The 57671-nt window shown below is 47.6% G+C and carries 49 protein-coding genes, 3 tRNA genes and 4 pseudogenes (1 of these 56 cut by a window edge); 28 read left to right on the forward strand and 28 right to left on the reverse strand.

Translation table 11 applies throughout. From position 1 onward, the window contains the following. A protein-coding gene (gene crcB / locus ACIDITHRIX25_RS98710) for a fluoride efflux transporter CrcB (protein WP_052604461.1) crosses the window boundary here: on the reverse strand, nucleotides 1-182 show its start. The gene continues 187 nt to the left of window position 1, outside the view; only the first 182 of its 369 coding nucleotides appear in the window; its start codon is at nucleotides 180-182; its stop codon lies beyond the left edge, outside the window. Between the two features lie 85 nt (nucleotides 183-267). Next, complete coding sequence (locus tag ACIDITHRIX25_RS98715) at nucleotides 268-1164, reverse strand: undecaprenyl-diphosphate phosphatase (RefSeq protein WP_052604460.1); 897 nt, start codon at nucleotides 1162-1164, stop codon at nucleotides 268-270. 164 nt (nucleotides 1165-1328) lie between these two features. Between ACIDITHRIX25_RS98715 and ACIDITHRIX25_RS98720 the strand changes: the two genes are divergently transcribed. Together ACIDITHRIX25_RS98720 and ACIDITHRIX25_RS98725 are read left to right on the forward strand one after the other, a co-directional pair. Continuing rightward, nucleotides 1329-1420 (forward strand) — tRNA-Ser (locus ACIDITHRIX25_RS98720). Nucleotides 1421-1654: 234 nt separating this feature from the next. After that, nucleotides 1655-1741, forward strand: a tRNA-Leu gene (locus tag ACIDITHRIX25_RS98725). Between the two features lie 962 nt (nucleotides 1742-2703). Here ACIDITHRIX25_RS98725 and ACIDITHRIX25_RS98730 read toward each other — a convergent pair. Beyond that, the gene (locus ACIDITHRIX25_RS98730; RefSeq protein ID WP_052604459.1) at nucleotides 2704-3318 is read right to left on the reverse strand and encodes a GNAT family N-acetyltransferase; all 615 of its coding nucleotides are present in this window, start codon (nucleotides 3316-3318) and stop codon (nucleotides 2704-2706) included. A 319-nt stretch (nucleotides 3319-3637) separates the two neighbouring features. On the opposite strand from ACIDITHRIX25_RS98730, the gene ACIDITHRIX25_RS98735 reads away from it, so the two are divergent. From ACIDITHRIX25_RS98735 to pknB, 5 genes and pseudogenes are all read left to right on the forward strand, one after another. Next, nucleotides 3638-4315: an FHA domain-containing protein gene (locus ACIDITHRIX25_RS98735; RefSeq protein WP_201733528.1), complete on the forward strand. Its 678-nt coding sequence runs from the start codon at nucleotides 3638-3640 to the stop codon at nucleotides 4313-4315. A 3-nt stretch (nucleotides 4316-4318) separates the two neighbouring features. Continuing rightward, nucleotides 4319-4852, forward strand: coding sequence for an FHA domain-containing protein (locus ACIDITHRIX25_RS98740; protein ID WP_213333459.1), 534 nt, complete (start codon nucleotides 4319-4321; stop codon nucleotides 4850-4852). After that, a pseudogene (locus ACIDITHRIX25_RS98745) lies at nucleotides 4852-5442 on the forward strand (protein phosphatase 2C domain-containing protein); the annotation flags it as partial. The gene ACIDITHRIX25_RS98740 and the pseudogene ACIDITHRIX25_RS98745, both read left to right, overlap by 1 nt. 680 nt (nucleotides 5443-6122) lie before the next feature. Further along, on the forward strand, nucleotides 6123-7601 hold the full coding sequence (locus ACIDITHRIX25_RS98750) for a peptidoglycan D,D-transpeptidase FtsI family protein (RefSeq protein WP_201733531.1): 1479 nt from the start codon (nucleotides 6123-6125) through the stop codon (nucleotides 7599-7601). After that, on the forward strand, nucleotides 7576-9456 hold the full coding sequence (gene pknB, locus ACIDITHRIX25_RS98755) for a Stk1 family PASTA domain-containing Ser/Thr kinase (RefSeq protein WP_249685759.1): 1881 nt from the start codon (nucleotides 7576-7578) through the stop codon (nucleotides 9454-9456). The genes ACIDITHRIX25_RS98750 and pknB overlap by 26 nt, the downstream gene beginning before the upstream one ends. A gap of 178 nt (nucleotides 9457-9634) precedes the next feature. Here pknB and ACIDITHRIX25_RS98760 read toward each other — a convergent pair whose 3' ends face one another. Beyond that, on the reverse strand, nucleotides 9635-10249 hold the full coding sequence (locus tag ACIDITHRIX25_RS98760; protein ID WP_201733532.1) for an anthranilate synthase component II: 615 nt from the start codon (nucleotides 10247-10249) through the stop codon (nucleotides 9635-9637). Nucleotides 10250-10334: 85 nt separating this feature from the next. On the opposite strand from ACIDITHRIX25_RS98760, the gene ACIDITHRIX25_RS98765 reads away from it, so the two are divergent. Both ACIDITHRIX25_RS98765 and ACIDITHRIX25_RS98770 read left to right on the forward strand, forming a co-directional pair. Beyond that, complete coding sequence (locus tag ACIDITHRIX25_RS98765) at nucleotides 10335-10628, forward strand: cell division protein CrgA (protein WP_052604452.1); 294 nt, start codon at nucleotides 10335-10337, stop codon at nucleotides 10626-10628. A gap of 71 nt (nucleotides 10629-10699) precedes the next feature. Further along, entirely contained in the window at nucleotides 10700-12841 is a 2142-nt protein-coding gene (locus ACIDITHRIX25_RS98770) for a S9 family peptidase (protein WP_201733533.1), read from the forward strand. A 372-nt stretch (nucleotides 12842-13213) separates the two neighbouring features. Here ACIDITHRIX25_RS98770 and ACIDITHRIX25_RS98775 read toward each other — a convergent pair whose 3' ends face one another. From ACIDITHRIX25_RS98775 to ACIDITHRIX25_RS98785, 3 genes are all read right to left on the reverse strand, one after another. Continuing rightward, nucleotides 13214-14389 carry a thiolase family protein gene (locus ACIDITHRIX25_RS98775; protein WP_052604450.1) on the reverse strand — a complete coding sequence of 392 codons (1176 nt, stop codon included), beginning with the start codon at nucleotides 14387-14389 and terminating at the stop codon, nucleotides 13214-13216. Nucleotides 14390-14687: 298 nt separating this feature from the next. Beyond that, nucleotides 14688-16406 carry an adenine deaminase gene (gene ade / locus ACIDITHRIX25_RS98780; protein WP_052604449.1) on the reverse strand — a complete coding sequence of 573 codons (1719 nt, stop codon included), beginning with the start codon at nucleotides 16404-16406 and terminating at the stop codon, nucleotides 14688-14690. 371 nt (nucleotides 16407-16777) lie between these two features. Further along, nucleotides 16778-17302 (reverse strand): DUF4395 domain-containing protein, encoded by a 525-nt coding sequence (locus ACIDITHRIX25_RS98785; RefSeq protein WP_201733534.1) that lies wholly within the window; start codon nucleotides 17300-17302, stop codon nucleotides 16778-16780. A 61-nt stretch (nucleotides 17303-17363) separates the two neighbouring features. Here ACIDITHRIX25_RS98785 and ACIDITHRIX25_RS98790 point away from each other — a divergent pair, with 61 nt between their 5' ends. Then, entirely contained in the window at nucleotides 17364-17501 is a 138-nt protein-coding gene (locus ACIDITHRIX25_RS98790; RefSeq protein WP_160291711.1) for a hypothetical protein, read from the forward strand. 132 nt (nucleotides 17502-17633) lie between these two features. Then, nucleotides 17634-18185 (forward strand): COG4315 family predicted lipoprotein, encoded by a 552-nt coding sequence (locus ACIDITHRIX25_RS98795; protein ID WP_052604447.1) that lies wholly within the window; start codon nucleotides 17634-17636, stop codon nucleotides 18183-18185. A 259-nt stretch (nucleotides 18186-18444) separates the two neighbouring features. Here ACIDITHRIX25_RS98795 and ACIDITHRIX25_RS98800 read toward each other — a convergent pair whose 3' ends face one another. From ACIDITHRIX25_RS98800 to ACIDITHRIX25_RS98810, 3 genes are read right to left on the reverse strand one after another with little or no spacing between them, the layout of a single operon-like run. Then, a complete protein-coding gene (locus ACIDITHRIX25_RS98800; protein ID WP_201733535.1) occupies nucleotides 18445-18765 on the reverse strand; it encodes a hypothetical protein in 321 nt (106 codons plus the stop codon). Between the two features lie 34 nt (nucleotides 18766-18799). Continuing rightward, nucleotides 18800-19492 carry a transposase gene (locus ACIDITHRIX25_RS98805; protein WP_201733536.1) on the reverse strand — a complete coding sequence of 231 codons (693 nt, stop codon included), beginning with the start codon at nucleotides 19490-19492 and terminating at the stop codon, nucleotides 18800-18802. Beyond that, on the reverse strand, nucleotides 19452-19685 hold the full coding sequence (locus ACIDITHRIX25_RS98810) for a hypothetical protein (RefSeq protein WP_201733537.1): 234 nt from the start codon (nucleotides 19683-19685) through the stop codon (nucleotides 19452-19454). The genes ACIDITHRIX25_RS98805 and ACIDITHRIX25_RS98810 overlap by 41 nt, the downstream gene beginning before the upstream one ends. A 609-nt stretch (nucleotides 19686-20294) precedes the next feature. Here ACIDITHRIX25_RS98810 and ACIDITHRIX25_RS98815 point away from each other — a divergent pair. Both ACIDITHRIX25_RS98815 and ACIDITHRIX25_RS98820 read left to right on the forward strand, forming a co-directional pair. Next, nucleotides 20295-21608, forward strand: a complete 1314-nt coding sequence (locus ACIDITHRIX25_RS98815) for a histidine--tRNA ligase (RefSeq protein WP_201733538.1) — start codon at nucleotides 20295-20297, stop codon at nucleotides 21606-21608. Nucleotides 21609-21944: 336 nt separating this feature from the next. Further along, the gene (locus ACIDITHRIX25_RS98820; RefSeq protein ID WP_201733539.1) at nucleotides 21945-22871 is read left to right on the forward strand and encodes a cation diffusion facilitator family transporter; all 927 of its coding nucleotides are present in this window, start codon (nucleotides 21945-21947) and stop codon (nucleotides 22869-22871) included. A 130-nt stretch (nucleotides 22872-23001) separates the two neighbouring features. Here the strand turns inward: ACIDITHRIX25_RS98820 and ACIDITHRIX25_RS98825 are convergent. Together ACIDITHRIX25_RS98825 and pheA are read right to left on the reverse strand one after the other, a co-directional pair. Continuing rightward, nucleotides 23002-23088 (reverse strand) — tRNA-Ser (locus ACIDITHRIX25_RS98825). A 14-nt stretch (nucleotides 23089-23102) separates the two neighbouring features. Next, nucleotides 23103-24038: a prephenate dehydratase gene (pheA, locus tag ACIDITHRIX25_RS98830; protein WP_201733540.1), complete on the reverse strand. Its 936-nt coding sequence runs from the start codon at nucleotides 24036-24038 to the stop codon at nucleotides 23103-23105. Between the two features lie 530 nt (nucleotides 24039-24568). On the opposite strand from pheA, the gene larB reads away from it, so the two are divergent. From larB to ACIDITHRIX25_RS98850, 4 genes are all read left to right on the forward strand, one after another. Beyond that, complete coding sequence (larB, locus tag ACIDITHRIX25_RS98835) at nucleotides 24569-25297, forward strand: nickel pincer cofactor biosynthesis protein LarB (RefSeq protein WP_201733541.1); 729 nt, start codon at nucleotides 24569-24571, stop codon at nucleotides 25295-25297. After that, on the forward strand, nucleotides 25294-26547 hold the full coding sequence (gene larC / locus ACIDITHRIX25_RS98840; protein ID WP_201733542.1) for a nickel pincer cofactor biosynthesis protein LarC: 1254 nt from the start codon (nucleotides 25294-25296) through the stop codon (nucleotides 26545-26547). The genes larB and larC overlap by 4 nt, the downstream gene beginning before the upstream one ends. A 54-nt stretch (nucleotides 26548-26601) precedes the next feature. Next, complete coding sequence (locus tag ACIDITHRIX25_RS98845; RefSeq protein ID WP_201733543.1) at nucleotides 26602-27537, forward strand: aldo/keto reductase; 936 nt, start codon at nucleotides 26602-26604, stop codon at nucleotides 27535-27537. Between the two features lie 216 nt (nucleotides 27538-27753). Continuing rightward, nucleotides 27754-28683 carry an alpha/beta hydrolase gene (locus ACIDITHRIX25_RS98850; RefSeq protein WP_052606858.1) on the forward strand — a complete coding sequence of 310 codons (930 nt, stop codon included), beginning with the start codon at nucleotides 27754-27756 and terminating at the stop codon, nucleotides 28681-28683. 186 nt (nucleotides 28684-28869) lie between these two features. Here ACIDITHRIX25_RS98850 and ACIDITHRIX25_RS98855 read toward each other — a convergent pair whose 3' ends face one another. The 4 genes from ACIDITHRIX25_RS98855 to ACIDITHRIX25_RS98870 form a co-directional block, all read right to left on the reverse strand. Then, on the reverse strand, nucleotides 28870-29934 hold the full coding sequence (locus ACIDITHRIX25_RS98855) for a patatin-like phospholipase family protein (RefSeq protein ID WP_052606857.1): 1065 nt from the start codon (nucleotides 29932-29934) through the stop codon (nucleotides 28870-28872). Between the two features lie 333 nt (nucleotides 29935-30267). Beyond that, the gene (locus tag ACIDITHRIX25_RS98860; RefSeq protein ID WP_082058823.1) at nucleotides 30268-32883 is read right to left on the reverse strand and encodes an MGH1-like glycoside hydrolase domain-containing protein; all 2616 of its coding nucleotides are present in this window, start codon (nucleotides 32881-32883) and stop codon (nucleotides 30268-30270) included. Nucleotides 32884-33298: 415 nt separating this feature from the next. Further along, the gene (locus ACIDITHRIX25_RS98865) at nucleotides 33299-33763 is read right to left on the reverse strand and encodes a MarR family winged helix-turn-helix transcriptional regulator (RefSeq protein WP_201733544.1); all 465 of its coding nucleotides are present in this window, start codon (nucleotides 33761-33763) and stop codon (nucleotides 33299-33301) included. A gap of 364 nt (nucleotides 33764-34127) precedes the next feature. After that, on the reverse strand, nucleotides 34128-35525 hold the full coding sequence (locus ACIDITHRIX25_RS98870; protein WP_052607108.1) for an amidase: 1398 nt from the start codon (nucleotides 35523-35525) through the stop codon (nucleotides 34128-34130). Nucleotides 35526-35880: 355 nt separating this feature from the next. Between ACIDITHRIX25_RS98870 and ACIDITHRIX25_RS98875 the strand changes: the two genes are divergently transcribed. Then, complete coding sequence (locus ACIDITHRIX25_RS98875) at nucleotides 35881-37236, forward strand: pyridoxal phosphate-dependent decarboxylase family protein (protein ID WP_201733545.1); 1356 nt, start codon at nucleotides 35881-35883, stop codon at nucleotides 37234-37236. An 876-nt stretch (nucleotides 37237-38112) separates the two neighbouring features. On the opposite strand, the gene ACIDITHRIX25_RS98880 is transcribed toward ACIDITHRIX25_RS98875, so the two are convergent. After that, on the reverse strand, nucleotides 38113-38511 hold the full coding sequence (locus tag ACIDITHRIX25_RS98880) for a hypothetical protein (protein WP_201733546.1): 399 nt from the start codon (nucleotides 38509-38511) through the stop codon (nucleotides 38113-38115). 270 nt (nucleotides 38512-38781) lie between these two features. Here ACIDITHRIX25_RS98880 and ACIDITHRIX25_RS98885 point away from each other — a divergent pair, with 270 nt between their 5' ends. Further along, nucleotides 38782-39807, forward strand: a complete 1026-nt coding sequence (locus ACIDITHRIX25_RS98885) for an IS630 family transposase (protein ID WP_201732178.1) — start codon at nucleotides 38782-38784, stop codon at nucleotides 39805-39807. A 289-nt stretch (nucleotides 39808-40096) separates the two neighbouring features. Here the strand turns inward: ACIDITHRIX25_RS98885 and ACIDITHRIX25_RS98890 are convergent, their stop codons facing one another. Then, the gene (locus ACIDITHRIX25_RS98890) at nucleotides 40097-41575 is read right to left on the reverse strand and encodes a hypothetical protein (protein ID WP_201733547.1); all 1479 of its coding nucleotides are present in this window, start codon (nucleotides 41573-41575) and stop codon (nucleotides 40097-40099) included. 133 nt (nucleotides 41576-41708) lie between these two features. Between ACIDITHRIX25_RS98890 and ACIDITHRIX25_RS98895 the strand changes: the two genes are divergently transcribed. Next, the gene (locus ACIDITHRIX25_RS98895) at nucleotides 41709-41942 is read left to right on the forward strand and encodes a hypothetical protein (protein WP_160291716.1); all 234 of its coding nucleotides are present in this window, start codon (nucleotides 41709-41711) and stop codon (nucleotides 41940-41942) included. 96 nt (nucleotides 41943-42038) lie between these two features. Here the strand turns inward: ACIDITHRIX25_RS98895 and ACIDITHRIX25_RS98900 are convergent, their stop codons facing one another. Both ACIDITHRIX25_RS98900 and ACIDITHRIX25_RS98905 read right to left on the reverse strand, forming a co-directional pair. Further along, nucleotides 42039-42338, reverse strand: a complete 300-nt coding sequence (locus ACIDITHRIX25_RS98900) for a hypothetical protein (RefSeq protein ID WP_201733548.1) — start codon at nucleotides 42336-42338, stop codon at nucleotides 42039-42041. 79 nt (nucleotides 42339-42417) lie between these two features. Beyond that, the gene (locus tag ACIDITHRIX25_RS98905) at nucleotides 42418-42738 is read right to left on the reverse strand and encodes a winged helix-turn-helix transcriptional regulator (RefSeq protein ID WP_052606642.1); all 321 of its coding nucleotides are present in this window, start codon (nucleotides 42736-42738) and stop codon (nucleotides 42418-42420) included. Nucleotides 42739-43198: 460 nt separating this feature from the next. Between ACIDITHRIX25_RS98905 and ACIDITHRIX25_RS98910 the strand changes: the two are divergent. The 4 genes and pseudogenes from ACIDITHRIX25_RS98910 to ACIDITHRIX25_RS98925 all read left to right on the forward strand — a co-directional run bounded on the left by ACIDITHRIX25_RS98910 (nucleotide 43199) and on the right by ACIDITHRIX25_RS98925 (nucleotide 45143). Next, nucleotides 43199-44275 (forward strand): annotated as a pseudogene (locus ACIDITHRIX25_RS98910) (IS66 family transposase). A gap of 71 nt (nucleotides 44276-44346) precedes the next feature. Continuing rightward, complete coding sequence (locus tag ACIDITHRIX25_RS98915) at nucleotides 44347-44622, forward strand: hypothetical protein (protein ID WP_201733550.1); 276 nt, start codon at nucleotides 44347-44349, stop codon at nucleotides 44620-44622. 18 nt (nucleotides 44623-44640) lie between these two features. After that, nucleotides 44641-44853 (forward strand): annotated as a pseudogene (locus ACIDITHRIX25_RS98920) (Druantia anti-phage system protein DruA); the annotation flags it as partial. Nucleotides 44854-44966: 113 nt separating this feature from the next. After that, the gene (locus tag ACIDITHRIX25_RS98925) at nucleotides 44967-45143 is read left to right on the forward strand and encodes a hypothetical protein (RefSeq protein WP_349632166.1); all 177 of its coding nucleotides are present in this window, start codon (nucleotides 44967-44969) and stop codon (nucleotides 45141-45143) included. Nucleotides 45144-45768: 625 nt separating this feature from the next. On the opposite strand, the gene ACIDITHRIX25_RS98930 is transcribed toward ACIDITHRIX25_RS98925, so the two are convergent. Together ACIDITHRIX25_RS98930 and ACIDITHRIX25_RS98935 are read right to left on the reverse strand one after the other, a co-directional pair. Continuing rightward, on the reverse strand, nucleotides 45769-46758 hold the full coding sequence (locus ACIDITHRIX25_RS98930) for an IS3 family transposase (RefSeq protein WP_201733602.1): 990 nt from the start codon (nucleotides 46756-46758) through the stop codon (nucleotides 45769-45771). Between the two features lie 5 nt (nucleotides 46759-46763). Continuing rightward, on the reverse strand, nucleotides 46764-47258 hold the full coding sequence (locus ACIDITHRIX25_RS98935) for a hypothetical protein (protein WP_201733552.1): 495 nt from the start codon (nucleotides 47256-47258) through the stop codon (nucleotides 46764-46766). Nucleotides 47259-48118: 860 nt separating this feature from the next. Between ACIDITHRIX25_RS98935 and ACIDITHRIX25_RS98940 the strand changes: the two genes are divergently transcribed. Then, nucleotides 48119-48484 carry a cupin domain-containing protein gene (locus tag ACIDITHRIX25_RS98940; RefSeq protein WP_201733553.1) on the forward strand — a complete coding sequence of 122 codons (366 nt, stop codon included), beginning with the start codon at nucleotides 48119-48121 and terminating at the stop codon, nucleotides 48482-48484. 272 nt (nucleotides 48485-48756) lie between these two features. Beyond that, nucleotides 48757-49326 carry a MarR family winged helix-turn-helix transcriptional regulator gene (locus ACIDITHRIX25_RS98945; protein WP_052607141.1) on the forward strand — a complete coding sequence of 190 codons (570 nt, stop codon included), beginning with the start codon at nucleotides 48757-48759 and terminating at the stop codon, nucleotides 49324-49326. Nucleotides 49327-50052: 726 nt separating this feature from the next. On the opposite strand, the gene ACIDITHRIX25_RS98950 is transcribed toward ACIDITHRIX25_RS98945, so the two are convergent. The 5 genes and pseudogenes from ACIDITHRIX25_RS98950 to ACIDITHRIX25_RS98970 all read right to left on the reverse strand — a co-directional run bounded on the left by ACIDITHRIX25_RS98950 (nucleotide 50053) and on the right by ACIDITHRIX25_RS98970 (nucleotide 52740). Further along, a complete protein-coding gene (locus ACIDITHRIX25_RS98950) occupies nucleotides 50053-50283 on the reverse strand; it encodes a hypothetical protein (protein ID WP_201733554.1) in 231 nt (76 codons plus the stop codon). Nucleotides 50284-50356: 73 nt separating this feature from the next. Then, on the reverse strand, nucleotides 50357-50596 hold the full coding sequence (locus ACIDITHRIX25_RS98955; RefSeq protein WP_349632167.1) for a transposase: 240 nt from the start codon (nucleotides 50594-50596) through the stop codon (nucleotides 50357-50359). Then, nucleotides 50536-51156: pseudogene (locus ACIDITHRIX25_RS98960) on the reverse strand (ISL3 family transposase). Before ACIDITHRIX25_RS98960 ends, ACIDITHRIX25_RS98955 begins: the two are co-directional and overlap by 61 nt. Nucleotides 51157-51408: 252 nt before the next feature. Next, nucleotides 51409-51687: a transposase family protein gene (locus tag ACIDITHRIX25_RS98965; RefSeq protein WP_201733556.1), complete on the reverse strand. Its 279-nt coding sequence runs from the start codon at nucleotides 51685-51687 to the stop codon at nucleotides 51409-51411. 204 nt (nucleotides 51688-51891) lie between these two features. Then, nucleotides 51892-52740 (reverse strand): hypothetical protein, encoded by an 849-nt coding sequence (locus ACIDITHRIX25_RS98970; RefSeq protein WP_201733557.1) that lies wholly within the window; start codon nucleotides 52738-52740, stop codon nucleotides 51892-51894. Between the two features lie 435 nt (nucleotides 52741-53175). Here ACIDITHRIX25_RS98970 and ACIDITHRIX25_RS98975 point away from each other — a divergent pair, with 435 nt between their 5' ends. Next, nucleotides 53176-54663 (forward strand): APC family permease, encoded by a 1488-nt coding sequence (locus ACIDITHRIX25_RS98975; protein ID WP_201733558.1) that lies wholly within the window; start codon nucleotides 53176-53178, stop codon nucleotides 54661-54663. 404 nt (nucleotides 54664-55067) lie between these two features. Next, nucleotides 55068-55898 carry a hypothetical protein gene (locus ACIDITHRIX25_RS98980; protein ID WP_201733559.1) on the forward strand — a complete coding sequence of 277 codons (831 nt, stop codon included), beginning with the start codon at nucleotides 55068-55070 and terminating at the stop codon, nucleotides 55896-55898. A 233-nt stretch (nucleotides 55899-56131) separates the two neighbouring features. Here the strand turns inward: ACIDITHRIX25_RS98980 and ACIDITHRIX25_RS98985 are convergent, their stop codons facing one another. Further along, a complete protein-coding gene (locus ACIDITHRIX25_RS98985) occupies nucleotides 56132-57598 on the reverse strand; it encodes a glutamate synthase subunit beta (RefSeq protein WP_201733560.1) in 1467 nt (488 codons plus the stop codon). Nucleotides 57599-57671: the final 73 nt, after the last annotated feature.

The raw sequence follows: 57671 nt of genomic DNA on the forward strand, positions 1-57671 counted from the left end.
GAAACGCTGAGGCGATCCAAAGTGAAATAAAATAAAAGGCCCATTAGGAAAGAGCCAATGACATTTATCGAGAGGGTTGCATATGGAAAAGATTTTCCAAATGCGCCTGCCACTAAGTTGGATTGATAGTAGCGAGCCAATGCACCAAGCGGAGCAAATATCGCAATCCAAAGCGCGCTCACGTTTTGTGGTCTCCCTTCGACCTAGGCGATGATAATTAAGATCGCATCTATCCATTGAACTCAATAGTCAATGCGACCCTCGTTATTAATAGAATCTAATTGTTAGGGCGATACCGGCCACAATTGAATAGACCGCAAAAGGAAGGAGATTTTTGGTCTTGAAGTATCGCGATAGAAATGAAACTGAGATAAATGCGGCAATAAATGCAGCTACGCCACCTATGAGCATCTGAACTCTAACGCCGTTGCCGGTGGATCCAAATACCTCTGGCAGTTTATAAAGTCCAGCTGCAAGAATGATCGGTGTTGCCAGAAGGAACGAGAACCTAGCGGCATCTTCATGGTCCAGACCGCGAACAAGACCGGCGACCATGGTGACACCCGATCGGGAAATTCCTGCAAAGAGAGCAAAAATTTGAGCAACTCCGATTATTACGCCTTCTTTGAGCTTAAGCGTTGCTAGGGGCCGTTCTCCCTCTGCCCAATCTCTGCCTTCCGCGGATATCGTCGCCTTGTTTTTAATCGCGCGTCTCATGATCGCTTCTCCAGCGATCAGGATGCCGCCATTGACAATTAAAAATATTGAGGCCGCAAGGGGTTTGGCGAAGAGACTCTTTAAAACATGATCGAAGATGAGGCCAACTATTCCTGCGGGAATTGTGGCGACCACCAAGAGCCATGCCAATCTTTCATATTTGTCGTCAATACGTCTTTTTTTGATCGATCGAAAGAATGCTGAAATTATCTTTACCCATTCGTTCCTAAAGTAGACAATCAGTGCCAAAGCCGTGGCAACATGGAGACTCACTAGGAACGTTAGGAAAAACGAGTGCTTTGCGGTTTGAGCGGCAACTAGGTTGTTCCAACCAAAAAGTGCGGGAAAAACTACTGAATGACCAAGAGAAGAGATAGGAAATAACTCACTGACTCCCTGAAGGAGTCCCATAACGACAGATTGAAGATCAGTCAACGGGCTAGACATTTTGGCCTTTCAAGCTTGCTTTTATGCTTATGGGTCTGCAATACCTTCGGTGATCTTAGTTGGCAAATTCGCCAATTGTGAAAGAAGATAATGTATATCATTGCGATTTTGACTAAAGAGGCTTCACAACCTAGGAAAAAACCTACTAAACTTTTAGTTGGCTTGGAGAGGTGCCAGAGTGGTCGAATGGGTCTCACTGCTAATGAGTTGACCCGGGAAACTGGGTCCGAGGGTTCAAATCCCTCCCTCTCCGCCACTTTCTCCTCTCTGCTTAGTCTTTTTAGAGATTTCCGTCAAAGGGATACCCGTAATAAGGGGAATCGTTTATCTATGAAGTTTTCTAGCTATTTGACCTAGTTTTGCAAAAGTGCGCTCGTTATTTTAGTCTTTCTCGTCGCATCTATCTGAAAGAATTTTTACGATAAAAGGAATCTGCCATCGTGGCGTGCGCAAGTGGGACCAGATAGGAACTAACATGTTTTGTTGAGTTGGGCGAGTGGCGGAATAGGCAGACGCGCAGGATTCAGGTTCCTGTGTCCGAAAGGACGTGGGGGTTCAAGTCCCCCTTCGCCCACCATTGACGCTTACGTCTCTCACTACCCACTCGGAGAGGTTTGCTCTTTGGTGATGCTTGGGTAGCTCTCCTATGCCCCGAGCCTGGACGGCGCCTGATGTCTGGCGCTTACTGGGTGTTTGATCAAGGAACTAAAACCACCTAAATAAGGTAGCGCCAAGAAGGTGTCGTCACTAGTCGTACGGCCATGCCTCTTGGACCATAGCGCGAATGATAGCTTATAAATTTTGCCATATTCACTAGGATCCCTTCGTTGTAGGGGCGGCTTTTCGTTGACGCCTCTGTTGATCTAATGGCGTCGTATTAGTGGAAATAGTCGCTTAGAGTTCAGCGTGCATTAAGACGTGTGATTCTTTTCGCACGGGCGCCACAAAGGCTTACTCTCTTAGCTTGGATTTTACTATAGTTGACTAATCCCCCATAGGATTTTATATCGATGCCACAAGAAACGACACTAAGCACTACACGTTGGCAATCTCGAGCTCTGAGGGAAGTCCGCCTGATATATCTTTATTGTCTTTTTCTTTGAGGCAGATATTCGTTGCTTTTATGCTGTGTTCGAACCGGTGAAGAGTTCGACCTCGGTGCATGATCGATATATTAGGTTGGCGATCTAAAGTCGCTAATCTGGATTTACCGATTTAGCTCCTCCGATCGCACTTGGCGACTAGGCAACTTTGACTCCCAGCTAAGAGATCACTAGCAACTTTGACGCCGCTGTTTTGTCGTTCTGTAAGTATTGTTGATCTTCAAGTGGTCTCACCTAGGTGGATAGGGGCCATGACCAACAGGGAAAGCGATGTTCTACCGACACTACTTCGTAATTGGGACCACGACTCTTTTGGGTTCAATTCGGCGATTTAGATGACCTCATTGTATGATTTGGTTGGTCTTTGTCGCCGAAGTTAAGTTCGGCCCTTTGCGGTTTATTGGGGCGTTAGCCAAATAGAAGTTTGTAAATTTCTTCAATCACTCGTGGAGATACTAGGACTTTCCGAGAGGTCGATCCGCCAACGAAATACTTTTCCACCGCCAAGACGCTTCGACTCGTTGAACTCTTCAATAAGTATTCCGCCGTTATTTGTAACGACACGCTGCGAAGCGATGTTGTTGGTCTTTGTCACTAATTCCACGTTGGTCATCCCCTCTTTGGAAGCCACATTTAGCATCAGGAAAAGAGCTTTTGTTGCATAACCTTGACCTCGTTTCCACTCCATCGTTTCATAGCCAATGTGGCCTATTTGATGCAGCAACTCCTCATAGCCAACAGTTGGCAGGCGGAGAGTGATTCTCCCTACAAATTCTCTATCCCACATCCACCGATGAAGTGCGGGAGCTCTTGCACTAGTGCTTCCATCTTCGTTATAGCGAACTCCTTCTTTGGAGCGATCAGCCATTTTGGCAAGCACTAAGTTTGGATCCCGTTCCGCCAGGATAACTAGATCCTTGGATGAGCGAAAAAGGGTCTTTTCTCCATCCCATCCGCGATCGACAGCGCCCAGGTAACTTGGGAATCGCCCGATAGATGGCACTACGAGGGTCATTTTAGAGACTTTGTCGTGATTGGCGGAGCATGTCATTGGCGTCACTATTTCATTTCACTTGTAAAGATTATAGGTTTGCCTCAAATTCCAGGTGGTCATTTCACTCTGGCAATTATCAAACGAAGGTTCATCTTTGGTTGTCTCTATAGAGATGCTCTGAGATAACTCATTCCCAGGCTAGGGATTAAGGCGACCACATTTAAGTCTTTTGGGATGATACGCGAACGCTTGGGAATCGCGGGAGGATTACAGGCTCTATGGGCTAATAGGAGATCTCTAGATAAATGAGGGCTAATTAAGTAATCATTCGCAAAGTATCAGGTATTATCTTGCACTAAATGGCGTCATTGTAATTATGAACTATCATATAGCCGTGGGGCTAAACGATATTGAAAATAGGCTCGAACATTTAGTGGAAGGGGCCTTTGGACGCTTTTCACGAAAGGGCATCCAACCATCTGAGATTGGCAAGAAGCTTTCGCGCCATATGGAACTCGAAAAGCGCATTGGCGTGCGTGGACCCCTTGTTCCAAATGATTATTTAGTTGCGTTGAGTTCTTCGGATTGGCATAGCCTCTCCGATATCGCGACTGCTCTCAACTCCGAATTGCTTGCACTGGTTCAACAGACTGCTAAAGAACATAGATATAAGTTCGTCGGTTTCCCGGCATTGAGAATTGAAATTGACGAAGACCTTCCTCGGGGTACATTTGCAATTGAGTCAAGATACATAGAAGATCCAGATTATTTAGGTCACTTATATCTTGAAATGCCCAACGGACTTAGGGTGCCGATCACGGAAAAAACTATCACCGTAGGGCGTCTTCCTTCTTGTGCGGTAGTAATCGATGATCCTAAGATTTCTCGAAATCATGCGGAGATATCCCTGAATAAGGACGGGGTAGTGACGCTTAAAGATCTCGAATCGACAAATGGTACTAAAGTTAATGGACGGCGAATTTCCCAGATATCCGTAGATGATGGGGATGTTATAGAGTTCGGAGTGGTTCGAATTAAAATTGGACGTCAATAACCTATGCCGATAGGGCTGCTGGATCTATTTAAGTATGTTTTAATTGCCCTTATATGGCTCTTTTTTCTAAGAGTTATAAGGGCTGTTTGGGTTCAAATCAGAACAAATGATCTACAAAGGAAGGAGAAGTCACAGAGCGAATTTGAAGTTTTATCACAAGGCGGTGGTGAGACCAATCAAGCTAAGAAAACTGTAACTTCGTCTTCATCGGGAAGATCTGGATCAAAACGAAGGTCACAAGCAAAAAGCGGATTTCAAGTGAAGTTTAAAAGAGACGGTGTTGGGGAAGATCTTATCTTCGATATCAACGGATTGACGACAATTGGTCGTTCCAGTGGATGCACGATCTCTTTGGGGGACGATGAATTTGGTTCGGCTGTGCACGCTCGAATGTGGGTAGACAACGACGTCCTCTATGTCGAGGATTTGGGTTCAACCAATGGTACCTTTGTAAACTCCGGTCGGATCAACACTCCAAGGCCCCTTTCCAAGGGAGATCGAATCTCGATTGGTCACTCTAGCATGGAAGTGATCTGATGGCCCTTTTGGATTGGGGTAGTGCTACCAACACTGGAAAAGTCAGACGAGACAACCAGGACCATGTCTTTGCTGATGGTTCGATCTTTATAGTGGCCGATGGTATGGGTGGAGCCAATGGTGGCGAGACCGCAGCCCGAATAGCAGTCGACGCCTTTACTGAGAGAGTGAACCAAAGTGAACTGGACTCTGACGCAATCCAGAGCGCTCTCTTTTATGCAAATGAGATGGTTTTTACGATGGGTATGGCCAACCCCGACCTCCATGGCATGGGCACAACTTTCGTTAGCCTCGTCTTGGAGGAAATCCAAGGGGACAAGAGTCCCCGCAAGGCATATCTGCTAAATGTTGGCGACTCGCGGGCCTATCTCTTGAGAAAAGGTGAAATAACTCAGTTGACCGTGGATCACTCTTGGGTTGAAGAGATGATGCGTGCCGGTCGAATGAGCGAGGATGAAGTCGCCCACTCGAGGTCGCGTCACGTCTTGACTAAGGTCGTGGGGGTAGATGAGACCGTTGGGCCAGATCTCTGGGAGATATATCTAGACCCAGGAGACCAGGTTATTTTGTGTTCGGATGGGGTGACCAATGAGTTAGGTGATTTGGAGATCGCAGAAATTTTGCGTAGATCCAAATCCGCTCAAGACGGAGCATCTAAGGTTGTCGAGGCAGCTGTTTTGGCTGGGGGCGTAGATAACGCCTCCGCTGTCGTTGTTGCGTTGGCACCAATTGGCGACGAGTCGATTCGCGATCTAGAGACTCACAGTCAAGGAGTGGCCGCTTCGCCGCTGATACGTTTTGCTCCTCATGTGGTAAAGATCGAAGGCGAGGACGCATCTCTTCGTGGTCCAATGTTGCAATCTATCCCAATTCCGATATCTAAGTCGGAGTTTCATAAATCTGGGATGTACCTTAGGATTGCTGCTTTTTTAATCCTACTTTTGGTCATTCTGGGGGTTGGAGCCTATGGCATCAACTCCTATGTGAACGGAAGTTATTTTGTCGGTGCTTCCAATACCTCTAATGTTGTGATCTATCAAGGTCGTCCCGGGGGAATTTTGTGGTTCAAGCCAAAGGTGGTTGAGGTTGAAAAGATCAAACTGAACGCCTTGCCCAATTCGTATGTAGTCCAAATAAAGGCCGGTGTGGCAGAGACCTCTCTCTCGGCTGCGCGAAACTATATCAGTAATTTGACCTCCCAGGTTAGGAGTTATTCCGCCACGACTTCAACTCTTTCCTCAACTACTCCGACATTGGTTAGCGGAGGAGGATGATGGAGCGCAGAATTCGCCTTCTTGGAATCTTCTTAATGGTCTTGTTTCTGGGTCTATTTGTTCAGTTGAATAGAATTCAATTTTTGGATGCAAGCTCTCTAGCTAACGCTCCAGGAAATTCTAGAAATATAACAACTCAATTTTCACAAAACCGGGGTGCAATTCTCACCGCAGATGGTGCCGTCGTGGCTGATACAGTTAAATCTACTGACGTCTATAAATATCAACGACAGTACCCCAACGGGCCACTCTATGCCGATATCAGTGGTTATGATTCAATTCTGTACGGAAAAGATGGAATTGAAGCATATTACAACTCCTACCTAACGCCTCATAGTGTAACGCCTAACTCTTTGTCATCTCTGTTAAATCCAACGACAGCTCCCGATAATGTCACCTTAACTATCTCTTCAAAGCTCCAAAGCGTGGCCGCTAGCGCTCTGGGTAAGTTGCGCGGAGCTGTTATTGCGATTGATCCATCTACGGGTGCGATATTAGCGATGTATTCGAATCCATCGTATAATCCCAATCTGCTTTCGTCGCACTCTGGAACGACCGAGACGAAAGCTTGGAATAGCTATATTAAAGATCCCAGCCAACCTATGCTCGCCCGAGCCTATCGACGTAGATATCCTCCAGGGTCAACTTTCAAAATTGTAACTTCATCAGCGGTTTACGATCACAATCCATCTCTTGCCGTCAAGTCTTATCCCCATGTAAGTTCGATTGCTCTTCCAGACACTACTAATCGACTCCATAACTATGCCTATGAAGTCTGCGGTGGCCAAATTGGAATCTTGTTGGCGGTTTCATGTGATACCGGCTTCGGCCAGATCGGATTAGACCTAGGTGCTTCTTCTCTGGCAAGTGAAGCGAAGTCATTTGGTTTTAATCAAACACCGCCCCTTGATCTCTATGGAGTAGCATCGGCTACCTTTCCTTCGGCAGCATCTTTTTCCACCAGGTTACCGACGCTAGCCTATTCAGCGATCGGTCAGTATGACGTGGCAGCTACTCCACTTGAGATGGCGTTGGCAACTGCTGGCATAGCTAATCATGGTGTAATTATGGCGCCGCATTTGATGAGTGAGATTACTGGTCCGCAAGCAAACGTTGTCAAGAAATATCAAAATCATCCGTGGTTGGTAGCCACCTCGGCCGCGACAGCCGCCAAGGTTACTTCGCTAATGGAAGGCGTGGTTCGATTTGGAACAGCCGGTGGAATTGCAATACCCGGTGTTGCAATTGCGGCTAAAACTGGGACGGCTCAGCTAAACTTGTTGGCTTCGAACCAGTCAAGTCCAAATGGAAACGATAATTGGATGGTTGCATTTGCTCCAGCTAATCACCCGACGATAGCCGTCGCGGTGGTCGTTCCCGCACAACCAGGTATGAGTTCGAATTCAACTGGTGCTCAATACGCGGGACCAGTAGTCAAGGCTATGTTAAGTGCAGCTGTTAATCCAGTTCGGTAGTTGGAGGGTAAACAGAAAAGTGGCTCAGCCTTATGGAAGTCGATACGAGATCGTCGACAAGATTGCCCGTGGAGGAATGGCAGACGTTTTTCGTGCCCGCGACCTGCTACTAGATCGTTTGGTTGCCCTTAAGGTCTTATTTCCGGAGTTGAGTACGTCTAGTGCGTTTGTGGAGCGGTTTCGACGTGAAGCAACAGCCGCAGCGAATCTTAGCCATCCAAACATTGTCTCAGTCTTTGACTGGGGGCGCAGCGAGAACTCCTATTTCATAGTCATGGAGTTGATTGAAGGAGAAACGCTCGGATCTTTGATCAGAAAGAGCGGTACGCTTTCGTTTGATTATGCTGCAGCTATCGCTGCGGATGTCGCTTCCGCGCTTAGCTATGCCCATCGCCATGGTGTGGTTCATAGAGATATCAAGCCCGGAAATGTTCTAATTACCTCGGATGGTCACATAAAGGTAACTGATTTTGGGATCGCTCGAGCCCAGAGTGCCAATGAAGATCTAACTCAGACCGGATCTGTCATGGGGACAGCGACTTATATATCTCCAGAGCAGGCCGAAGGTAAGGTTCTAGATGGCCGCAGCGATGTTTATTCACTTGGGGTAGTTCTATTTGAAATGGTCATTGGCAAGCCGCCATTTAGCGGTGATTCGACCGTTTCTGTGGCGATGAAGCAAGTCAATGAGCCCACTCCGTCGGTGTCAAGACTGCGGAGTGAGACTCCGGCTGCTTTGGTAGCGATAATTGATAAAGCCTTAGCCAAAGTCCCTAATGATAGATACGAGACGGCTCAGGATTTTCGAGCTGATTTGCTTAGGTTTATCCAAGGGCGTCCTGTCGATGCGGCACGAGATCGAGTTATGCCTGACTATGGCGATACCACTACGGTGATGTCTGAGGTTTCAGGTTACTCTCAAACAACTATGATGGCCTCGAATGAGGCTGAACGAACGACCATAATTCCTGTAATTCCGGCTCCGCCAAAGAGAAGGAGAGAAAATACAGGGACGGTGGTAGCCATTTTGGCAGCGATCATTGTCCTTGGCCTTTTTTTCTTTTTGTTTAGGTTGGTTCAAGGCCATAAGAGCAATAACCCCTCTACCACTAATACAACCCTTGCTTCGGTATCGGTTCCTAGTGTGGTAGGTGATACGCTTTCTAGCGCAACGACTTCTCTTGGAGCGTCGCACCTGCGCTTTAAAATAAACTACCAACAGTCAAGTTCGGTGCCATCTGGAACCGTGCTCTCTCAATCTCCGGTGGCTGGTTCATCAGTTTCGAGTGGGACCAGCGTCTCAATACAGGTTTCTTCAGGGGCAGCCTTAGTAACGTTGCCAAATGTGACCAATCAGACGATTGGCAATGCAGAATCTCAGTTAGTACCCCTTGGCTTTTCAATCACTACAACATATGTAAATTCATCTAGCCCTAACGGGACGGTAATTAAACAGAACCCTACTGGAGCCTCTAAGGTGCCAGCCGGATCAACGGTTACTTTGACGGTATCTAATGGTCCATCGACCATTAGTGTCCCAGATGTGACTGGTAAGCCTTCTGCACAAGCAGCTAACGCTCTTGGAACTGCTGGTCTATCCCTTGGGAATACAACCAATCAATCTTCCAATTCGGTTCCAAATGGCGACGTGATCTCAACAAATCCACCGGCAGGAACCGCTGTGGCGCCGAACTCAAGTGTGGATATTGTGGTTTCAACTGGGCCGGGAAGCCCAGCTACAACGACGTCAACTACAACCACAGCAGCCACTACGACCACTACCGCAGCTCCAGCAACCACTACGACCACTACCGCAGCTCCAGCAACCACTACGACCACTACCGCAGCCGGATAACTGCTATTTCAAACTAGCTCATGGCGGTATCTTGTCTTTTTCAAGGTGCCGCCATTGAGATGAGAAATTATCTTCAGCTATGATCGAGGCGACGTTGTCAAAAGAGGTGAGCTTTTGAATTTTCGCTTTCCCACCTTAATGGCAACTTTAGTGATTAGTTTGATCTCGTGGCAAAGTTCTAGCTTGTAGTTGGCGCAAGGGAGAACTTTCTTGCAATTGTTAGGAAGTTCGAAATTAGCTCCTTGCCAGATTCGCTAAAGATAGATTCAGGGTGAAATTGTACCGAATGCATGGGATAGATACTATGGGCCATTGCCATTATCAATCCATCAGAGGTCGTGGCCGTTACGATTAGATTATCTTCAGGGATAGAGGCGCCATCTACGATCAGTGAGTGATATCGAGTTACCTTTAGTGGGCTTTTAATTCCCTCGAAGATGCCGGTGCCACTATGGTTTATCATGGATGTCTTGCCGTGCATTGGTATTGGCGCGCGTACGATATTACTTCCAAATGCTTGTCCAATTACCTGGTGGCCGAGACAAACACCAAAAATTGGAGTTGTTGGGCCAAGCTCGACGACCAGATCAAGCGATATCCCAGCGTCGATTGGACTGCCTGGACCAGGAGAGATTACGATTCCGTCGTAATTTAGATCGGCAATTTCCGAAACTGATATTTGGTTATTACGTACTACATCTACGCAAGCACCAAGTTCTCCGAAGTATTGAACTAAATTGAAGACGAAAGAGTCGTAGTTGTCAATCATGAGAATTCGCGCGGGATTAGACATGTTTAGATCCTAACGTGAGATCTTGTAGCGAGGGACTCTAGGCATTGATGAAGATGATTAATTTCGAACGAGAGGATTTTATTAGATGGCACGAACTCGCAAAGGGCAAACTGTTGGGGCTAACAAAGGGGGTCATAACGTCTCTTCGAAAAATAGGTCCACGACCTCCTCAAAGCGCTACACGCCTCCAATTCCAACTTCGCAAAAGAAGTCTCCTCGATGGATGGCCTATCTTTTGATATCATTTTTGATTCTTGGCTTTATTTTCCTCTTTGTCAACTATTTGGGAGTTCTTCCTGGAGGGGCTTCTAATTGGTACCTACTGGTTGGACTGGTCTTTTTGGCTGGCGGTTTCTATATGGCTACGCGATATAGATAGGTCAATGGCTATCACAATCACTGAAATTGGTAAGTGGCCCTAAAGTCGATGGTACGATTAGGTTTATTTAGGTGCTAAATGAATTTGTTCTTGACCTTGAGACCCTAGCTAAGCGGCCCTATCCAGGAACGACTGTTCCAATCTCTCCTACATTTTCAAAGAATTCGCCATATCTTTACTTTTTGATGGCGCGATCCAGCGATTCGAATAATCTTTCGCTTTGTCGAGGAGATCTAGATGGCGGCGGAGTCGAAGTCTTGATCGATGGTGAGGATAGCTCCGCCTTACCAACTTTAGCCGAAGAGCTAAGGAGAGAGAGGCTACGTCTTTCGGGTAACGGCGTGAGTGGATTTGTCCTCTTTGAATCCGATACCAAGTCGCTTATTTTGGTGAATGTTGGTGGCCACTATCTAATCTACGATCCCGATCTCGCCCGAGTCAGTTACGAGTTTGAAGGTGAATCGATTGAGCGAATTGAACTGGATCTTGACAATGATGCTGCGGTATGCACAGATGGAAAAAGACTCTATCGGGTTGATCTATCTGGGGGTGAATCGACCACAATCGATGAAGTCAAAGGTGAGGGTCAACTCATTGGGGTAGCAGAATTTGTGGCCCAGGAAGAGCTTGATCGACTCGAGGGCTTTTGGCTTTCTGGCGATGGACGTCGCATCGCATACTGCGTTGTGGACCAATCGGGAGTCGAGCCATTTTGGATATTTCACTATGGAGCCAAAGAGATTCGAGCTGAAAGTCATCGCTACCCTTTTGCAGGAGCGCCAAATGCTAAAGTTGGAATCTTGATAGACGAGGTGGAGTCGCTAGGGGTAAAAAAGGGTAGCCCAAGAGCAATTGACTTAGAGACCGACAGCGAGGACTACATAGCCAAGGTCTCTTGGTTAGATTCCAAAACGCTCTTAGTTGCAACATTAAATAGGAGACAGACCACCTTAACCTGGCATTTTGTTGACTGTGATACAGCAGCTGTGGTGGCGCGGATAGAAGATAAGCTCGAGCCTTGGGTCAATTTGCCCTCAAGTGTGCTTCCAATTGATGCGAACCGCTTTATTACAACTACTGAGCGTTCGGGATTTAGTCACGTCGCGATCTATAACTCGAATGGCGTGGTCGACCAGGTCACATTCGGAGAGTGGATGGTGACCTCTCTGGTTGACTTCGATCCGGAGAGCGGCTACATCTATTTCGTAAGTACAATAGTGGATCCCTGCGCTAGAGACCTATCGAGAGTGCATATATCTGGTGGAGCGCCAGAACTTATGACCAGCGGCGAGGGCGTCCATGACTGTGTTGTATCGATTCAAAACAGAGCATTTTTAGATATCTATTCTTGCCTATCGCACTCCTATATCTCGCGCGTGATGAGTTTCGACTCCGAAGTCCTTCTCGACCTAGGCGACGAGCCTCTAACGCCACAGCAACTCGCACTAACATCACCTCTGCGTTTTGAATTTGACGCCGTTGATGGAACCAGATTGATTGGCCATCTTTACCTTCCTGGGGATCGAAATCCTAGGGGTCTGCCACTTGTGATCTCGGTTTATGGAGGCCCACATGCCCAGCGGGTGACCAATTCATGGAGTTCTACTATAGATTTAGAGGCTCAATACTTAGCGTCTAGGGGAGTCGTCGTAGCCAAGATTGATAATCGAGGTAGCTATGGCCGGGGCCTAGATTTCGAGGCGAAACTTAGTCGAAAGTTCGGAACGATCGAGCTTGAGGATCAGATTAGTGGTATTGACTATCTAAGTGAGCGATTTGGGATTGACCCGAATCGTGTTGGGATCTATGGATGGTCTTACGGAGGATTTATGACCCTTAGTGCACTGACCAAACATCCAGATCGATTTATAGTAGGGGTAGCAGGTGCCCCAGTTGTGGACTTTTCCTTCTATGACACCGCCTATACGGAGCGATATATGGGAACCCCCGTGAACGAGGGTCCCGCCTATGAGATAGCCGATGTGACTAACTACGTCGAATCATTGAAAGGAAAGCTCGCTATTATCCACGGACTTATAGACGAGAACGTTCACTTTAGAAATACAGCGTATTTCCTAGAGGCAGCTATTGCTCACGGAAAAAAAGTAGATCAGATGATCCTGCCACAGTCACGCCATATGCCAAGAGGGCAAGAGACTTTGCTTCAAATTGCTCGGATGAGGACTTCATATCTTTTAGAAGCATTGACCTAGGAGGCAATTGAGCTAGTGGATTTTTACCTTTTTGGATATTAGGTTCTGCCCTCAAGCCATGTAAGTTACAGCAACCGCAATGAGAGTCAAAAGATATCACCCGAAATAATTGATTTTGAATTGTATAATTGTCTCCAGGAGTTGGTCCTGGGCAAGATCGATTATTGCTGGCGACAGCGATAATCTCGCTCAATAAGAGATTCAATAGATCCTGAAATAGCCCGAAAATGGAGAAAAAGAAACCTCCAACTTGCCAATTGAGGCTCGATCGAAAGTTGATCGGTATTGGTCAAATTTATTTCAAGTTGGAGGTTCTGCTCTTTTGTCTACTCGCCCATAAAGATGCCTTTTGGGTGGGTAATACGGTGGTGACTATCCTAGTCTCTCAATGATGGTTGCATTGGCCATGCCGCCGCCTTCGCACATCGTTTGAAGGCCATATCTTTTATTTGTTCGCTCAAGTTCGCACAATAGAGTAGCCAAAAGTTTGGTTCCCGAGGCCCCAAGTGGATGGCCCAGGGCAATTGCGCCTCCGTTGACATTTACTTTGGCCATATCTGGATGAAGCTCCTTCTCCCATGCCAGCACTACCGAGGCGAAGGCCTCGTTTATTTCAACGAGATCTATGTCGTCCATCGTCATCTTTGTTCGCTCTAATATCTTTTTGGTAGCTGGGATCGGACCTGTGAGCATTGTGACTGGATCTACCCCAGCCAGCGAAAATGAGACAAAACGTGCTCGTGGAGTGAGATTTAGTCGACTAGCCATCTCTTCGCTCATAATCAGAGCAGCCGAAGCTCCATCGGTAATTTGAGAGGAGTTGCCAGCTGTTACCTTGCCATTTTCTTTGAATGCGGGTTTGAGATTGGCTAGGCCTTCCATGGTTGTGGCCCTGATGCCTTCGTCGGAGCTTTGAACTTCGCCAGTTAGATTGCCTTCGCTATCTTTGATTTCGATTGGAATGATTTCACGATCGAACCGTCCTTCTGCTCTCGCTTGAGCAGCAAATGTTTGACTTCGCAAGCTGTAGGTATCTAGATCTTGTCTTGAGAGGTTCCATTGGTCAGCGATCATCTCTGCAGAGATGCCTTGGTTTACAAGACCTCCCTGCTCGCGGTAGCGATCTCCAACCATTGGGCCAAAGGGCTTACCGGGACCGTTCATAGCCGACGATCCCATTGGCACTTGAGACATCGCTTCAACCCCGGCGGCGATTACTATGTCATGGAAGCCAGAGATAATTCCTTGAGCTGCAAATGCAGCAGCTTGTTGTGAGGATCCGCATTGGCGATCGATCGAAGTGGCACATACTGACTCTGGAAAACCCGCTGCCAAGACAGCATTTCTGGCGACATTTAAACTCTGTGCTCCAACTTGCATGACACATCCCATGATGACATCTTCTATTAGAGCTGGATCTATGTCGTTTCGTTCAACGAGCGCCTTAAGTACTTGCGCTGCGAGATCCGCTGGGTGCCAACCAGAGAGTTTTCCATTTCGGCGTCCACCCGGTGTTCTAACTACGTCCACAATCACTGCATTGGTCACAGTATTCCTCACTTTTTAAAATTCTTTGTTTGCCGTGTTTTAGTTTGACCTCAAACTATCTTAAAGTTACCAGAATTACCACCGTTTTTTACTCCAAATGAGCCATGTGCATGCATTGTGAGCTAACTTTTCCAAATGGGACGGAAGCGATCTGTCAAACTCGAGCTAAATCAGAAACTCGGGCTAAATGAGTCAGTGTCCACCGTTCTTTAAAAAGGGATCCGTTAATTCCAATTGAGTCGATAGCCGAATAAGGATTTCATGGGCAAGGATTCGCCAAAGACAACCGGGAGGTCCTTTAATTCGTCAAGGTCGTCTTTGTGAAGGAGACTACATCGATAAGTCCAAGATCTGTAATCCGTAGCTCCGGGATTACTGAAAGACCGAGGAAGGAAAGGACCATAAAGGGTGCTGGAAGGGTGATGCCAAGGGAACTGTGGGCTTGAGCTTCAAGATTTTCAAGTTCCGCAGCGATTTCGGTCGCCCTTTTTGTAGAGATCAAACCTCCGATTATAAGAGGTACGACTGCTATCACTTGGCCATCTAGTACCGCCACTTGACCCCCTCCTATCTCGTTTAGAGTCTCTATCGCTATTGCCATGTCGGATGCACCATTTTGAGCCATCGAACCCAGGACCATTATGTTGTGGGCATCGTGGGCGACAGTTGATGCTATTGCCCCTTGGGTGAGGTTGAAACCAGAGACAAGGCCAAGGCCAAAGCGCCCTGTTCCGCGGTGGCGCTCAATTACCGCTATTCTCGCACAGTCGGCGACCTGCGAACCCGATCGAACCAGATGGGTGGTGGAGAGTGAGTCGTGATGTACCCCGATTACTTTGTAGCTTTTGTCGGGATCAACTTCAATCTCAAAGTCTTCTTTGGTAAATTGCCTTGCAAGACGGACGCTCGATTGCATCCAGGATGGTGCCGGCCTCGAGGGGACGACTCCCTCTAAGATGGTGCCATTTTGAGCGACGAGGGAACCGCGAACGTAAACTCTTGAGGGTTTAAAGTCCACTAGGTTATCAAGAACCAATAGATCGGCTTGATAACCCGGCGCTAGGCTGCCCAAGTCGTGCAAGTTGTGGTATTGTGCGGCGTTGGTCGATCCAATTATTATTGCATCTTCGGGGGAGACTCCAGCGGCAACTGCCATAGCGACACAGTCATTGACATGGCCTCGCCTAATCAGGCTCGAGGGTTCGCGATCGTCGGTGCATAGGGCAATTCGATCGGTTCCACCGACTAGGACGGTCTTTATCAAATCATTGAGATTTTTACTCGCAGAACCTTCACGAATGAAGATCCACATCCCCTTCTGTCGCTTTTCGTGAGCCTCTTCAAAGGATGTGCATTCGTGATCTGACTCAACACCGGCCGTTAGATAGGCATCAAGAGACTTTCCGCGCACCATGGGAGCGTGACCGTCAACTCTTTTACCTTTGGCGCTGGCTATTTTTTTGAGCATAATTGGATCTCCGGCGATTACGCCGGGATAGTTCATGACTTCTGCCACCCCAATAGCTCCATAGTGATCCATTAGATCTTCTATATCTTCAACAGATATCTCAGCGCCAGGCGATTCAAATTGTGAAGCTGGAACACAAGATGATGCCACAACTTTGAAGGTGAATGGAAGGTCCGAGGCAGCGTCGATCAACTCCGCCACTCCAGGAATTCCAAATACATTTGCTAATTCGTGTGGGTCGGCCACCACCGCAGTGGTTCCTGCTGCTAGAACAAGAGAGACAAATTCATCTACCCAAAGTTTGGTGGATTCTAAATGCATATGGGCATCGATGAAACTTGGAATGAGGTAAGCGCCTGAGACGTCGACAACCTCTTTGGCGCCTCGGTCGCCCCAACCAACGATCGCACCGTCTCCAATTGCCAGCGAAGTCTCTACCCATTCTCTTGTGGCACTAGAAAATACCTTTCCACCGACAAGTAGGAGATCTGCCTCCACGTCGCCGCGCGCCATTGCAATTGCTAATTGTGATCTTGGTGTTCGTGCCATGGACAATATCTTATTGAGATGATTGTGGTGCTACCCAAAAAGACCGCCCTTTCCCGCGAAGATTTTCATATCTTTTACATTGGTATTTGCTTGTAGCTTTAGTGCTCGCAAGTTGTGGAATAGTCAGGTGAAAGATGCTAACGCTACCAGCTAGGGGTTTGAGGACTAGGGGTCGATGGTGGTTGAGTTTTTTGGTTGGATTCTACCCATTGATTTTAAGGCGAATCTTGAGGTTGACCTGTTTCGACCCACCTGCTTCGAACGAATAGGGATATAGATCTGGAGAGCTAGAGCATATGGGTCAAGAAAAAGCAGATAGGTATCTATGGTGCAATAGGTTTCTCTCTACCTATCAGCTTATGAGAGAGAGGTCATTTAGCGTATTGGACAACACAACTTGGACAGTCGTTGTATGTGACGATTCCAAAACGAAACAGGAGTGCGAATGCCTTGCAACCCAAGCAGTAACTAAAGAAGGCTTCCAATGCCGCGGCTATTCCAAGTAAGGCGAGGATGATCTGTGATGGAAGAACAGAGTGCGTAGCTAATGCAGCTATGGCTGCTGCTATGGAGAAGACAACGCCAATTCCTTGGGCGAATCGTTTGGGTTTTCCAGCCACAAGTTTCTCATGGTTGGGCAAGTTGGGAGCTACTAATTTAGTTGCTATCTGTCCTAGGATTGAGATCTTTGGTCCAGCGGCTAGACGAGCTATGAAACCACAGCAAAGGGGTATGAATAGCAGGCGATTGTGGGTTGTTATGATGAGCACAACCATGATCACAACTCCAAGCGCTACGCTTCGGGCGGCAACTTCATTTACCGGATCGGGAAAGGTAAAGAAGTTGGTTGCCCTTTTGGATTTTTGTTGTGAATCTAGAGTCTGGCGTTTTGGCAAAGCTGTTTCCTACTCATTTCGATGGCTCAAGGTCTTGACTAACCACTCTAATAGGTAATAGATGACTAAAGCTATCGGATTTATCGAATTTATCCCATTTGCCTCTACCGGACCAGTGCTACTTTTTATAGAACTTAGTCACGCCAAGGCATGGTTGTGGTTGAAGGGGAACTCCGTGACTGATACTGCCGAAATGTAATGCCTGATCCGTATTTCATTTAGCTTCAGTTTATTTTCATAATTTCATGAGAAATCGGAATGAATGGTGATGAATGAGCTTTGTTATACCTATACAAATCTGTGACTAGAGTCACGTAATTGGAGGTGCGCTATGAAAAGTCGCCGTCTATTTTCCATCGGAGCCCTCTCGAGTGTAGCTTTAGTAGCCGCCTCTTGTGGGTCCTCTTCTAGCAGTGCTACCGGTTCGTCGGTCGCTTCGTCTTCGCCATCTACTAGTGCATATTCAGCATATGGAGCGACTCCATCTACTACGGAGGCCTCTTCTGGGTCATTGGGCTCAGGGGTCAAGTTGACGACCGAATCTTCTAAGTACGGGTCGATCTTGGCACTATCTAGCGGGCAGACTCTCTATATGTTTACTCCTGATTCTGCCACCAAGGCCACCTGTACCTCTTCGGCCTGTTTGAGCGCTTGGCCAGCAGTATCTTCAGTGCATTTAGTAGTAGGTGTGGGTCTTAATAAGACCAAGGTTTCCTTTTTAAAGGAAAGCAACGACTCTTCCCAGGTTGTCTATGGTGGCCATCCGCTATATCGGTTTGCAGGCGATACCTCTCCAGGGGCAACCAACGGCCAAGGAGTCGTTGCTTTTGGAGGAACATGGTACGTTGTCTCGGCTAATGGAACGCCGATAACAACCCCTTAGCCCGAATCCACAGAATTAAACCAGCTTGAGCCCTTCGGTGTGAATCCAAGTCGGTTTTTTGGAACTGATTTAGGTTTGACGGAGGGTCTATGGCTTAAATCTGGTTTCAGAGTGCCAAATATGACCTATTCGCTTTGTGATTGAGCCTTTTTGGTCATTTTTGAGATTCTGAAATCTCATTTTGGCCATAGTGACCCAATCCCTTGTCTTCTAGAGCAGTTCCTTAAAGTAATATTCAGTGTGTTAGGTAACCAGATGTTCAGGTGATGGCGATCTCAAACTTTCTGATCCGATCAAGAGCCTCTAAGAACTTATCCTTATAGTGCCAGTGTTCTTCAAGATGCAGTATTACTTTTCTAGCTGAACGAGTGATATGTCCTGCGATCTGAAAGTAACACCGTCGAAGCTTTGGTGTGGTTATTACAGTTTCTGTAATAGCACCTATTCGCGCCAGGTTGTGCAGTTGCACCGTGCCAGGTTGTGTGCAGTTGCACCGTGCCAGGTTGTGTGCAGTTGCACCAATAACTAACCAGACCAGAGCTAACCAGACCAGAGCCAACCAAACGGCATTAGCGTTCATGTAACGTCTTGTAAATCTTTTGCAAATGCGCAATTTACTGTATTTGACGGTATTTCACTTCTGCTACATCAGCTCCACCTTCAAGCCAGTAGGGAATTGAAGTCCAGGCATCCTCTTGGATATCGGAGATGATACCTTTTAGTCTCTTGGACATCCGTGTTGTAATAGAAAAGCGAACATCACCCGCACTAGCTGCGTCTCTAACGGCTCTTGAGAAGAACCCAGAGTCAAAACACATGGTTATTTCACCAGTTGCTCCGGCGGCTCTGGCATTGTTGATTACCTGAGTTACAAATTCTCCGGCACCACGAGCGGTATTGGCGTTGCCTTCACGTGTCACTATTCCAAGAATGTCACCTGTTTTACCAACAGCTGCTTTACCAACAGCTGCTAGGTGTGGGTGATACCCCCTTAGGTTGGTATAACCAAAGTAAGCTCCTTCTTTTTTGTTTCCATATACCTGACATATCGTGGAATCAACATCAATGGTGAGCGGCTCATCACCTGGACCTGCTCCAGCTAGCCAGGCTCGTTTTAGCAACAAAGCTGCAACTCGTTCAACATCTGCGATGTCACTGGTCTCAAAACTACGCAAGAAGACACCAAACCTAGATGGTGCTGGCATTATCTGACCAAGAATCACTTGCGCATTTGGGCTTTCAAGGATTGCAGTGTCATCAATGCAATCACCACCGGCCAAAATAGATGCGATGCAAGATAGATGCAATGATAGCCATAGCTTTTCTGCCAACATTTGCTCGTCCAGGACGATCCTCTAGGTCAATGTGTAAATCAAAGAGATCCCTAAGGCCAAGTTTCTCAGCAAGGGTGATAGGGAGTATTAACCCACTGTTGGAAACTGCGTTCGAATCGTCAAAGGTGACTATCAAACACTCTAAAGCACTAGCAGATGCTCGCATCTAAAAGGTGCTCCTTGAACTGATGGATTTGAATTGTATTCAAACATCATTCCACGAGTTCAGAGCACCCTTTCTATGTCTAAATCAAAGTTGAGCGGCTAAATTTTCGGTGGATCCAGGCTTAAGGGCAATTATGCCAACGGAAGCTTTCTGACTAAGTCGGCGGGCGCTATGGTTAGATCTAGCAGAGGGCTCAGTGTTGGATGAGAGCTAGCTTCCAAGGCGAGTTTTCCCGGTCGGCCTTGTGATTTTTGGAATAACAGACCCCGATGTTCCTTCAATGGCGTCTTTGTGGAGAGGAAGACAAGTCTTTGCAAAAAAGGTTGTCAGCACCCCAAATGATCATGCGAGTAAAGTCAAGAGTAAAGACAAGACTTGATCTAGGGTCGCACCTAGTGGTTGGACATTGTGAGAGCCTTTGGTTGATTGGGTATTTGTCCAACTGGGTCACAACTTTATTATTGATTTAAGAGCATAACTTTGATTGTTGTCATCTCCCATGCGATCGCGACCGCCAGCGTCGATTGAAATGTGGTCCTTTGTCTCATGGATTTTTATCAAATCGCTACTATCTTGACTTATAGATAATTTTTGAGCTGAGGTTATATTTTGGTCAAGGTTGACACATCTCCAGCACGTGGCATGCGTGATCTTTTGCCGAGCGAGGTCGAAAGTCGATCCAAAATTGCGGAGGTAATTCTTAGAACATACCGTGAGCATGGATTTAATCAAATAGAGACTCCAGCGGTGGAAAACCTTGAAAGATTGATCGGTTCGGGCGGCGGAGATAATGAAAAGCTTGTCTTTAAGATCTTAAAGCGCGGTGAAAAGCTAAGTGACCTAAGTGACGAAGGGTCTTTAGCTGATTTGGGTCTACGGTTCGACCTCACAGTTCCTCTTGCCCGATATTATGCCCAAAACTTCTCAAAGTTGCCATCGGTCTTTCGATCGATCCAGATTGGCCCAGTTTGGCGAGCCGAGCGGCCACAAAAGGGGAGATTTCGACAGTTTGTTCAGTGTGATATCGACATAATTGCCGAGCCTAATGTGACGGCTGAACTCGAGTTGATTTCCACCTCTTTAATCGCTACGTCGCGACTAGGCATTAATGATTTAACTCTTCGATATAACCATAGAAAGTTCTTGGATCAGCTTCTGCCCTGGAGCGGTGTGGCGCAAGGGTTGATCGGAGCCGCCTTGATTATCTTGGATAAGCTCGACAAGATTGGGGCCGATGGAGTCTCGCGCGAACTCATAGAGTTGGGCGTAGATGAAGCGGCGACCTCTAAGTTGGTTTCTACCCTGTTGGAGATCTCCACAAGCGACGCGTTGCCCCATGGTCTATTTGAGGAGATGAACCTCTCGGAGGCGGTTCAATCTGAGATTTCGGCGATCGCAAGTTTAGGCCACAATGGACGTTTCGGCGATGTTAGGTTTTTGTTTGATCCGACTGTAATTCGGGGTATGGGTTATTACACAGGTGCCATCTTTGAGTTAGGAGTCTCTGAGTTTGGCTTTTCGATTGGCGGCGGTGGTCGATACGACAATATGTTGGAGCGCTTCGGACGCCCAGCACCAGCTTGTGGTTTTTCTCTAGGCTTTGAGCGGATAGCGCTCTATCTTTCAGAACAAAAATTTGAGATTCCAGATGTAAAACCGCTAGTTCGAGTACGTTGTGAGAATTGGGCTAGCTATGGCCTTGCAAGTGAATTTGTCGATCGTGCGATAGGAATGGGCGCAACCGCTCAAATTGAAGGCAGTTCTCGTAAGTTGGAGTCGGCGCTTAGAAGCTATCGAAGTGACTATGACGCAAGGGATACAAAGCCGCCCTGGGAGATCTTGATTGAGGTGGCCCAAGATGCAAATCGGATCCATCGAATCGGTGGTGAGGCCCCGGAATTTGATATTTCCTTTCGGTCATAAGCCGTTAAAGATGAATTTATAGCCTCCAGAGATCCAATGGACAAGACCTCTAATAGGAGATTTTGAGCTAGTTTGTGATTCTTATCCTGGATTTTTCATTGGTGACGGCTTCCGCGATCAACCTTAAGCGATCAACCGCAAGAGACAATCAACCGCAAGAGACACAGGTGATTTCCACGTCTAGTGCTTATTAGGTCAGTGCCAATTGGTGCCCGGGTGAATGATCATATAATTAGATCACTTTTATGAGTTGATTCGATTTCGGTCTTCGATTGCCAACCTGATTGGAAAAGATCGTAAATTTATTGTGAGTTAACTCGGTTAGGCTCATTTGGTGTGTCAGGTTCTTCGCGTCGAACAGTTGTTGTAGCTTTTATCTCCAATCTAGGTATCGTCATCGTAAAGCTGGCTGCGTTTTTGATTACGGGGTCAGCATCGCTATTCTCTGAGGTCTTGCATTCCACGGCGGACACTACAAATCAGGGTTTATTAATGGTGGGCCTTGAACGATCGAAGCGTAAGGGAGATGCTCAGCACCCCTTTGGTTATGCGACCGAGCGTTATCTTGTTGCCTTTGTGGTTGCTATTGTGCTTTTTGGGCTAGGGTGCCTAGCCTCTCTTTATGAGGGTATCACCAAGCTTGTTCACCCCCACCCTGTTGGTTCGCCCCTGGTCGGTTTAGCCGTCTTGGTGGCGAGTCTTTTTTTAGAGAGTCTTTCCTTTCGTAACGCAAAAGGCGAAGCGGCCCATGACCAAAGGGCCAACGAGTCGATCTTCAAATTTGCACATCGAACGAAAGTAGCAGAGATACCACTCGTTCTCTTCGAGGACCTAGGAGCAATCGCTGGACTTTTAATAGCTTTAATTGGGTTGGGCGCAAGTGCAATCACAGGAAATGATCGCTTCGATGCAGCAGGGTCGTTGTTGATCGGAATACTTCTAGGTGCAATTTCGATATTTCTAGGACTGGAAGTTCGGAGCTTGCTGATTGGTGAGTCGGCGGATCCTCTGGTCGAAGAGGCGATCCGAGTCGCAGTTTTGGAGAGTGATCACATAAGACGTGTCATATATTTGATGACGATGCATTTAGGGCCAACCGATCTCCTGGTGGCAATCAAGGTAGCATTTGATGGTGATTTAGCTTTTTCAACGGTGGCCGATGAGATCGACTTGGCCGAAGTGCGTTTGCGTGCCGTGGTACCTTTTGCCCGGTTGGTCTTTGTCGAACCAGATATTTGGCGAGAGAATCAGGACAATAAGTAGTGAGAACTTCTCGTCCCTCGACGATTTTGCCTCAACGAACCTCGATGATGGCTATCGCTTAAAACCCAGGAGTCATGTATCTTTAGATGAAGTATCAACGCCCACCAAAACATAGGTGCTACTAGGTAAGTGGCGGAGGGAGTGGGATTCGAACCCACGGATCTTTTGGATCAAAGCATTTCAAGTGCTTCGCATTTGTCCGCTCTGCCATCCCTCCGGAGTACAATCTAATCAAAAATTGCCCTGAATCCTGTCAATTATTTTGTTAATCCATATCCTTGATGGGTCGCTAGCGTCACTTTCCAAAGGCAAACCTTTAGGATCTGTCATGTTGGGAAAGCTGCCTAGAAACTTTATCTCAGGTAGTTTTCGCTTTAAACTCATGATTGCGTCAGTCACTATTGGATCGCTCACGTGGCCCTCTAGTTCAATGACAAAACAATAGTCTCCAAGGCCCTCCTTCGAAGGTCGTGATTCGAGCTTTATTAGGTTTACGGTTCGTGCGTAGAATTCGGCAAGGATTGAAAAAAGAGAACCGGGCGTATCAGAGAGTTGGAAGCATACCAAAGCAGTTTTGTCGTGGCCGCTCGAGGGCGGAATGCCATCTTTTTGGACAAGAAAAAAGCGAGTCTGGTTGCCCTTGTGGTCTTCGATGTTTTCGGCTATTACCGAGAGGTCGTAGATCTTTCCAGAGACTCTTGGGGCGATCGCTCCGATCGCTCCATCGTTCTTTAGAGCCACCATCTTTGCCGCTTCGGCAGTTGATGTGCTTGCATTTGTAACGGCATTTGGAAGGTTGCTAGAGGTGAATTTCCTACATTGACCAAGTGCATGGGGATACGACCAGATCTCTTTGATATCGGATAGCGTTGCGCCCCGAAGTCCCAAAAGTTGAAGGTGGATGTCCAAAATAACTTCTCGAACTATTGTGAGATCGTAATCAAAGACCAGCGAGTCGATCGTGGCTGACACTGTGCCTTCGATGGAGTTTTCAATTGGTACGAACCCTAAGTCGATCGCGCCAGAATTGAGCGCATCTAAGACGGAATCGATAGTGATGAATGGAATCAGTTCGAATCCCAAGAGGTCTTTTTGAGAAAGAAGAGCCTCTTCTGTAAAGGTACCTTCGGGGCCTAGAAATCCCAGTCGCTTATTTGGATAACCCATAGATCTAATTTACCCTAGTGACCATCGATAGGCACGTTCTTTCTCAGAGCAATAGTTGTTACGTCGGTCCAGTTCGATAAGGAGATCTTGGCTTAGCACAGGTGAAATCTAATCAATGGCGCTGTGAACCACAACCACGCGCCACAACCACGCGTCGTAACCAAGGCAATAGCAGTGGAGTCAATCGGCGCAATGAGATAACGGATGGTTTTTGCTATAGGGGTGATTTGAGCCCTAAGTTAGATGTGGTCGGTCCTTTTCACCCAGGGGCGAGGTTGATATGGTTAGGCTCCAAGATCTATCTTTTTGTTGGTTTTTATCTTTTGTGGCCACGTGAAGCATTGCGAGCGCAGTGACGTATCTTGTAAGTGACGGATTTAGATCCATTTTGAACCAACGGGAGCGCAATCCCCTTCCGTAAGGGCGGGGAGGTTCACGTTCAATTTGCTAATTCGCATAGCATGATTGAGATAGTTAGACAGCGTGTTGGCTCTATCGATAATTCGAAATTTTATCCAAGTTAGGAAATAATGTCGACAGGTGATTTTGCAGAAGTTGATCATGGCAGGTTTCCCCGAATTGGCCTCCCTGAGGCGATCTATGGCCCAGGTAAGACCGAAAATCAAATAGTTCAGTTGGCCATGGAGATGGACGCACAAGGACAAGGACCGGTTCTAGTTACTAGAGCAAATTCGGCGGCGGTCGCTAGCCTTCTTCGAGCCTTTCCTGGTGCTATGGTCTATCCGGGACGAGATCAGTTTCCAGATGCTCTAGCGACCGTTGTAATTGCAGCTAATGATAATCGGCCCGAGAAGGTTGGAATCGTGACGGCCGGGACGACCGATCTTGTGGTGGCGAATGAAGCGGCCGGTACGCTTAGCGCGTGTGGAATCGGTTTTGATCTGATCTGTGATGTTGGTGTGGCGGGTATTCACCGGTTACTTTCTAAGATCGATCAGATTAGAAAATTTGATGTAGTGATCGTGGTGGCGGGCATGGAAGGTGCTATTACCTCGGTTTTGGGTGGGTTGATCTCTAATCCGATTATCGCGGTTCCCACCTCTACTGGCTATGGAGCCTCTCAGGGTGGCCAAACGGCAATGATGGCGATGTTGGCCTCATGTGCTCCTGGTGTGAGTGTGGTGGGTGTTGACAATGGCTTTGGCGCTGCCTGTGGCGCGATTCGAATAATCAATTTGTTGTCAGCTAAACACCAAGAGCCCCAAGAGATACCAACAGTTGTGGAGCATCAAAATTGAAGGCCCTTCGGTTGTGGTGTCCGTCGGGACTTTCTGGAGATATGTTCGGTGCCCTCTGCTTTGACCTTGGTTTGGAACCAAAGATCGTCAATGACGCTATTGGCGCCTTGGGGTTGGCGGGTGTTGAGATCATCGTTAAAAAGGTAAAGAAGGGTGACTTTTCAACTACCTCGTTTTCGGTAATGGCCCAAACGGTGCAACCTCCAAGAGCCTTGGATGATATCCTCAAATTGGTTCAACAAAGCGGTCTATCTCTTGGGGTTATCGAAGGATTCTCAAAAGCCATTATTCGCCTTGGTGAAGTTGAGGCGAAATTGCACGGAGTTGCGCTCGAAGAGGTCGTCTTTCATGAGATCGGTGCTTGGGATACAATTGTTGATCTTTTGGTGGGAGTGATCGCACTCGAGTACTTTGAGGTGGAGGGGGTAATAGTCTCTGACCTCGAAGTAGGGGGAGGGCTAGTTGCCACCTCTCATGGGGTGCTAAATCTGCCATCACCAGCCACTCTGGAACTTATTTCACGCTTTTCCTTCACTCAAGCGGTGAGAGGAAATGAACTTTTGACCCCGACCGGAGCCGCTCTATTATCCGTATTTGCATCTGAGCCATGGCCAACGATGGCCTTTAGGGCGCAAAAAATCGGATATGGAAGTGGGACGATTCACCTGGAAGATCGTCCCAATATGGTAGTGGGGGCCCTTGGAGAGGCCACTACCCCTGGCCAGAGATACTCCTATGGCCAAGAAATTGCTGTCAGTGGCTCTAAGGCCAAGGGGGATGGTTCGCATGACTATCCTTCTAGCTTTGAAGTTGTCTGCCTGCTTGAGACTAATATTGACGATCAAAGCCCTGAGACTTTGGCTTCAGTTGTTGAATTGCTTATCGCAAAGGGCGCGATTGATGCGTGGGTTAGTCCGATAGTTGCGAAAAAGGCTCGTTCTGGCTCTTTATTTAGCCTGATCTGTAAGGTTGATGAGGCGGATAGGTTCTCCAGAGAGATCTTTGCCTCGTTAGGGACTTTAGGGATTAGGCGTTCTATGGTAGATCGAGAGGTCTTGGCAAGATCCTTTATGCAGGTGGAGCTATATGGAAGGTTGATCTCGATAAAGGTAGGACCCTTTGCCTCCAAGATTGAAGCGGACGATCTGTATTCGCTTGCTTTGATCTTGGACAAGCCATTTCTTGAATTGAAGCGAGAGGTCGCTGCGGAGTTTTCTAGATGTCATCCAGGACTGCCTTTTCCAGTTTGAGTTTTTGGAGCGATGGGCACGCAAAGGTGCCGTTCTTAGGTAAGAATAGAAGTTATGAGATTTAGACAACTGGGAAATAGTGGTCTGACAGTGTCAGAGGTCGGCCTTGGCTGCAATAATTTTGGAGTTCGATGCGACTTAGAGACAAGTCGTAGCGTAGTTGATCGTGCCATCGAGCTGGGTATTACATTTTTCGATACGGCTGACATCTATGGAAATCTTGGTGGTTCAGAGACCTTTTTAGGAGAGATCCTCGGCCCACGGCGCGACTCTATCATTTTGGCGACAAAATTTGGAATGTCGATGGAGACGGGCGACATTGCGCGCGGTTCAAGGCGATATATCAATAAGGCATTTGAGGCGAGCCTGCGCCGGCTAAAGACCGACTACATCGACCTCTATCAGATCCATGAGCCAGACCCCAATACCCCTTTGGAAGAGACCATGGCGGCACTAGATGAATTGGTCAAGCAAGGCAAAGTTCGCTATGTGGGATCGTCTAACTTTGCAGGCTGGCAGATCGCATCGTCAGACCATATCGCCCGTGAAAGAAATTACGAGCGTTTTATCTCAGCTCAAAACCACTATTCGCTTTTGCATCGTAAGGTTGAAGATGAGGTGATACCTGCGGCAAAAGCATTTGGAGTTGGGATTCTTCCATATTTCCCGCTTGCCTCAGGACTGCTCACGGGTAAGTTCAAGAGGGGGGCCGAGGCGCAAAAAGGTACAAGGCTTGCCTCTCGTCCAGGTGAGTTTGCGCGGGCTAATTTTGACTTGATTGAGGAGTTAGAGAGCTGTGCCAGTCAATTTGAGATGGAACTGATCGACCTAGCTTTTGGGTGGCTTTTGGCAAATGAGGCAGTTTCGAGCGTTATAGCAGGAGCTACCTCTCCAAAACAGGTAGAGCGAAATGTGAATACCAACAAAATTATCTTGTCCAAATCTCAATATGATGAAGTTGCCATAATCTTGGCAAAGTCCTCCAATTGAGCTATAAATTCACCCCCCAATGCTCATTAGGTTTTACCTGGTTTGGCGTTGGTGACAAGATCTTTAGCTTTTAGGTTCTTAGTTATTTCGGCATCGGCTGATAAATTTGGTGGTTTGTCTCTTGAGTGCAGGGCAATTAGGCTCTGAGAAACCCCGGTATTGTTATTGGATTAAAAGGTGTTCTAGATTTATTTAGAGTGTAATTAGGAGGAAACCTTGACCTTAGATCCCGGAATTCAATTCGTGCTCGACCAACTTGGTGCTCTTGAGGAAGTTTCACCAGGTGAGATATCACTAGAGGAACAGCGCAGAAACTTTGACAACCTCTCTCAGCTCGGCAGCGGCCAGAGCGATGGTCTAGAGAAGAGTTACGATATCGAAATTGGCCTAGTGGGTCGAACTCTTAGGGCCAGAGTCTATGTACCGGCAAATCGAATTGGAAGGGGTCTCGGAGTCTATTTTCACGGAGGTGGCTTTGTCTTAGGTTCGATCGAATCTCATGATGGAACTGTTGGACAGCTGGCTGTTGCTGCTAAAACTATGATGATCTCGGTCGACTATCGACTTGCTCCTGAGAATAAGTTCCCAGCCGCCGCTTTAGATGCTATTGATTCGATTAAATGGATTCGAAGCAAAATCTCAGAATTTGATTGCGATGAGAGTTTAATTTTTCTTTTAGGTGATTCAGCCGGAGGCAACCTTGCAGCTGTCTCCTCGAACTACTTGAATTCGCAGTCTGACTTTGTAATATGTGCCCAGGCGCTAATTTATCCTGCTGTATATTGGGATGAGACATATTCGCTGACCGCTTTTTCAGAGGGATACTTTTTAACTGCAAGTCAGATGGATTTCTTCAATCGAAGTTATTTAAAGGATGAGACGGATCTAAAAAACCCGCTTTTGAATGCCTATATCGATGAAAATCTAAGGAAGTCGCCGCCATCTTTGATAGTAACGGCCGAGTATGATCCACTTCGAGATGGTGGGGAATTGTATGCAAAGGCACTGGTTGAATCCGGCGTCTGTGTTACAAGCCATCGTTATTTGGGAATGATCCATGGGTTTATTTCAATGGCAGGCTTTGCCCCAGGCGGAGCCCAGGCGCTATTGGACATTGGTCAATATATAGCTGGATTTGCCCAATAATTTTTCAAATGAGAGATAAGCTTCCCGCTTGAGTTGCACCGTCACCTTCGAAGTGTCATCTTGAGATCGGTACCCCAAGGATTCGTGACTGTCACTACTTGTCGCAGAAAATATTCGATATCTGCTATAGAGGTAGTCGTCGGCCGCGGCTTGCCCGACTGGTTCTTATTTAGGCCATTGCTCGACTTACTTTGAAATTGGTTTATAGCCGACTTCGCCAAAGCGATCTCGCTTTGGTGGGTGGGTGCTAAAGTAGCTCTTGGTTGGGGTTAGGCCAGCTGTCTCGTGGCCTTTGAGTGCTTCAAGTGCGCTTTTGTATCCATCTTCGATGAGTGCGTGTGCATGACTGAAGTCGAGCCACGCAACGCCTTGGGCTAGCCGACTTTCAAAGACTGTTATTTGGGCATTTGCATCTACGTCGGCGATATCGGCCTTGAGGCGTGCCATCTTTGCGAGGGTAAATGAATCCAGCACTGCCTCAATTGGACGAGTGAATGTTTTGTGCGTTCGATCGAGACTAGAGCAATAGAGTACGTAGATCTTGTTGGCGCCCAGCGTCAATGCTCTGCGTATTGGGACGTCATCGGCGATTCCGCCATCAATATATAACTTCCCGTTGATTTCGATCGGCGAAAAGGTACCGGGAAGCGCAGAGGACGCCAACAATATAGGCGTTGGATCTCCGCTGTGAAATCTATGTGGTTCACCATTTAGAAGGTCAGTAACTACGATCTCGACAGGTATCTGTGTATCTTTTAGATCTGAGATGTGGATATGTTCCCTGATGATGTTCTCCAGGGCGTCATTTGAGTAGACGTAACTTCCCCGCTGGGCATATCGCCAAGTGGAACCAAATCTCCTCGGTGGAAAGAGGCTGTTTTTGGTCATCTTCGTCCAAAGATCAAAGAGTTCACTTAGGGTTTGGCGTGAGGGCGAAATGGCAAATGAAGTTCCATTGAGAGCCCCAGCAGAGGCGCCAATTATGAAGTCTGGAAAGATTGAATGTTCAAGAAGGGCACTCAACATCCCAACCTGGGCCGCTCCTCTATTTCCTCCGCCGGAGAGGATGAAGGCTGTATAGCCGGTCTTATCTTGATGGCCACTCAAGATCGATTTCCACCAAGGCTCGCTGGATATTTTAGGATTTCCTAAAAATATGTCGTGAGGGTTTGATGGCCGTCGTCTTAGATTTGAAGCTCCGTTGGGCCAAGTATTCATTGTTTCGTTTGCATTTGGGGGATTGTGCTGCATTGCCTATCGTTTCTAAGCGAAATGAGTCCTTTTCGAGATCACCGCTACCCTTTATCTATCCACGTCGTCAACAAAGGCCATGAGATTGAGAGTCTTTCGAACTCTTTTGCCCGCCAAAGCTAATGGACCTTGGACAAGGCAGACACAAAGGCATCTTGACCCAATATTAGGTTCTAGTACGTTGGATGCTTTTGATAGGGGTTTTCATTGAGTTGCCGCTTGTATCCTTGGCCCGTTCCGCCCTTTCTGTTAGGTCATCTTTTGCTGGTAATCTCTCTAGTTTGATCACCCAGTTACTCTCGAATAGTTTGTAAAATTATCATTGCTGGGTAACTAGATTTGAGAGTTGTTAGAGTCCCCAGAGCGGATGATCAGATCGCCAATCAGTCCGGTCCATCCGGTCTGGTGCGAGGCGCCAAGGCCCTCACCGGTATCTCCATTGAAGTATTCATGAAAATAGAGATATTGACTCTTGATCTTTGGCATGGCTGGTCGTGATCCTGATTCGTCTATCTGAAAGAGGGAAGTCAATCGTTTGGTAAGTGCGTTAGAGACCTGTGCCAAGGTTGCGTTATTTCCAGAGCCACTCGGGTACTCGATCTTTACTTGGTCGCCACAGAAAGATCCAAAACGCGAAAGCGCCTCAATGACTAGATAGTTGAGGGGAAACCAAACTGGACCGCGCCAGTTCGAGTTTCCGCCAAATAGAGGAGACGATGATTCACCGGGCTCATAGTCCAATCTGGCTTCAACGTTTCCGAGGTTTAGATGCAGAGGGTTATCTTTGTGATATTTAGATAGAGCTCTGATTCCATGGGGTGAGAGAAATTCATCTTCGTCTAGGACTCGGCCAAGAATGCGACACAGCCTCTCGGGGCTAACTACTGATAGAAGGATCCTTTTTTGGTCGTCATCGTTGATTGAATATGAGATCGCCCCGGAATACTGAGGTTTGTTATTTATGAACCAATTCAGTCGTCGCGTGAACTGCGGCACTAAGGATGAGACCTCGGGCTCTAGGATCGTAACGGCACACATGGCGATGAGGCCAACCATTGAAAATGCTCTGAGAGGCTGAGATCCACCATCTGCAAATCGAACTATGTCGAAGTAGAAGCCATCCTCCTCGTTCCAAAGTCCTTGTGCATCCATGGCAGCAGCTATGTAGGCAAAGTGCTCGAAGAATTTAGTAGCGACGTCTTCATAGGTGTCATCGTGTTCGGCCAGTACTAGAGCGATATCCAACATGGAAAGGGAGTAAAAAGCCATCCAAGCTGTGCCATCGGATTGCTCAAGTCTGCCAAGTGTAGGAGGTAAATCCGAACGATTGAAGGGACCAATGTTGTCCAAGCCCAGAAAGCCACCTTGGAAGACGTTGTTGCCCTCTGTGTCTTTGCGATTGACCCACCAGGTGAAATTGATGAGCAGTTTGTGAAAGACACGTTCTAGGAAGTCGTAGTCGTCGTCACCGTCGATCTCAAAGACTCTAAGGGCTGCCCAAGCATGTACGGGTGGGTTCGCGTCGTCAAAGGCCCATTCATAGGCGGGCAGTGCACCCGAGGGATGCATATACCACTCGCGACACATGAGAATCAGTTGTCGCTTCGCAAAGGCTGCATCGACATGTGAAAGGGTAATGCAGTGAAAAGCCAGATCCCAAGCGGCAAACCAGGGATATTCCCAGGTGTCTGGCATTGAGATGACGTCAAGTGCGTGAAAGTGTCGCCACGAAGCATTGCGACCCGAGCTTCGTTCATCGGGAGGAGATGGCTGTCCTGGATCGCCGTCTATCCATCTCTCTACGTCAAAATGATAAAATTGCTTAGACCATAACATGCCGGCGAATGCTTGACGCATAATGGAAGCTTCCTCACTCGAAGTAGCTTTGGGTGAAAGTGCCCCATAAAACTCATCGGCTTCAGCTCTTCGTTTTACCAAGAGATCGCTAAAGTCGTCCGACAGGTCTATGGGTGACTCTTCTCCGTGGGAAAAGACGACTCTGACCACCGTAGTCTGGCCCGCTTCGACCTCTCGGAGATAATGCAGTGCTGCCTTTGTTCCAGTATTGGCCGGATTAGTGGTTGTGGCACCCGTGACCACATAGTCGTTTATTGCATCTTTGGGATATTGGGTCGTGCTGGCACTGCCAAAGAGGCGCTCATTGTTGCTCTCATTGTCGCAAAATAGAGCCTTGTATTCGCCATCGCCCTTAAGATAACTAGTTCCAAGGCGGGGGTGGCTAGAGACGATGGTGTCACCATCTAAGCTCAGCGATGGTTTTTGTGCCTCAACCCTCCAGCTCCAAGTATCGCGAAACCAGATGCTAGGAAGAATGTGTAGCGTGGCTGATTCGCTAGAACAGTTGCGAGCCGAAATTTCAAAGGCAATAATTCCCGGAGACTCTTTGGCGTAGACGACGTCGATCTCCCAGAATTTATCGTCATCAAAGATATGGGTATCTTCGATCTCGTATTCTGCCTCATCCCGTGAGCGTCTTTGATTTTCTTCGAGTAATTCTTGATACGGGAAGGGTTGTTGGGGATAGTGGTAGCGAAAGTGCATCCATGAGTGGCTCGGAGTCGAGTCTATATACCAGTAGCGCTCCTTGACGTCTTCGCCGTGGTTGCCTTGGCTATTGGTTAATCCAAAGAGGCGTTCTTTTAGAAATGGGTCCTTTTCGTTCCAAAAGGCCAATCCTAAACATAGGTTTTGCTCTATGTCGCAGATTCCCCCTAGACCGTCTTCGTTCCAACGATAGGCACGGGAGAGTGCTTCTTCGAATGGAAAATAGTTCCAGGAGTCACCATTTGATGAGTAGTCTTCTCTGACGGTTCCCCAGGCGCGCTCCGCTAGGTATGGTCCCCACTTTCTCCATTGCGAGACATCTACATATTCAGATCCCAGTCGCTCATATTCCGTTGTACGCCTTAGCTTTGCTTTACGATCCATTGAGGGGACATTCTATCGTGTGGTCTTTGATTAGGTAACTCGACCTAGGCAGTGGCCGATTTAGCTACACAATAGTGATCCACCAAAGCGGCCCCTTGTTCAGCATATCCGTTTGATTGATTGCGTTAATTTTTCAAGATAAAAGGAATTAATCCGACGATAACTTCACTATTAGGACTAATCATTATGATGTGCGGTTTCCTTATTTTGAAAAATATTCTATAGGTATTTTTACCATAATATCAGAGATAACGATATGGATAACAAGGTGAACCCGCGGGTATGGCTATTTCTGAGTAGTTAAACGGCCGGTGATAGATTTCTTTAAAAAGATAGATATTGGCAGAACATCGCTAGCAAATGGTAAATGGTTAAAGTTGATGAATTTCCTAATCACTCTATGGATGAGCCAAGGTTAGGCGTCATTTTCGAGCTCTTCAATAAGGCGAGTTAGATAAAAAAGAAGTGTTGAAATCTCCTCCTTATCCCAATGGGACAATACTGTGGCAATCTTTTCCCGTCGTGCATTTCCTACAATCTCTAAAACTGTTGCACCTTCGGCGCTCAGTGCTATGAGATGTGCTCGAGCGTCACTTGGGTCGATTCGACGTTCGATCAAACCTTGGGCCTCAAGTTTTTGGAGCGCCCGAGAGACAGTTGAGCTATCTAGGCCGATTGCGTTAGCGATTTCGCTTGGTCTAAGTGGAACCCCAGATCGCAGGGGTGAAAGCTGCCAGAATGTATTCATGTCGATGTCACGATTGAGGAAGCTGGAAGGTATCTTAATTTTTCGAAGGCTTCGCCCGAGGCGTGAGAGTGCGAAATCAAGATCTGAGATTCCAAAATCGCTAGTGGCTGGCTCGTTGTTTTCGTTTTCCATCGGTAGCGTCTTCTGTTTAGAATTCAATTTCTGGTTTCATCTCAAGTGAGATCTTTTTGTCAAAGTTGGTCATTGATTGTAGCTACCAAATTGACATAAATGAGTGTAACAGGATGTAGTTTCTAATCGCCATACTCGGGCTTTTACTTGGTAATTTCGAGGCTATCTGATCTGGGATTGCTCAGGCGCATTGACTCAATGTTAATCAATTCCTCGAGCTGCCCAACTTATTTTGACGCAAGAGAGTTATGCTCGAGGCAGATCCCCTACGGGCTCTTGACCCTTTTGGATTAGGAGAAATTCTCTTTGAGCAAGGGGTATCTCCAAATAAGCAATTCGTGGAGATTCTTTCACTCAACGAGCGCTAAAAATCGGCTGGTGCGAATTGACCAAAATGCTCCTCTAGAAATCGCATGACCCGCAGAACTTCGACTTCGCAAAATCGTTTTCCAATTATTTGTATTCCGATGGGTACTCCTGAGGTCCCTATTCCGACACATACCGTTCCGGCCGGCGTCTTTGCCATATTGGCGATAGCGCAATAGCTGACCCAGTCGAGTGTCTCCTCGCCATTGATTTTGCCTTTTTCCCCGATCTTTGGTGGTAGGCCGGCCAATGCTGGTGTGATTAGGAGATCAATGTCTGCGAGCTTGCTAAAGAGGTCGTGGGAGATCTTCCATGCCATCGTTTGGGCCTTGACTAAATCCGACGCACTCATCTTCAATCCCTCGATTACCATGTTTGCCACGTCCTGGTTCAAGAGACTAAATTCAGGAGTGTCGACCAAATCTCCAAATCGAGCGCTAAAGTACCCTTGAACTATCGCTAGCCAAGTCAATATGGGCGGTGTCTCAAATAGATTGGGTGCCTCTCGGACCTCAAAACCTCCTCCTTCGAGAGCCTTGAGTGCCTGATTGAAGCCGGCTAGGAGTTCATTATCTGTCTTCCAATAGCCCATATCGGCACTGAACGCGATACGAGGACGGCGAGCCCTATCATGTAGCTCTATCGCCCAATCGTGGCTTTTTTCGGGTAACGATCTTGGATCGTCGATATGTGGTCCCACCACAAAGTCATAGAGCCACGCTCCATCTAGTATCGATCGAGCTATGGGTCCATTCGTAGAGAAGTCCCACCAGTTGGGGGGCTGATCGCCACTTATTGGAACCCGTCCGGTGGAAGTTTTTAGGACGTTGATTCCACATGATGCACCAGGAATTCGGATAGAGCCACCACCATCTGAAGCGCTTGCAAATGGCAATAGCCCTAGTGCTACTGCGGCTGCGCTCCCGCCAGAGGAGCCGCCTGATGACCGAGTGAGGTCGTAGGGGTTTTTGGTGGTTCCAAAGATGCGATTATCGGTCTCTGCGCTTGAACCATATTCTGGAGTGTTTGTTTTAGCTATCGCAATTGCACCGGCAGCCTTTAATCGGTCCACGATTAGCGAATCTGACTTTGCTAATTTGGCGTCTTTGTGAAGAAGAGATCCGTAGGTGGTGGGAAAACCGATAGCATCTTCGAGGTCTTTGACCCCAAATGGTATGCCGGCTAGGGGTTTTAGATATCCGCCTTGACTTCGTATCACATCTACTTTTTTTGCCGCGTCGATTGATTGCTCATCGTTTCTTGCGACAATCGCATTGATTTTGGGATTGAGCGAGTCGATGCGAGAAAGAAAATAGCTAACCACTTCCAGCGAAGAGATCGTTTTTTCCTCTAAGAGTTGGCAGAGTTGACGGACGGATAACTTGTGTAGTTCCATTCAAAATAATTACCACACTTTGATGGGCGAAAAGGTCGATTTGAAAGATAGACGATCAATTTAGAGATGACTATGGTTTGGGAAGGTAGCTCTTAGGGTCTGAATGCATAAATTACCGGGTATGTCTGCATAAACGAGATAATTTTATGCATTTTTTTGGAAGATAATATAAATTCTTGCTATTTTTAGTCTCGCTATCACAAGGTGATACCTTTGATTGGCGAACTATGATCATGACTTAGAGTGCAAATGTTCGAAGCCTCATGAACTAGTGGTACTTCGAACTGTTTTTATTACGTGGCCTTTGAGCACCAGGCCTTTCTTTTTCGGTGAACGTGGGGATACATTGGAATTAATGCATCGTTTTAATGAGGAAACTAAGGAGTTGGCTAATGCAATAGTCGACTATTCATTGGGTCGAGTCGCGGTAGAGTCAATCCCGCTTGATGGCCCCAAATCGAATGAGGAGTTAGCCGGCCTCTATGGAGCCAACATAACTAAAGAAGGAATCGGTGGCAAAGAGGCACTTAGGCGCTTTGTTGAAGGTTATTCTTTGGCAACGCTCAGCTCGGATAATCCGCGATTTTTGGCTTTTGTTCCTGTCGCGCCAACCAAGGCAGCGACCCTCTTTGATTTGGTGGTCTCTGCTTCGAGTATCTGTGGGAGCACTTGGATTGAGGGTGCCGGCGCGATCTACTTGGAGAATGAGGCGCTTTCATTTTTGGCATCAATGGCGAGAATGGGACCGAACGCCGGAGGTACTTTCGTTTCAGGAGGTTCGGCAGGTAACCTAGGTGGACTAGTGGCAGGGCGCGAGCGAGCGCGACGCCTTGGCAAGCTAAAAGGGCGCGGTGCCATATTGGCCTCTAGCGATGCGCACTCGTCCATTTCGATGGCCGCTCGAATTATGGATGTAGATGTCATACTGGCTAAAGGCGACGCCAATGGAAAACTTCGTGGAGATGCGCTTGTCGAAACCTTTGACTCTCTTTCGCCGATGGATGCGGAACGAGTATTTTGCGTGGCAGCTACAGCCGGAGTTACTAATACTGGAATCGTAGACGACCTCGCAACCTCAGGCGCCTTCGCCAAAGAGAAAGGACTGTGGTTCCATGTCGATGGAGCCTATGGTGGAGCCGGGATGTTGGCTCCTCGTTTAGCAGAGCTATACAATGGTATCGAGTTGGCAGATTCCTTTGTGGTCGATCCGCACAAGTGGCTCTTTGCACCGTTTGACTGTGCTGCAATAATTTATGGCGATCCCAGGGACGCTGCATACGCTATGACACAGGAAGCCTCCTACTTGGACGACGTCAACAAAGAGCGTGAGTGGAACCCGGCTAGCTACGCGTATCATCTGACCCGTCGTTCGCGCGGGTTGCCATTTTGGTTTTCATTGGCCACCTATGGTACCAACGCCTATAAAGAGGCGATCGAGGCGACCTTAGATGTGACCACATATTGTCGAAATCAGATCATAGAGCGTGAATATTTAGATCTCGCAATTGAACCTGAGCTCACGGTTGTGGTGTTTAGGCGTTTGGGTTGGAGCGATCAAGACTACATCTCCTGGAGCGAGGGATTGCTCCAAAATGAGGTGGCCTTTGTTCAGCCTACGACATTTAGAGGCGAGCGAATGATGCGTCTTTGTTTTGTCAATCCGCTAACATCAAATGACGATGTGGATTTGATCCTGGACTCGATGAAGTAACCACTTTGGAAGTGAGCTTGAAAGGCCTGCACTGGGGCTCGTGTCTTTGAAAATTTAATTTAGACGATCAGCTTTTAGTAGCGGCTGATTTGGAGATGAAGAGGATCCATAGCCCCAATGAGGCGCTATGGATCCTCGTTTATGTTAAATCCGAATCGTTTATATTCAATTTGAGCTATCCTTTTGGACCTGTTCATTGGGGTTATGCGAGAGTTGTCCCATCGATGAGATGGGTAATTAAATTATTTTAACGTTGAGATGATTGCTTAGCGTTTCTCAAGTAGATCTTTTTTTGACGTCAACTCTTCATGGGTCACCATCGGTGAGTGTCAAGATAGTGGGCGCATTTGCTTAGTTTCAGATTAATGGTTTTCTGGCACCTTCGTGCCGCCAAAATATAGTTAATTTAGGTTCCTCATGGATCGACTTATCGCCGGCAACTAGATCAAATGACTACACTTGGGTCTGCCAATTTGGCTAACTAATTGACAATCCTAAATATCTTTGGGCTCATGAAATCGAAGCTGGATAACAAAATCGTCGCACTATCGTCACGCAACGGACCATTGGAGCTCGCAAATAGGAAACCTCCTGGCTGTGTTGATCGATGGCGGACTTGTGGTGTGATTTATACCCACCTTCCCTCTGAGATCTCAGGCCTCTAGCTCTTTAGGAAGCTAACTGGGGTTATTGAGTTGTGGACGATCGCTAGTGGTAATGAGCAATGTTCCGTTCGTGTCGAAGAGGTTTTTAAACATACTTTGAAAATCGCTATTCCGCATGGTTTGTGATTAATTTTCTTGGTGGCGTGTCCCCATTTAATGGTCCAAAATTAATGTGATTTTTGGATAGGGTTGTTTTTAGGGGTTAGCGACTCTAAGGGAAATTCATAGAGCCTTTTTTGTTAATTAGTAGTAGCTGGTTGTTGAGCCTGAGGGAGTTCTTTTGCCACTTCAGATACGCATCTTCCTCCACCAACCTGCTTTGTTGCCCACTTGGCAGCCCTAGTTGTGAGCAAACTATGTGAAGCTGCAATACGGTGATCACCAAGTGTCCAGCTTCTCTTCTCGCACGAAAGATTGATACATACCATCCGAGTTTCTTCCACTTGATCCTCGTAGGAGTACCTCCAAATGGAAGATCGATGTAGGTAGCCAAGGGTCGCTCCTTTGCATGCGCTATAAAACCAAACATAGGACAGCGGACTTCTGAGACGATCTTTTCAATAGCGATCTCGGCTACAGGACCAGTTCTCTGGTAATGGAGGACTCTCACCCCCTTTAAGCCAACGAAGGCACTACAAATATCGCTAGGATCGAAAAGGACGGGGGAGCCTATATTGGCTTTGTTTTGTTTCACAGCTTGTAAAGCTACCGGCTCCCCCGTCCCTCTTGTTTTCAAAATGAACTTGGTTACCTAGGTTGTTACTTGATTCATAGCGCAACAGGAGAGATATACACCTAGACCCCGCTATTCGCATAACACTCTGAAATGCTCCAATGAGCCCTTTTAATTTCTTGTAAAGTGTGTTAATCTTCTCATGACATGCTTACACCCGAGGAACTCGCCACTATTGAAGCATTCATGGCGAAGACTGAAAACATCGACGAATATAAGCGGGCGCTGGCAGTTCTCACCCTTGAAGATGGGAGTCCCCTCAACAGGACAGGCCTCTCTGTCAAGCATGTACAGCGAATTCGACGGTCATTCCGCAGCGTTGGCACTGAGGCATTCAAGGACAAGCGCCATAACAACGCTCCGGTACTTCTCTCAAAGTCTCAAAGAGATGAAGTGGCAATCATGCTCACGACTACAACTCCCAATGACCACGGCTATAGCAGTTCCCCGTTTTGGTCAACACGGATCCTGGCTACAGTACTCAAGCGCAGATACGGTGTTCTCTATGCCTCTAGGACTAGCTATTACGTTCTGTTTCGGGAAAGTAAGTTCAGCTTCCATCTGCCGGGCAAACAGTACGAGAAGGCTGATCCACAAGCGGTAGCTGAATGGAAAGACGAGCAGCAAGAACGTCTGAAAGAGGCATTCTCTGATCCAGATACGGTGATTCTCTGTGAGGACGAGATGGTTCTCACTCAGGCGACAACTACTCAGAAAGTGTGGATACCGAAAGGAACCACACCAGCTGTAATTGAGACCAATGGAACCAGAATGAACCGGAGCATCTATGGGTTTTTAAACCTCAAGACAGGCAAGGAGCATGCATTTGCAACAGAGCGCCAGACTATGCATGAAACAGCGGCCATACTGCTGGCGATCCGCAAGATCTACCCAAGAGAGAAGATTCTGCTTATATGGGATGGGGCAGGATGGCACAGAGGGAGCGTCGCTCAAGAGGCAATTAGGGAGCATCACATCGAAGCAGTCCATTTCCCTCCGTATTCTCCGCAACTTAATCCCCAGGAACACGTTTGGAAGCAAGGGCGCTCTGCTGTAACCCACAATCGCTTCATTCCCAAGATTGAACCAGTCACAAAGGAATTAGTCGACTATCTCAACACGACGACATTCCCATACTCTTTGCTTGATTTCAAGGAGCAAGTCAGAGTGTGAGCTCTATAAAAGCTGAAGGGCCGTCAGTATAGCTCTCCTGTTTGCCTCCAGATTGCTAAGAACTCCTAGGTGAAATTGCCCTAATTAACTGCAATGGTGACACGTCTTCACTCAATACCTTACGGTGATTTCTCTGGTAGTTACTGGGTCTTGTTATCCTTATCGGAAGTACGTACGAAGATTTTAGGAATTCACAAGGTGATGCTTTTCATGCAAGTTCAATTTATATCGCTAGCTTAATCTGCCAATTTAGCTCGATTTATCAGACGGCTCGCTGAACATTTCAGATCTACACAGTGACTACTGTAACTGAATTCGGAGGTAAATCCAGGTGATTCGAAATATGTATTGACTGCACATTGAGTGCCTGTATCGAAAGTGAACCACTCAACTGCTCTGCAGAAGCACCCGCAGGGACTAGATTTCCGCCAGCAAGAGTTACGGAACTCGAACCAAGATTGGCGAAGATAAGTTTTTCGAGCCCAGAAGCAGTAGTCACTTTTATACCACTCACTGATTTCACAGAACCGTCCAATGGCGGGTCATTCGTGATGTTAAGTACTGTGATTTCATTCGCTCCCTTTATCGCTTGATTGATTAGCTGACTTGCACTGCCAGTAGGTGTTGTTGTGATTGGTAGCGTTTCGGCGAATTGTGCATCTTCGGTATTGCCAAAAAGATCCCAGTAATCAGTGATCGTAACCCTTGTTGATGCCAACATCTGCATTTCAAGCCCGGCTATGTACAAAGCATGTTCCCAAGTCGTTCCTAGTGCAGGCGAACCCTTAGAGCGGGCGCCGGGGCCAAGGTTGTACTCAGTTAACCACACTGACAAACGTGGCGGAAACGAATTGATTATGGTTCTAACGGGTTGCCACTCGATGCTTGCTCCTGCCAGCAGAGTTTCCGGCGAGTGCGGAGTGTTCTCTGAGGTGGAAACTCCAGGATAGTCGTGCAAAGTTACTGCGTTGATGTCATTACCGGCAATCCTGAGTAGCGTCGAATTCCAACTTTGTTCACGTGGCGTCGCAACCGCTATGCTTGCCACCGCGGCTATTTGTACGTTTGGGAACTCAGCGCGTATCGCAGGTGCCCATGACGCGACCAGATCCGCATAGGAAGTTGCTGTTGGGAAGGCATTGAGATAGTTGGAATTGGATAGGTAGAACTCGTTACCGAGCTCGACGTAGCGAACAGGCAGCCCTAGCTTCACCGCGGACTGCAACATCTGGATTTGATCTTGCAACGTAGAGGTCATCACATTGAGGTCAAAGATGGGAACAGCTCCCGTCGCGCTAGTTAGTTGTTTAAGTGTGGATAATGTGAAACCGTACGTTTGGTGTCGACTAGGTTGGGTCTTGGTAGTGCCGAATCTGGTTTTGGTCGTCGATGGTGGTTGATTGACGGTTCCGGTCTGCCAACTCCAGTAGTTTGCGATGGTCCCGCCGGGGTACCGGATCGTACCAAGAGCTAACGAGTTGACTGCGTTCATCACTGATGTATCGCCGTATGGTTCTGCCAACCCGGAATAGTCGAGATTGGTTCCTTCGACCGGTGTCGTTACCGAGTGTGATGCACCATCACTCACACGTAGCAGGAGTCCGTGTGAGCTATTAGACGGAGATATTCCAGGACTAGAAGTAGATTTAGCGCCGTGGTTCGCGTACTCTACGTTTCTCACAACAATCAAAAGTAATGCAATCAAGACAAGGATTGTAACTGTTGTCTTGCCCGACCATCTTCTTCGCGAAACCCTATTTTCTTTCATTTACGTAAAGATACGGATTTTTATTATGTTTATGTAAAGTCGTGGTAAACGTTCGGTGAACCCGTACCACCCCTGACGAAAACAGGACTGAACACGGAGCGCAAATTAGTGTTAACTGGTAGTCATGGACAGTTTGAATACAACTGAGACAGCGTACTTGCGGGCAGAGATAGAACGTCTGGCTGATGACAACGCGCATTTGGCCCACGATAATGCCCGTCTTCAAGCGGAGAACGCCGAGCTTCGAGCACGGGTTAGTGAACTCGAAGGCCAGATTGGTGCACTCTCGGAGAAGGTGGTAACGCTTACCAAGCTCGTCTTTGTAAACTGCGACGTTTTTTTACCCACCATCAGCGATAAAAATTGACCCAGCCAATTGAGTTCAATAGTAGTTGTTGGTGTCAGTAAAAGTGTCTCATTTCTAAGACACCGTGGATCTGAAAATCTCAGTTGAGAAATTCGTTTAGCCGAGCAGTAAGACGCTCTGCATTATCTCTGTTTGACCGAAGGTGACTATCACTTCTTCATTATCTCGAAGTAACTTGACCATCCAGGATCGCTCCTCTGGTCGACTCCGGGTAGTTGCAGAACCAAAATGTACCTCTGCTCTAATCAGGCCTCTTTTCCTCTGTCTATGAGCTGCCATACGACAAGCTGCTGAGCAGTACCTTTGTGGTCTTCCTATGCAATCTTCCGGAAGTATTTGATCACACCCCTGTCTCTCGCAGATCTTTGAGATAGGTAGTTCCGTAACGTTACGCAATGGGTTCTCCTCTCTGTTCAGTTCTCAGCTGAGATAGTTCTGTAACGTTACGCAATGGGTTCTCCTCTCTGTTCAGTTCTCAGCTGAGATAGTTCTGTAACGTTACGCAATGGGTTCTCAAGATACTTTCTTTACCGGTATAACCCAGTGGAACAATTCTTGACATGATTGCCGGAACGCTCAGAAGTCCTTCAGATACAAGTCGATCGACCTCAGACTTATAGGGATCGAGTTTTGAGTTTCGTTGTGGCTTTGTCTCGATTGGTTTAGAACTTGCTCCGTCTCTTAGATATTTATGTACGGTGTTTCTTGAATGTCCAGTTTCTCGGGCAATTTCTCGGTAACTGAGACCTTGTTGCTTCAAATCAAATATGTTCATAAGTGGCCTACCCTCCAGCATGTAAAACTCCTTCGTGAAATTGGATAATTCACTCAAGAGTATTGTCTGTTGGGTGGGTCAATTTTTATCGCTGATGTGGGTCAATTTAATTCCGCTGTTTACAGTCTTTGGCACCTCGTAGGAGAAGAGTAAGCCAGTCGAGCCTAGAAGAGGCAAAGACGATATCACAGGTGAGAAACGCCCCCGTGGTCAACAACCAGGGAGTCCAGGGCATGGCCGACGGGACTACTCGGCCCTTGAAACCGTCGAAGTGATCCACGACGTACCAGACAACGAGCGAATCTGTTCGGGTTGCGGGGCACCTTATGCCGCCTTCGGCGAAGAGACCTCCTATCAGATCGACTGGCAAGTACACATCGTGCGACACCGACATCGCCGCCCTACTTACCGGCGCACCTGCAAGTGTCAGACTCGGGGCATGCTCGTCGCACCGGTCCCGGCCAAGCCAATCCCCAGGGGAATGTTCACCTCAGGGTTCCTGGGCCGCTTGGTAGTGGAGAAGTACGTGCTCGGGCGTCCCTTGGAACGCATCGTCGCAGCTCTCTCAAATGACGGGTTCGAGGTTTCAAAAGGCACCTTGACAGGAGCGCTCAAGGCGCTTTCGGACCTACTTGAGCAACTTGACGCAGCGATTAGGGAGAGGAACGCAAAGTCGGCGCATCTGCACATCGACGAGACATCCTGGAAGGTGTTCGAGGCGGTAGCTGACAAAGCGGGCAACCGCTGGTGGCTGTGGACCTTCCTCGGTCCCGACACCGTGGTGTTCTTGATCGATCCCAAATGCTCGACGAGAGTGGTAGCCGAGCATTTGGGTATCGATATAGATGCGGGTTCGCTCGAACCTGGCCGACAGCTCCTGATAAGCTCAGACTTTTACAGTGTCTACCAGTCCCTTGGTGCACTTGAGGGAGTAGACCCGTTGTGGTGTTGAGCACACATCAGGTGCTACTTCATCCGCGCTAGCGATGCGCATCAAGAGCTGCGGAGTTGGACTACTTCATGGCTCGCTCGCATCGGGTCGCTTTATGTAGCACATCATGCACGCCAAGCACTTGAGACGGGAACTACCGGGCGCTTACGCGCTGAGGAGGACTTTACCAGGATCATCAGAGCAATGGATACTGCCAGAAAGGCTGAGGCTTGCGATCCGACGCTTCACCCTGGGGCCATAAAGGTGCTCGCAACACTGGATCGTGAATGGGAAGGCCTTTGCCGTCATGAAGAGTTTCCCGAGTTGCCACTCGATAACAACCCAGCAGAGGCTGTACTTCGCAACCCGGCAGTAATACGCAAGAACTGCTATGGATCCGGTTCAATATGGGCAGCCACCCTGGCCGCGCGGATCTGGACCATTACCGCCACCGCCCAGCGTGCTGGGTGCAACCCACTCGCCTATCTCATCGCCTACCTACAAGAATGTGCCGCCGCTGGGGGAAAGGCCCCGAATCCCGCCGCGCTGGAGCGGTTCTTCCCCTGGGTTGCGAGCGAGACTGATCTTGTTGAGTGGCGCATATCGCCACCTGGTCCGACACCATGAGTGAAACACTGCGCTACTGTGGGCGGGACTTCTCCCAAGCAGACCTTGAGGTCATCTCCGACCTGATCGCTGTGTACCCGACAAGACAGGCAATTGCTGACGCAGTCTGCGAGGCGCTTGGCTGGTATCGTCTCGACGGGCGCAAGAAGGACATGTCGGCGCGCGTTGCATTGTTGCGCATGGACAGAGACGGACTCATCACCTTGCCTAAGCCACTGCATGGCAACGGCAACGGCCGCATCACCCGCTACGCAGAGCCAATCGCTGAGCTACCCTTTGCCTATCCTGAATCGCTCGACGATCTCTGTCCAATCAAGTTCGCCATAGCAGATACCAAAGCCCAATAGCAGCGCTGGCGAAACCTCATTGCAAGCTACCACTACCTCGGCTACACCACCTTTGCCGGTGCTAAGGGGCGCTATCTCATCGAGAGCTCCTCTGGAACTATCGGTGCGATCGGCTTCGCTGCCTCGCCATGGAGCTGCGCACCACGCGATAACTATATCGGCTGGGACAAAGCGACCCGCGAAGCACGGCTGCACCTTGTGGTTGGCAACGCGAGGTTTCTCATTCTTCCTCAGGTACGTGTTGTGAACCTCGCCTCATACATCCTCTCCCGTGTCGCTCGCCGCCTCCCCCTGGCGACTGGCTACTCGCCTACGGGTACCAACCTGTACTCTTGGAGACCTTCGTGGAGTCTGCCCGGTTCACCGAAGCGAGCTACAAGGCGGCGAACTGGATCCGTGTCGGGCAAACCAAAGGTCGGGGCAAACTTGATCGCTACAACCAATACGCTCTCTCTGTCAAGGACGTCTATCTCTACCCGCTGCACCGTGACTATCGGAGCATCCTTGATTCACCTGAGTGAAAACGCAACAGGATATCAGATTGGCCCGGGAGGTCACTCTCTAACGGGTTGGCCGAATGTTTACAAGTGGTGAAAGGTGTTATCCGTCTGCTTCGCGTGATCGGTCGATGCGAGCAGCTCAACCTAAGGGAGTATGGTCTCTATGAACGTTGTCGGTGGCAGGCAAACATAGACAATTAGTCCGTAAAGGTTCAAGGCCGCTGGCAAGAGCGGATATCACGATGTGGAACGCCTCGTCACCTATTTGTCTGTTAAGTTTAGGGCCTTGTAAATCTCGCATTACTGCAACGACATTTTCGCCTGCCTTGCTTTCGAGGCCGGTGAATGTCAGGATAGTTGACCCATTTGCCAGCTCTCAGATTAATGGTTATTTGGCAATTTTGAGCCGTTTTAGTCTGTCTGATTTCGCGGTTTCTCGCAACGGTTATTTCATGTGGATAATCACTTCGCAAGTGATTATTGAAATGTGTCTAAACGCGGAGCGTTTAGACACATTTGCCCAATCCTTGACCACTACCACCAATAATTTGCTTCTACTGCTACTACCAACTAAGTCAAATAGTCATTGAAGAGTTGACTTGTCCCTAGATTGATCTAAGTGATCAAACTTTGCCTAACAACCGATCTATCTCGCGGAGGTGTAGTCCAGGTTCTCGCCAGGTGGGCTCCAGTCTCTCGCTTTAGAGTTGATCCACCTCTTTGGGTTGAGTTCCTTTGTCGTTTCGTAGAGTTTCTGTCGCATCGAGAGTACTTCGAGATGGTTTCCTTCATGAACATCATGGGGAGTAACGAACTTTAGACCACTATGTCGGTGGTGGTAGTTGTAGTAGTTGACAAACTTCTCCACCCAGGTCCGACTATCTCTAAGGTTTTCAAATCCTCCATATGGATAACCAGGCCAGTACTTGGTAGTGCGAAAGAGCGACTCTATGTGGGGGTTATCATCAGAAACCCGAGGTCGTGAGTTCGAGGTAGTGATCCCCATTTTGTAGCAAAGCTCTAATAGAGAAGATCCCTTCATAGGAGATCCATTGTCGCTATGTAAGATTTTAGGAGCTCTTCCTCCTTCTAGGAGAGTTGCTCTTACAACTAAATCGGCAAGTTGCTGAGATGATTCGCATCCGTATACTTCATATCCAACTATCTTCCTCGAATAAAGGTCCATTACAAAATATAGATAGTAAAAAACTCCATGTACTGGTCCACGTAGCCAGGATATATCTGTGACCCAAATTTCAAGGGGAGCATTTGCCAAATGACTAGGAGTACCACGTTTAACTGCTGTTTTGTCTCTACCTCTATGGTTGTTTTGCTTGTGGTCACGAAGAATTCGATAAAAGGTAGATTCCGATCCGAGATAGATTCCCTTATCGGCCAAGGCTGGAACTACTTGACTTGGAGGAAGTGACGAGAACTCCTCCTTATGCATGGTATCTAAGATCTCTTGACGTTCAGATTCATCTAGAGCAAAGCTGGGTTTAGCCCTAGTGGCAAAGGGGCGTTTGTCGTGGGTGTTGTCACCTTCAGCTTTCCATCTCTGAAAGCTACGTAGTGACAGTCCAAGTTCCTTGACCGCTAGTCTAAGCCTAGCTCCGCCGTTATGAGCTTCCTCAATAAGTTCTACTTACAAGTAGGCGATCTGAAGGGGAGGTCATTCGACCTCTTTGTCCCCGACAGGTCGCCTGGGCTTTTCCTTAGCAACTCCAGCAATGTGTAAGTTTCTGCGAGTGCCTTTTCTTTTCTATTTAGCTCTGACTCGAACTTCTTTGATCTGACCTTCTCACTTGCTAGTGCAGATCTGTATTTGGATACCGCTTCACCAGTCTTATCGTTCGCCTTTGAACAGGTAATACGCCAGTCATTTAGCTCTTCTTTCAAGATTCCCTTTGTGCGAAGGTATTCTCCAAGTTGCAACTCAGACATTGTTGCAGTTGCAAGCACGGCTTGGAACTTAGCCTCTGAACTCCATAAACTGGCTGGGGTTCGCTTAGTTGGATCTTGGCGATCTATCTGGTCCTTTAATTCACGATTCCAGATGTAGATAGTTGTCTTTGGTATCTGGACTTGTTTAGCCAAATCGGCGATTGCACCTCTGGGTGCATTGGGATCTGACAACAGCTCCCTCAGCCTCTTGACAACAGCTTCTTTTTGATCCTTTGGATAAGGCTACATCGTGTTCGATCAAAGTTCTCGCCCTGCATGGTTGGTATTCTATTCGAATAGATGCCAACTCCCTTGACACCTAGGGTCACTGCTTCGATGCTCGCTACGTATGGAACCTAGCAACGCAACTTAGGGGGCACAGCAACAACGCAACCTAGGGGTTAGGAGCCGTTCTCAACGGGTTACCTCCAATACCCAAGCTCATGATGAACTAGCCGAAAGCTCGCAAGGACACCCCGCTAAAAGCTGAAGGGCCGACATTGGGTCTTGGGATGTGGAGGAACATCGCACGCCGTCACCCATAGGGACCCGGTGAAGCGTCAACCAGGCAGGGCCGCGTGAGCGGCTATGGAAGCCTTGTCCATAAGGGTGGAGTGGATGTCACAATGGCTTGGCGGCGCGTGTTATCCTGTCTGAGTGAAGTTTTTACTAACATAATCAACTCATTCAATTGGTGTCAATCATCATTTTAGTGAAGTTTGAGGAGACTTGTAGACGAAGATCTACTGACACTTTAGTTGGTTGGGTGGTCCGAGGCGTTGGCCATCTTTATTCAATTAAGAGATTAGCAATGGCAAACCTCTGTCTTTTGTGGATGATCACACTCGTTTGTTCCTGATAGCTCGACACTTAGAAGACAAGGTTGATTTAGTGCATGGAATGCTATTTTTGTAGTAATCGACTTCGGATAGATTTGATAGTGTGAAGAATATCACATCGTTTTGTCGGTGAATGGTCGTCAATAACGATCAGAATATAGACGTGGTTGTAATTGGAATGCTACTTTTATTTAGATTGTGAAGAATTTTTAGATGAAGATCGTTGAACTTGGCGAGACCTTTCCGATTCGACCAGAGAGATATAGTGGGGATGTTGCAATTCAAGCCCTTCGAGTTTCACCAAATCCAGCCGATGGCGATATACTTCATGTTCAATATGAGCCAAATTGTGTGACCAATTGGCACCGGCATCCGGGTGGGCAATTTATCTACATTCTTTCAGAGAGCGCCATTATCGGGGTTGAAGGTGAAGAGCCGGCTCATGTAAAAAAGGGTTCGTTGGTGGTTGTTACCCCTGGCGAGAGGCATTGGCATGGCGCTACTGTGAATGATCCGGCGGAGATTTTAACCTTCACCTTTGGAATCACAAAATGGGAGGACGCCTCAATCACTAAATGATCCATTGGCACGTATTCGAAGTCGAGCCGCCATTTTTGTTATTTGAGCGTCCGGAAGATTTCCTAATGAGATAAGCACGTGCAAATATCGAGTTAAAGGGAGATGTGGTCCTGGCTGTGAGGGTTGGAATCCCGTTTGCAATTAGTTTTTGATGGCGTGGTTTGGACTGATGCAAGTTGGACGATATCTCTCGATGATTTGGTTGTAGGATTACTGTTAATGCCTGATCGAATGCGGGGTCGATAGTAGGCACATGCTGGGGATGGAAAAGTTTGGCTTGGGGATTTATCGGAGATGACGACATAGTTCTCACTCCTGCAGAACGCGATATATATTCACGAATTGGCGATAGGCAGATCGATGTCTTTGCCACTGGCGTGCTGTCGAATGTATATAGAGTTGCATCGCTATTGCGTAACCACATGGAGCGCGAGGTGCTTGGAGAGTGCAACCTGTCCTTCACGGCATTCATAGTCATGTTTACCCTTTGGGTATGGGGAGACATGGAATCCAACCGGTTAGCTAGTAGGGCCGGTGTCACCAAGGGAACCTTAACAGGCGTAGTAAAGACCCTCGAAAAGCGTGGATTATGCGTGCGGCAGGGTCATTCTCAAGATCGTCGTCGCGTTATCGTAGCTCTTTCAGACGAGGGTCGAAAGACCGTCGAAGCTGTAGCTCCTTCGTACAATTACGAAGAGAGCCGACTGGTGGAGGGTATTGGCAAGGAAGAGCAGCTAGAGGTAGCAAACGCTTTGCGAATGATCCTAATGCGAGGTATGAGCCTAAAAGAACCGTCAGATCCCGAGATCGTGGAGCAAGGCGATATCGACGAGGTCGAATAACTATCTTTTGAAGAGCTGTGAAGCTCTATTGGATTTTTATGGATTCGCCCGCAAGGAGATGGTAGATTTGGCCTGTTGAGGGCCTAATTTGCGACGATCAAGACAACGACTTGGTCAATTTAAGCTCTGATTTCTCTTTTGCCATAGAAAAGAGCGATAATTTTGACATAGCTGGCAATGGTTCACACCTAAGGATCTTTACCTGCCTGATAAATGTGGTGATTATCAAGGTGCGATTAAAGCCACTTTGGCAATTCATAATCAATTGCAAGGCATTCAATCAGCTTCGTGCTGGGTTTTTAAATGGGCTTTTAAGTCAATGACGGTGTTAATTTTCAGATCTTAAAGCTTGATAGACCAATAGTTTTCTTTGTTCGTCGAAGCCGTGATTTGATGCGGCTTATTCGGGTCTTCGGATTTAACGGTGGAAAGTAAGCATCTAAATGAGATAAAGCCTCTGGCTTTGGGCTATAGAGATAGGGGTTGGCACGTCTAATGGCTCCTTGGACGACGATCAATTATCGACCAGAGATCTCTAAAACTCATAAGGTGGATGTTTGGGTTCGCCATTGGCGAACCCAAACATCCACGAGAACATCTATCCCATTTGATGAATCTACAACTATCTGAGAATTGGCATATCACCACGTTTAGTGTGAATTAGGTTGTCGGAGACTGCTCGAATACAAGAGCAAGCTTGATCCATGACTCATCTTGAACTAAGGCCTATCTTGAACTAAGTCCCCAGGTGCGACGATAAAGTGCCACGGATAAGATCGCAATAGCCCCTGGGTCCTGATATAAGAGGTTGTTGGCCCTCAGCGGGACCTGCGCGTCGTCAAGATTGACTAACTCTGTGGAAAATTGCCAGGAGAACAATGTTGGAATGGGCAGAACGCTTTGCGTTCTGCCCATTCCAATGACCTTCGACTTCCAATAGGCTTCGGCTATGACCATCTCTAGCTGATAGCTATCAGCTAGAGATGGTCATCTTGATAGGGCTACGATTTTCTATCTGCCACGCTGGAGATTAACGAAATGTCGGTGTTACGGTTGCTAGAAGGTCCCAATTGACCTTGCCACCGCTAAGGAGTGTTCGAATGCGGAAGTTGTAGAAGTTAGTCATGCCAAAGGCGACACGCTTTGTCACCTTGACCAAGTTGTTCATAGCTTCAGTAGGTCCATTGGTGACATGACAAGAGTGCCAGGCTAGGATCTCCTCTTTCCAAGATGTAAGAGTTCTCCCAAGGAATGCCACCTCCCCTGACACCTAGAGTTGGGATTGTCAGCTCCTGTAAGTTCTAGAAATAGGCTGTCTGCATATCTACGTGCAAGGCTCGGGTCAGAAATGGCATATAGCTCCCTTAGGGCCTCTTTGGCCTGCCAAGCAGTAGCAACCTCATTGCCTGGATCGTCGGCTTTGAGTAGTCCAACGAGCTTATCTTTGGCATAACTAGTCAATCGTTCATCTGCCATAGTTAGTAATCGTCGTATTCTATACAAAGGATCACCTGCTCTTGCGCGTGACCCACAGAGCTCGTTCTGAACTCGACGCCTAGTTTAATCGATTCGTTGGTTGGCCAGCTTGATCAGGTGAAATGGATCGGCTACAAGGGTTGTCTTTGGCAGAGCCTTTCTAAATACGGCTTTGTAACCACCAGGTAGATCGAGGGTTCCCCATTTAACTCCATCACGCCAGCTTTGTTCTTGACTTTCAATCCAAGCCTTTGGATTGGCTCCGCCTCGACCCGCTACAACATCTAAAGCTACACCACGTCTCACATCTAGAAATAGTTGTAGCCCAATTCTGTTTGTGATACTTACCTTCACGGTAGAACAAGACCTCGTCTAGTCCCAGAGCATCCACAGCACCAAAACGTGAAGGATCATCCACCAATGCAGCTCCATAGGCAACGACTGCGTCATTTATCGTATGCCAATCACAGCCAAGTTCCTTAGCCACACAAGAAACGCTACGACGCTGGGCTCCAACAGCATAAGTTGCCCATCTAGCCGCCCGATCACTTAGGCGAAGACGACCTTGTGGGTATTTGAAATTGAGCTATTTTTGGATCATCATCACTAAAAGAGAAGTTGGGGGCAGTGTTTGTTTGCACATCGCCATCTGTGCTTAGACCAAAAAAGAATAACCCTGCGACCAAAAGACGGTAGGTCTACAACCTCAACAACTCTGAGGCCATTATGGTGAACTTTGCCTTCAGCGGTTGGACATTGCTTTTGTGAATCAGAACACTCAATGTGAACATGGAGCGGTTCACCAAGATTATCTTCAACGCGTATCAAATTAATATCAACTAAACCAACCAAGATTTTAGAAATTGCTTTATGATCTTTTTCCACAGGGGCTCTCCATTGTGAGTTTTGTCAAATCCCATTCTGGCAGAACCCCTGTACCACTTCCAAAGCGACTTCATAAAAATGGAACTTTAACCTCTAGCCACCGTTAAATCCGAAGTGCCGCTTATTCTTGGCCGAGGAGGCCATATTGGATTTCATATCAAGTTTTTTACGACTTGTGTTTTTACCTTTTAGGTCGCGGCTGTATCAGAGGCCCGTTGGTGGTATCGGTGATGTGGGGCCAGGGTAGCAAAGAGTTAGCGCCTTTGTCCCGAAAAGACTGTCTAGGATAGCTGGCGCCATCTGACCACAGGGAAATGTTACAAAGGTTTGGACGAAGGAAGCGCTTATATCCTGAACCCGCAATACAACCCCAATTGATCCGTCCTTGAAACATGCTGGCTTGGACGTTGTTTGACTTGAAACAGTATCAACGGCGAAGGATGGATCGGCGCTTGATATGGTTATCGTCGAGGCCGCTGCGCAACTCGAAGTCATTCCAGCTGCTATGGCAGCGTTGGTTATAGCGCTAGATTGTGGCGAAGTTGGATGAGTGACTCCACAAAGCGTTGCGAAACCGTTCTGCAGCGACGTGAGGGCGGAGACAAAATTAATTTTGGTTGGCGTGGATCCTTGGGCGCTGGGCGTGAACTTCAATTTGGTGAGCTGATCTAAGGCCGGAACTAGGGTTGGATCCTGCGTAATTGACGCCTTATTCTTGAGCGTTGAGATATCAGCCAGATATAGGCTTTGTCCGCTACTTATTTGCGATGCGCTTTGTTGAGCAATTTGGGGTAACAGAAAATAGTCAGAGACCACTTGGAAATATGCCGAGCATAGCGGTGCTATGCCGGCCCTATTCGGAGTAAGCGCCAAGGTGGACGAGGTCGTGGAAGTTGGAACTGTCAGTACCTGGGATTTGGTTGTGGAGCTATTGGATGGACTAGTTGAAGTGACAGCGGTGCCACAAGCGCTTGTGATCAAGAAGACGATCGTCAGCCCCACTAATACTAGCGGCTTCGCGGCTATGGATTTTCCTCCGGGCGATTTCGTCAAGGTAAGACCTACTTTTGGTTTTGTGTGAATCTTTTTCAAGAAGACGAGCCGATCAGAAAGACGTTCTAGCTACAAGGTTAGTTGAATGGTCCTTATCTTTCTTTAGACGATTTCGAAGTTTGAAAGATTCTTCGGATCGCCTGAGAGGTCAATATTTTGCGGAATCCTAAGTAAATGAGCTAGTTTTATGCGTTTATTTCATCAATTTATCACAATTGTAACGAAAACAATAGAAAACTTCGGTTCGGAGTGATAATAATTACTAGGGGAAATTCGGGGGAAGAGACCTTATCGGTGACAAAATGGTTGTTTTTTCGATTTGATCTTTATGTTGTTGACTGCTTGGGTATTTTGACGGTTAGATGTCAATAAAACCGGTGGGTCGTTCCTCGCATTTTCCTGATTATGAAAATACTGATAAGGAGATCTAACTATATGTCGATGACAAAGGATCAGCCACCTGGAGGTGCCCCGGCAGGTTCCGGATCACCCTCCGAGATGCATCTAAAGTCGAATGTGCTAACGCTTTTCGACTCCACGGCAGTAGCAGTTGCGAGCGTTGCCCCGGCCTATTCGATAGCCTCAACCATCGGCCTAGTGGTCGCCGCGGTGGGATTTACCTCGCCAGCGGTGATCTTGGTCAGCTTTGTCCCAGTTTTGGCTATTGCTTTTGCATATTATTACATGAATAAGCAAGATCCAAACTGTGGGGCCTCATACTCATGGGTTTCTAGAACCGTTAGCCCATACCTAGGTTGGGTAAATGGATGGGTTCAGGTCTGTGCCAGCGTTATCTTTTGTACCTCAGCATCGATCTTAATTGGGCAAAACACCCTTTCTTTCTTGAATACATTGGGCGTTGTCTCTTCAGCAACAGCTGGATCTATATATTGGACCGCACTGGTGGCGTCACTTTGGTTCATCCTGATTACCTGGATTTGCTTAGTTGGAATCAGGGCAACCGCTAACTTCCAGTGGGTCCTTGTGGCCATTGAATACGTCGCAGTAATTATCTTTTCGGTCCTCGCTGTGATAAAGGTTTTGGGTTCGCACCCAAAGGGGTCTACTGGCTTTCATATTGCGTGGTTGAATCCGTTTGCTCTTCATGGAGTGAGCGGACTGGCCTCAGGTGCCGTTCTCGGCGTCTTCTTCTTCTGGGGTTGGGACACATCCGCGAACCTGAATGAAGAGAGCCAAGAGGCAAGTGAGAATCCTGGCCTCGCTGGAATCAATTCCATGTTCTTGTTGCTGATAGTCTTTTTGATTAACAATATTGCTATGCAGATGCTGGTTCCAAGTAGTGTCATTCAAAAGCAAGGTGGAAATGCACTTTATTACTTTGCACAGCAAGTTCTTCCGGCTCCGTGGAACTACATTATGCTTTTGGCAATTTTGACCTCTACCATTGCTACGACGCAGACCACATTGTTGCCTGCTTCGAGAATTACCTTGGCTATGGCTCGTGACAAAGTCTTTCCAAAGGTATTTGCTTCGATCAATAAGAATTGGCTTACCCCAGCTTACGGCACGATTATTTTGGCAGCGTTGGCGTTCGTAGGGATTTGGCTAACCACCTTTTCCTCTAGCGTAAATAACGTCTTTGGAAACCTGATCTCTCAAATTGGAATCCTGGTCGCCTTCTATTATGGAGTAACAGGAATCGCAAGTGCCTGGGGCCATCGCAAAGTTCTAACCCAGAAGGTTTCGCTTTTGATCTTCGCTGGAATTTTGCCGTTTCTAGGAGGGGTCTTCCTCCTCTGGATTGGCTATCAAGTGGTGGTGCAGGCTGGGTTTTCAGCATCGCTTCCTGTTCTGATTTCAATTGGACTTGGTATTCCGCTGGTTATTATTGCTCGATTTACCTCCAAGGGAGAGTACTTCAAGCAAAAGGCAGTCGCTTATGATATGTCGCTCTTTGAGTAACTCCTAAGGAGATTCTTCGCTAGCTACTTCTAGAGCAAGATTGAAATATTGCCCCAGTTGCCCATATGCGATCGGTGAACTCTGAGTGCGAGTTTTATCTTTGATTTAGATGAGATGGTTGGTGAAAGATTTTCACCGGCCATCTCATCTATTTGTTGGCGACATGTTTTCAAAGTTCAATAGCGGGGTTCAATAGCGTGTGAATTGAAAAGCAAGGTAAATGGCCCAAAGCAAAATCCGAGCCATAGGTTGGCGTGGATCCTTGGGATCTCTCATCAAGGATGAGAGATTATGTAGCTGTGTACTTTAGCTCTATTGGCAATTGGTCATATAGATTTAAGTACGATTAGGCTCTTGGGTAACCAGGGTCATCATATCTTGGGGATCTAGGAGATACCGTGTCGATGACCACGGAGACAGTGGTGATAAAGGGGCGACATCTAGGCGTTCGGGGAGTTTTACTCTTAGTGACATTGGCTATAGGGTTGGTCTTTGGCTCATCGCGCCCTGTGGGTGAGAGTTACACCTTTAAATTTGCAAATCCCACCAAGAATCACTCGATCTCTTTGGTCACTTGGAATATCTGCGTAGCAGGTAATAAAAATGCTCGATATCCCTTAGATGAGTTCCCCCTCAACTTCAACCAGAATGCTTTGGTAAATACCAAGGCGTGCAATCAGGCAATGTTGAGGGAGATCAATAAGCGACACCTTGCCGAGGGATTTTCACCGATAGTCCTTCCCCTCAGTTATGGGCGTCTCTCCCCAGCGATGCAGGTTTTGGTGATAGTAAACGCTGAAAGAACTAGTCGAGGCTTACCACCATATGTCGGAGTAACAACTGCATTGATGTCAGATTCATTGATTGGCGCTAAGAGCGGCAAAGACCCGAATCCATCGAATGCCGATGGAAACTGGATTCAGTTCAATAGCATTTGGGCTGGCAGTTACCAAAACGTTTTGATGGCTGACTACGATTGGATGTATAACGACGGTTGGGCGGGTAGCTCAAACAATACAATCAATATCGACTGTCACTCGCCATCGGGGCGTGGTTGTTGGGGCCACCGCGAAGGTATTTTGGCGAACTACCCCGTAATCAGCAACTCGGAGCTAGTGGCTGGTGCGGCAGTGGTTACAAATGGACCTTCTTCGTTGGCGACTCCATCGATCGCTGCAGCTTTTGAAGAGATTCAAGGTCCGATAAGAATTGCCAAGACACTCCCTAATCCTTGATCTTGTCTCAATCCTTGATTTTGGCCTATGGCTAAAATGCGCCCTGGTCCTAATCGATCAAATTGTGTTTTTCAGGTTTGAATAAGTCATAGCCCTTAGAAGTTGAAGATAACGACCTGGGATTTGATGACCCAGGTCGCAAAGGTGATTGATCCTTAGATCGGCCATCACTGCTAGGGCAAAAGGCTCGAAATAATACGGATGAGTCCCGATAATGAGCTGATATGGCTTAACTAGATTGTCATTGAAAAAGATTTAGTCTCGATCGGTGAGGGTAAATCCGTCGTTCCCATTAGGTAAGTATCGATGGCGCTTGCTGACGATCGACCTTCTGCTATTGCCCAAACTATTAGCGATTGTCCACGGCGTGCATCTCCAGCCGCAAAGATCTTTTCCTTGGAGGTCATCCAATTCTGGTCGGTTGCTATGGAACCACGTTCATTGATCTCTACCCCAAATTGATTAAGGAGAGTCTTAGATGCTGCGCCCACAAAGCCCATGGCTAAAAAGACGAGATCGCAATCGATTATAAATTCTGATCCTTCGATCTTTTCAAAAGAGAATCCGCGTTCGGTGCGCACCATTTCGATTTTATGGGCGGAAATTCCCTTTAGATTGGCGTTTTCATCACCGAGAAATTCTTCGGTGTTGATGGCATAGTCGCGCACTCCGCCCTCTTCGTGGGCCGAAGAGACCCTATATGTCATAGGATAGGTGGGCCATGGATTCGCCTGCGGACGCTCGATGGGCGGTCGCGGCATAATCTCGATCTGCATTACGCTCGCTGCCCCCTGGCGATGTGCGGTACCTAGGCAGTCGGCTCCAGTGTCACCACCCCCGATGATCACCACCTTCTTACCCTTAGCGGAGACAGGTGATTCATCGATGTCGCCCTCTTGAAGACGGTTAGCCCATGGTAGGTAGTCCATCGCCTGATATATTCCCTTTAGGTTCCGCCCAGATACGTTTAGATCTCGAGGAATCTCTGATCCAATCGTTAAAAGTATGGCATCGAAGTTGGCCTCTAGATCGGGACCCGAGATATCCCTTCCAACCTCGATATTGGTTAAGAAATGGGTCCCCTCTTCTCGCATTTGATTTAATCGACGATCCAAGATAGCTTTTTCCATCTTGAACTCTGGGATACCATATCGAAGAAGGCCGCCGAGGCGATCTGCCTTCTCAAAGACCGTAACTTCATGGCCTGCTCTGGTAAGTTGTTGAGCTGCAGCTAAACCGGATGGACCAGAGCCAATAATGGCGATTCGCTTGCCGGTTTGGCTTTTAGGGATTATCGGCGTTACAAGGTCCAAAGCGAAGGCATGTTCTATAATCTCTCGCTCGACGAGCTTGATAGCAACTGGCTCGTTGGAGATACCTACCACGCATGCGGTTTCACAGGGGGCGGGACATAGTCTTCCGGTGAACTCAGGGAAGTTGTTGGTGGCATGAAGTCGATTGATTGCTTCCCTCCACTCTTTTCGATAGGTAAGGTCATTCCACTCCGGAATGATATTTCCAAGTGGGCAACCTTGGTGGCAAAATGGAATTCCGCAATCCATGCACCGTGCAGCTTGGTCATTTAATTCCGAGTCGCTAAAGGGTAGGTAGACCTCCTTCCAGTCGGCGATGCGAAGTTCTGGCGGTCGTCGCTTTGGACCGCTTCTTTGAAACTTTATAAATCCACGGGGGTCAGCCATCTAGATCGTTCTCCTAGTTTGAGTTGGCGTTCGTAAAAACTTGACTCTTCTTTGAATCGGTTTATGTATTTGT

The sequence above is a fragment of the Acidithrix sp. C25 genome (assembly GCF_904848545.2).

What these genes read in the sequence shown, in the direction of transcription:
- ACIDITHRIX25_RS98715 (WP_052604460.1), bottom strand. Translation starts at nt 1,164, where the DNA reads ATGTCTAGCCCGTTGACTGATCTTCAATCTGTCGTTATGGGACTCCTT.
- ACIDITHRIX25_RS98730 (WP_052604459.1), bottom strand. Translation starts at nt 3,318, where the DNA reads ATGACATGCTCCGCCAATCACGACAAAGTCTCTAAAATGACCCTCGTA.
- ACIDITHRIX25_RS98735 (WP_201733528.1), top strand. Translation starts at nt 3,638, where the DNA reads ATGAACTATCATATAGCCGTGGGGCTAAACGATATTGAAAATAGGCTC.
- ACIDITHRIX25_RS98740 (WP_213333459.1), top strand. Translation starts at nt 4,319, where the DNA reads ATGCCGATAGGGCTGCTGGATCTATTTAAGTATGTTTTAATTGCCCTT.
- ACIDITHRIX25_RS98750 (WP_201733531.1), top strand. Translation starts at nt 6,123, where the DNA reads ATGATGGAGCGCAGAATTCGCCTTCTTGGAATCTTCTTAATGGTCTTG.
- ACIDITHRIX25_RS98760 (WP_201733532.1), bottom strand. Translation starts at nt 10,249, where the DNA reads ATGTCTAATCCCGCGCGAATTCTCATGATTGACAACTACGACTCTTTC.
- ACIDITHRIX25_RS98765 (WP_052604452.1), top strand. Translation starts at nt 10,335, where the DNA reads ATGGCACGAACTCGCAAAGGGCAAACTGTTGGGGCTAACAAAGGGGGT.
- ade (WP_052604449.1), bottom strand. Translation starts at nt 16,406, where the DNA reads ATGGCACGAACACCAAGATCACAATTAGCAATTGCAATGGCGCGCGGC.
- ACIDITHRIX25_RS98790 (WP_160291711.1), top strand. Translation starts at nt 17,364, where the DNA reads ATGACTAAAGCTATCGGATTTATCGAATTTATCCCATTTGCCTCTACC.
- ACIDITHRIX25_RS98795 (WP_052604447.1), top strand. Translation starts at nt 17,634, where the DNA reads ATGAAAAGTCGCCGTCTATTTTCCATCGGAGCCCTCTCGAGTGTAGCT.
- ACIDITHRIX25_RS98800 (WP_201733535.1), bottom strand. Translation starts at nt 18,765, where the DNA reads ATGAACGCTAATGCCGTTTGGTTGGCTCTGGTCTGGTTAGCTCTGGTC.
- ACIDITHRIX25_RS98810 (WP_201733537.1), bottom strand. Translation starts at nt 19,685, where the DNA reads ATGCGAGCATCTGCTAGTGCTTTAGAGTGTTTGATAGTCACCTTTGAC.
- pheA (WP_201733540.1), bottom strand. Translation starts at nt 24,038, where the DNA reads ATGGGTTATCCAAATAAGCGACTGGGATTTCTAGGCCCCGAAGGTACC.
- larB (WP_201733541.1), top strand. Translation starts at nt 24,569, where the DNA reads ATGTCGACAGGTGATTTTGCAGAAGTTGATCATGGCAGGTTTCCCCGA.
- ACIDITHRIX25_RS98845 (WP_201733543.1), top strand. Translation starts at nt 26,602, where the DNA reads ATGAGATTTAGACAACTGGGAAATAGTGGTCTGACAGTGTCAGAGGTC.
- ACIDITHRIX25_RS98855 (WP_052606857.1), bottom strand. Translation starts at nt 29,934, where the DNA reads ATGCAGCACAATCCCCCAAATGCAAACGAAACAATGAATACTTGGCCC.
- ACIDITHRIX25_RS98860 (WP_082058823.1), bottom strand. Translation starts at nt 32,883, where the DNA reads ATGGATCGTAAAGCAAAGCTAAGGCGTACAACGGAATATGAGCGACTG.
- ACIDITHRIX25_RS98865 (WP_201733544.1), bottom strand. Translation starts at nt 33,763, where the DNA reads ATGGAAAACGAAAACAACGAGCCAGCCACTAGCGATTTTGGAATCTCA.
- ACIDITHRIX25_RS98870 (WP_052607108.1), bottom strand. Translation starts at nt 35,525, where the DNA reads ATGGAACTACACAAGTTATCCGTCCGTCAACTCTGCCAACTCTTAGAG.
- ACIDITHRIX25_RS98875 (WP_201733545.1), top strand. Translation starts at nt 35,881, where the DNA reads ATGCATCGTTTTAATGAGGAAACTAAGGAGTTGGCTAATGCAATAGTC.
- ACIDITHRIX25_RS98885 (WP_201732178.1), top strand. Translation starts at nt 38,782, where the DNA reads ATGCTTACACCCGAGGAACTCGCCACTATTGAAGCATTCATGGCGAAG.
- ACIDITHRIX25_RS98890 (WP_201733547.1), bottom strand. Translation starts at nt 41,575, where the DNA reads ATGAAAGAAAATAGGGTTTCGCGAAGAAGATGGTCGGGCAAGACAACA.
- ACIDITHRIX25_RS98905 (WP_052606642.1), bottom strand. Translation starts at nt 42,738, where the DNA reads ATGCTGGAGGGTAGGCCACTTATGAACATATTTGATTTGAAGCAACAA.
- ACIDITHRIX25_RS98940 (WP_201733553.1), top strand. Translation starts at nt 48,119, where the DNA reads ATGAAGATCGTTGAACTTGGCGAGACCTTTCCGATTCGACCAGAGAGA.
- ACIDITHRIX25_RS98950 (WP_201733554.1), bottom strand. Translation starts at nt 50,283, where the DNA reads ATGGTCATAGCCGAAGCCTATTGGAAGTCGAAGGTCATTGGAATGGGC.
- ACIDITHRIX25_RS98975 (WP_201733558.1), top strand. Translation starts at nt 53,176, where the DNA reads ATGTCGATGACAAAGGATCAGCCACCTGGAGGTGCCCCGGCAGGTTCC.
- ACIDITHRIX25_RS98980 (WP_201733559.1), top strand. Translation starts at nt 55,068, where the DNA reads ATGACCACGGAGACAGTGGTGATAAAGGGGCGACATCTAGGCGTTCGG.
- ACIDITHRIX25_RS98985 (WP_201733560.1), bottom strand. Translation starts at nt 57,598, where the DNA reads ATGGCTGACCCCCGTGGATTTATAAAGTTTCAAAGAAGCGGTCCAAAG.